The sequence below is a fragment of the Methylobacterium sp. CB376 genome, from assembly GCF_029714205.1.
In the GTDB taxonomy this organism is placed as follows: domain Bacteria; phylum Pseudomonadota; class Alphaproteobacteria; order Rhizobiales; family Beijerinckiaceae; genus Methylobacterium.
The window spans coordinates 1,991,095-2,046,365 of the sequence record NZ_CP121648.1; the positions used below are offsets into that span (position 1 = coordinate 1,991,095).

The window sequence follows — 55,271 nt, forward strand, 5'->3', positions numbered from 1 at the left end:
GTCCAGCGCAGGGCCGCCAGGATGAACAGGATGTCGCCTTGGCTCAGGCTCCGCATCGGCGCCTCCTACCGCGCGCTCGGCTTGCGCAGGAAGGCCCGCTCGATCCCGGCGAACAGGCCCCACAGCACCACCGAGAGCGCGAAATAGATCCCCGTCACCACGAGGTAGACCTCGAAGCTGCGGAAGTTGCGGGACTGGATGTCGCCCGCCGCCGCGGTCAGCTCGCTCGCGGCGATCGCCGAGCAGACGCTCGAATTCAGCATCAGGAGGATGAACTGGCTGGTCAGCGACGGGTAGATCGCCTGGATGGCCGGCTTCAGCACCACGTAGCGGAAGATCTGCAGCGGCCGCAGGCCGAGCGTGCGGCCGGCCTCGATCTGGCCGTGGTCGATGCTCTCGATCCCGGCCCGGATGATCTCGATGCCGTAGGCCCCGACATTGACCACGAGGGCGAGGAGCGCGGCGCTGTCCGGGTCGAGCCGCAGGCCGAGCGAGGGCAGGCCGAAGAAGATCACGAAGATCTGGATCAGGAACGGCGTGTTGCGGATGACCTCGATGTAGGCGCCGATCAGCCCGCTCAGCCAGGCCGGCCCGGAGGTGCGGCCGAGTGCCCCGAGCACCGCCACCGCCATGCCGATCACCATCGCGAGCCCCGACAGGACGAGGGTGTGGAGGGCGCCCCAGGCGAGCTCCGGCCAGGAGGCGAAGACCTCGCCGAACTCGAATTCGTAGCTCATGCGGGCCGGGCGGCCGGGCGTCGCGAGACCCGGGCGCGGCGCGCCGCCGCGCCGGGGCGCCCTCCATCCGGGGACCTGTCCGTCCGCATGCCCGCCTCCTCCGTGCCGGTGCCCGGGCGGTGCTGGGCCCGGGCCTCCTTCCGGCCTAAGCGACTTGGCGCAAACCGGTGCGATCGGCAATCGCGCATCCGCCGGGAATCGCGCCCGTCCCCCGCCAACCGTTGACGCCGCGGGATATCTGACTAAAGTCAGATATCATGACGACCGACGCCATCGCCCGCTTGCGCCGCTTCAGCCGGGCGGTGACCGCCGAGGTGGGGGCGCTCGACGATTCGTTCCTCGGGCGGGGCCGGCCCCTCGGCGCCGCCCGGGTGCTCAACGCGATCGGGCACGGGCAGACCGATCTCGGCGGCCTGCGGGAGGATCTGCGGCTCGATTCCGGCCTGATGAGCCGGCTGCTGCGCGGCCTGGAGGAGGAGGGGCTGGTCTCCACCTCGCCCCACCCGGCCGATGCGCGCCGCCGGGTCGTCGCCCTGACGCGGGCGGGCCGCCGCGAGTTCGAGGCCTACGAGGCGCTCTCCGACGCGCAGGCCGCCGCCATCCTCGGGCGCGCGCCCGATCCGGAGCCGCTGCTCGCCGCCATGGACCTCATCGCCTCGGTCCTCGGCCGCGACCGGATCCGCATCGAGGAGGCCGACCCGCGCGGCGCGGCGGCGCGCCGCTGCCTGGAGGCCTACTACGCCGAACTCGCCCGCCGCTTCGCGCGGGGCTTCGACGTGGCGCTCTCGCGCGATCCGGACGCGCAGGACATGACCCGCCCGCGCGGCGCCTTCCTGGTCGCGCTGTCGGACGGGCTGCCCCTCGGCTGCGTCGGCCTGAAGGGGAGCGGGGGCGCGCTGGCGGAGATCAAGCGGCTCTGGGTGTCGCCGGCCGCCCGCGGCCTCGGCCTCGGCCGGCGCCTCATGGCGGCAGCCGAGGAGGCCGCCCGCGACCTCTCGATCCGCACCCTGCGCCTCGACACCCACAGCGCGCTGCCGGAGGCGCTGGCGCTCTACCGCGGGACCGGCTGGGTCGAGATCGGGCGGTTCAACGACGACCCCTATCCCGATCACTTCTTCGAGAAGAGCTTGTGATCCGACATCCGACGGAGTGCTTCGCCATGCGGATGGCGGCGTCGCTCACGCGCCGCGCGGGCTTGGCATTTTGGCTTCGCTCAAGCGCCGCGCGGGCTAATCAGACGCTGTCCGGACGTGATCGGCCGGACAGCGGATGAACCGAGGGCGGCGGGCAGCTGCGGCGGGATTGCTCGGCCGCGCGGGTCAGCGCCGGCCCGCGCGGGGCCGGGGCGCGGCGCCGCCGCGCCGCAATTCCAGGGTGGCCCAGCCCTCGATCATCCGCCGGCGGCGCAGCCGGAAGCCCTGGGCCGCGTAGGCCGCGAGCACGCCCGGAACGTCGCGCGCGATCAGGCCCGAGAGGACCAGGGTGCCCCCGGGCGCCACCACCCGGGTCAGGGAGGGGGCGAGGCGGGTGAGCGGCCGCGCCAGGATGTTGGCGAAGACAAGGTCGAAGCGGCGCGGCCGGTTCGCCCTCGCGTCGCGCACGCCCGGCCCCTCGTAGAGGGTGAGGAAGGGCGTGAGCCCGTTCAGGGCCGCGTTGCTGCGGGCCGTCGCGACCGCCTCCGGGTCGAGGTCGCCCGCCACCACGCGGGCGCGCAGCAGGCGCGCCGCCGCGAGGGCGAGGATGCCCGTCCCGGTGCCCACATCGAGGATGCGGCGCGGCCGGCCGTGCCGGAGCCGGTCGACCAGGGCGAGCAGGCAGCCCAACGTCGTGCCGTGATGGCCGGTGCCGAAGGCGAGCGCCGCCTCGATCTCGATCGCCGCGTCGTTCGGGTGCACCCGCGCGCGGTCGTGCGCGCCGTGCACCAGCACCCGGCCGGCCCGCACGGGCTTGAGCCCCTCCAGGGAGGCCCGCACCCAATCCTGCTGGTCGATCGCCGCGAAGACCGCCCGGTCGGCCGCGTCCCCGACCAGCGGCCGGATCAGCTCGCGCACCGCCTCCTCGTCCGGCTCCTCCGAGAAATAGGCTTCGAGGCGCCACGTGACGCCGTCCTCCGCCTCGAAGGCCGCGACCGCGGTCTCGGTCGGGTCGAAGACCTCCCCGAGGAGGTCGGTCATGGCGCGCGCGCCGCGCTCGCTGGTGTCGAGGCGCAGCACGTGGGTCGGGCGGTGGGGCGGGAGGCCTTCGAGCATGCGCGGGATCTACCACCCGGGGCGCCGCCCCGCCACCGGCCGCCGGTCGCGTGCGCGGCGTCACCGCGCCGTCACGCCGCGCCGGCACAAATGGCGGGAACCGCGGCAGGAACGCCGCGTTCTTGCCGCGCCGGCCGCAGAAGCCGGGCCCGGAAGGACATCGCGATGCGCGTGCGAGTTCGTGATCCCCTTCGTCGCTTCGAGGACCCCGTGTCATCCCCTCCCCCCCGGACGATCCGCCGGGCCGAGCGCCGCGAGCGCCCGCGCCCGCCGCTCACCGGCGAGGAGACCGCGCTGCCAGGGCACCTGCTCGTGCTGCTCAGCCGCCTGCACCGGGCCGAGCTCGCCTCCGCAAGCAGGACGGACCCGGCCGCCGGCTCCTCCTGAGGCGGCCGGCAGGGTCGTCCGCGTCCGCGCTTGGCCGAAGCCGCAGCCGAAGTGGCGCATGGCCGAAGTGGCGCTTGGCCGAAGTGGCGCTTGGCCGAAGTGGCGCTTGGCCGAAGTGGCGCTTGGCCGAAGTGGCGCTTGGCCGAAGTGGCGCTTGGCCGAAGTGGCGCTTGGCCGAAGTGGCGCTTGGCCGAAGTGGCGCTTGGCCGAAGTGGCGCTTGGCCGAAGCCCGCAGGTGACCTATGGTGAGGCCGCATCAGCGACGGACGGGATCCATGCGGCTCACTCGGCGGGGCGTCATCCTGGGGCTGGCGGGGCTCGGCCTCGCGCGGGGCGCGCGGGCCGAGGGTCCGCCCGTGCTGGTCTTCGCGGCGGCGAGCCTGAAGAACGCCCTCGACGAGGCGCTGCAATCCTGGTCGCGCCGCACCGGCAAGGCCGTCCGCGCCTCCTACGCCGCCTCGAACACGCTCGCCAAGCAGATCGAGGCGGGGGCGCCCGCCGACCTGTTCTTCACGGCGGATCTCGACTGGATGGGTTACGTGGCCGCCCGGAACCTGATCCGGCCGGGGACGCGGGTCGAACTCCTCGGCAACAGCCTCGTCCTCGTCGCCCCCCGGGACTCGACCGTCTCCGTCGCGCTGGCGCCCGGCCTCGACCTGCGGGCCGCGCTCGGCTCAGGGCGGCTGGCGATGGGCCATGTCGAGGCGGTGCCGGCCGGCAAGTACGGCAAGGCGGCGCTCACCCATCTGGGCGCCTGGGAGGGCGTGAAGGACCGGGTGGCCCAGGCCGAGAGCGTGCGCGCCGCGCTCCTCCTCGTCTCGCGGGGCGAGGCGCCGCTCGGGATCGTCTACGCCACCGACGCGGTGGCGGATGCGGGGGTGCGGGTGGTGGCGACCTTCCCGGCCGACAGCCACCCGCCCATCGTCTACCCGCTCGCGCAGGTCGCGGCCTCCACCCACCCGGACGCGCCCGCGCTGCTCGCGGACCTGCGCGGGCCCGAGGCGCGGGCCGCCTTCGAGCGGCAGGGCTTCACGCTGCTGGCCTCGCCGGCCGGCCGCTCCTGACCCCCATACCAGCGGTCACGTCTCGTGACCGTTGGTTCGGTTCTCGAATGTGCGCCGAGCCATTCTTCTCACCAAGCCCTTGGCGTGGTGCCGAGCATTCGGGACGGTCGACGGCCCGACGCGTCCCGGGCCGTTGCGATCAGGCCTCCGGTGAAAGTGCGATCTGGGCCTTGCGGTAGCGGCGGCCATAGCCGGCATATTGCTCGACGATGCGGCGCATCATCTCGCGCTTGCCCGCATCGAGCGGCGCGAGGCGGCGCGCCGGGCGCCCGCCCCAGAGCCAGCCGGATTCCAGCACTTGGCCCGCCGCGGTGACGGTTCCGGCCGCGACCAGCACGTCCTCGTCCACGACGGTGCCGGGGGCGAGGACGGCCCCGATGCCGACGAGGCTGCGCGGGCCGATCCGCCCGTCCGCCGCCACCACGTTGTGGCCGAGGGTGGTGTCCCGCTCGATCACCAGCCCGGCCCCGAGGGGGCGCAGGACGCTGTTGTCCTGCACGTTCGCGTTCGGGCCGACCGCGATCGGCCCGGCCGCCGCGTCGAGGTCGCAGCCGAAGAAGATGCTGGCCCCCGGGGCGAGGTCGACCGGCCCGGCGAGGCGCGCGCTCAGGGCGACGAACACGGCGGGCGCGGGATGGCCCGGGGCCGCCGCCGGCACGGCCGCCGCGGGGCCGGCGCGCAGGCGCGCGGCCCGGGCGGCGGCCTCGCCCGCGGCGAGCCGGCGCAGGGGCGCGGCGGGCGAGCCCGCGTAGAGCAGGCCCGCCGCGAGGGTCGAGCGGGGATAGACGGTGCTGCCGGCCTCGATCACCACCCCGTCCTCGACCACGGAGCCGTCGAGCACGACGCAATCGTCCTCGACCACGCAATCGTCCCCGACCGTGCAGGCATGCACGACGGCGTTGCGCCCGACCGTGACCCGGTCGCCCAGGATGCAGGGGTACTTGTCCTGGGCGATGTGGAGCGTCGCCCGCGGCCCGAGCCAGAGGCCGTCGCCCGCGATGACGTCGTGGCCGTCGCCGCGGATCACCGCGGCGTCGCCGAGCCACGCCCCGGCGCCGAGGCTGGTGCGGCCGATCACCGTGCTGCGCCGCCCGCAGCGGGCCGGCGGGGAGGCGAAGGCCGGCTCGGTGCCGTCGTAGGGAAGCAGCAGGTCGGGGCGCACGGGGTCTCTCGCGTCGGGGCCGGCCCCGCACGGGGCCCCGCGCTTCATGCACCGCGGCCCGGTGCGGGGCCAGCCCCGATCGCGCCGCCGGGCGGGCCGTGCTAAGCATCATGCGCCGAAGGGGTCGCCGGTTCGCCGGCGAACCGAAGCACCGCGTCAGCGAAAATGATGCAAGAACAAGAGCGAAGCAGAGTTGCCCGGCGCAGCTCGGCTTGGGGAGCCCGCATGATCCCGCGCCTGAGCATCCAGTCCGACCCCTTCGACGTCGCGGCCGAGATCGCCGCCCTGTCCGCCGCGACGGACGGCCGGGCGGGGGCGGTCGTCAGCTTCACGGGCCTGTGCCGGGACGAGGGCGGGCGCCTCGCCGCCCTCGAACTGGAGCATTATCCGGGCATGGCGGAGGAGGAGGTCGGGCGGGTGCTCGACGAGGCCGCCCGGCGCTGGCCGCTCGACGGGGTGACGGTGATCCACCGCCACGGGCGGATCCGGCCGGGGGAGGGCATCGTCCTGGTGCTGACGGCCTCGGCACACCGCGAGGCGGCCTTCGCGGCGGCGAGTTTCCTGATGGACTACCTCAAGACCCGGGCGCCGTTCTGGAAGCGCGAGCACCTGCGCGACGGGACAATGGGGGGCTGGGTCGAGGCCACGGCGCAGGACGAGGCGGCGGCCGGGCGCTGGTAGCGGGGTCCGGCGGGCGGTCCTCCCCGGCGGGACATCGCGGCCGGCCGGCCTATCTTGCCGCGCAGTGAGCGCCCCCTGCGCGGTGCCCGGAGAGGATCGGTTCATGACGGAGGCGGGGGTGCGGCCGCGGCTGCTCGCGGGGATCGGGGTCGTGCTGTTCGCGGCCGGGCTCGGGCTGACGTGGCAGGCGGCGGACACGCTGCTGCTGATCTTCGCCGGCATCCTGTTCGGCGTCTTCCTGGACGGGCTGGCGCGCCTCCTCGGCCAGGTCCTGCCGCTCGGCCACGGCGCGCGCCTCGCGCTCGTGAGCGTGCTCCTCGCCGGCCTCGTCCTCGGCCTCGCCGGGTTCGGGGGCGCGACGGTGGCGGCCCAGGCGGACACGCTCGGCCAGACCCTGAAGCAGCAGACCGAGACGGTCCGCGGCTGGCTCAGGACGCGCGGCATCGATACGCGCGACCTCGACCTCGCGGGCGGGGAGGGGGCCGCGAAGGAGGGTGCCGCCCGCGGCGCCCTGCCGAATCCGAGCGCCCTCCTGTCGGAGGCGGGCCGGATGCTGGGGCAGGCCTCGATGATCGCCGTGCGGGTCTTCGGAGCGATCGGCAACCTGTTCGTGGTGGTGGCCCTCGGGCTGTTCCTGGCGGCCCAGCCGGCCGCCTACCGGGAAGGGCTGCTGCGCTTCGTCCCCCGCCGCCACCGCTCCCGCGCCGCCGAGATTTTGGACGCGACCGGGGAGACGCTGCGGCACTGGCTCTTCGGCCAGCTCGCGATCATGGCGGCGATCTTCGTCTGCGTCTGGCTCGGCCTGTCCCTGCTCGGCCTCGACGGGGCGCTGATCCTCGGCCTCCAGGCGGGGCTGCTCTGCTTCATCCCGACGGTCGGCGCGCTCGTGGCCGGGCTGGTGATCGTGCTGGCCGGGCTCGCCCAGGGCCTGAAGGGGGCGCTCGGCGGCCTCGCCATCTACCTGCTGGTCCAGGCGCTGGAGAGCTACGTGCTCACGCCCTTCATCCAGAAGCGCGCCCTCGACATCCCGCCCGCGACGATCTTCGCCGGGCAGATCCTGCTCGGCGTGCTGCTCGGGCTGTGGGGCATCGCCCTCGCCCTGCCGCTGATGGCGGTGGCCAAGGTGCTGCTCGACCGGCTCTACCGGCCCGAGATCGAGGCGTGATCCGGGATCCGCCTGATCGAAGCTGGATCCCGGACCACGAGCCTGCGCGGCGCCTGAGCGCGGCGCCTGAGCGACGCCGACAGCCGCATGGCCGAAATGCGAGATGGCGAAGCCATCAACCGGACGGCGTATGCCAAGCCCGCGCGGCGCCTGAGCGAAGCCGACATCCGCTTTGCGAAGCAATCAACCGGATGCCTATGTGTCAGGGGCCGCCGACGAGGCGCAGCACCGGCCGCCCCGAGGGTCTGACGAAGACGACGTCGCAGCCCTGCGCCGATTCCTCGATCACCCGGGCGCGGTAGCCGAACTGCGCGGCCACGTCCCGCACCTGGACCAGGGTCTCGGGGGACACCCGCTGCGTGAAGGCGGTCGCGCCCGCGGCGAGGCGGGCGACGACGAGGCCGATGGTCACGCCCTCGCCGAACTCGGCGCAGCGCCCCGGGAAGCTCAAGCGCACCCCGTCCTCGACCTCGATCTGGCTCATCCTGCGACCATCCTCTCGCCATCAGTCTTAATCGGACGAGCCTAAAGACTTGGTGATGAGCGTGCGCCGCGCCACGGCTCAGCGCAGGACAGCGGCCGGTCGATCGACTTGCGTGTCCATTCCCGGCGCGGGCCCCTCAGGCGCGCGCCGGAAAAGCCTCCTCGAACCGGGCCGCCTCGCCGGAGGCGGGCGTCACCAGGCTGCCCTCCCACATCACGGTCGCGCCGCGCACCAGCGTGCCGACCGGCCAGCCCGTGACCGTCGTGCCGTCGTAGGGCGTCCAGCCGCAGCGGCTGGCGATCCAGGCGTTGCGGATCGTCTCGCGGCGCTTCAGGTCCACCACCGTGACGTCCGCGTCGTAGCCGACCGCGAGGCGGCCCTTGCGGGCGAGCCCGAAGGCGCGCTGCGGCCCCGCGCTCGTCAGGTCGACGAAGCGCGCGAGGCTCAGGCGCCCCGCCGCCACGTGGTCGAGCATGATCGGCACCAGCGTCTGCACCCCGGTCATGCCGGAGGGGGAATCCGGGTAGGGCTTGGCCTTCTCCTCCAGGGTGTGGGGGGCGTGGTCGGAGCCGAGCACGTCCGCGACGCCCTGGGAGAGACCCCACCAGATCCCGTCGCGATGGGCGGCGTCGCGCACCGGCGGGTTCATCTGCACCAGCGTGCCGAGGCGCGGATAGGCCTCCGCGCCGTCCAGGGTGAGGTGGTGGGGCGTCACCTCCACGGTCGCCACGTCCTTGTGCGCGGCGAGGAAGCGCATCTCCTCGGCGGTGGAGATGTGCAGGATGTGGATCCGCGCGCCGGTCTCCCGGGCGATCCGCACCAGGCGCTGCGTCGCCGTGAGCGCCGCCTCGGGCGAGCGCCAGACCGGGTGCGAGGACGGGTCGCCCGGCACGCGCAGGCCCTTGCGGGCGCGCAGCATCGCCTCGTCCTCGGCGTGGAAGGCGGCGCGGCGGCGGATGCGCTTCAGGATCTCGGTGATCCCCGCATCGTCCTCGACCAGGAGCGAGCCCGTCGAGGAGCCGATGAAGACCTTGATCCCCGCCGCTCCCGGCAGCCGCTCCAGCTCCGCCACCTCGGCGGCGTTCTCGTGCGTGCCCCCGACCCAGAAGGCGAAGTCGCAGTGCATGCGGTGATGGGCGCGGCGGAGCTTGTCGGCGAGCGCCTCCGGGCCGGTCGTCTGGGGATTGGTGTTGGGCATCTCGAACACCGTCGTGACGCCTCCCATCACGGCGGCGCGCGAGCCGGTCTCCAGATCCTCCTTGTGGTCGAGCCCGGGCTCGCGGAAATGCACCTGGCTGTCGATCACCCCCGGCAGGAGATGCAGGCCGGTGCAGTCCCGGACCTCGCCGGCCGCCGCGGTGGCGAGGTCGCCGATGGCCGCGACCCGCCCGGCCCGGATGCCGAGATCGCCCGGCCCGACGCCGTCGTGGTTGACGAGCGTGCCGCCGCGCAGGATCAGGTCGAAGCTCTGGGTCATCGCGGCCGTCTCCGGGCTCAAGGCCGATTGAGGGCGGCCCCGAGGCGGCTTATGTCAGCCTCGCCGGAGGTTCAAGCGGGGCCCCGGACCAGAAGGACCGCCTGCCGATGCCGATCGCCCTCCTGCCGGACCGCGCCGTGCTGAGCGTGGCCGGCGACGATGCGCCGGGATTCCTCCAGGGGCTCGTGACCTGCAACGTCGAGACCCTGCCGCCGGGCGAGGCGCGGCTGGGGGCGCTGCTCACCCCCCAGGGCAAGGTCCTGATCGACTTCCTGATCAGCCGCGCGGCGGAGGGTTTCGCCCTCGACGTCGCGCGGGCGCTGCTGCCGGACCTCACCCGGCGCCTGACCCTGTATCGGCTGCGGGCCAAGGTCGCCTTCGCGGAGGCGCCGCTGCGGGTCCTGGCGGTCTGGGGCGGGCCGCCGGCGGGCGCGTGGCTGCGCGACGGGCGCCTGCCCGCCCTCGGCTGGCGGCGCCATGCCGGGGAGGGCGAGGGCCCGGCCCCGGACGCGACCGCGGAGGATTACGCCGCCCACCGGATCGGGCTCGGCGTGCCGGAGGGGGGCGCCGACTTCGCCCTCGGCGACGCTTTCCCGCACGAGGCGCTGATGGACCAGCTCGGCGGCGTCGATTTCCGCAAGGGCTGCTACGTCGGCCAGGAGGTGGTGTCGCGCATGCAGCATCGCGGCACGGCCCGGACCCGGGTCGTCCCGGTGGCCTATGCGGGCGCCCGGGCGGCGGCGCCCGGCACGGCCGTCACGGCGGGGGCGCGGGCCCTCGGCCAGACCGGCGGCGCCGCGGGCGCGCGGGGCCTCGCGCTCCTGCGCCTCGACCGGCTCGCCGACGCCGTCGCGGCCGGCGAGGCGATCGAGGCGGGCGGGCTGGCACTGCGGGTCGAGCGGCCGGCCTTCGCCAGTTTCGAGGTTCCGGGGGCGGGGTAGGGCGCCGGCCGGTGCGGGGCGCCGCCGCGCGCCTCACCCCTCCACGGGCTGGCACACATCCACCCAGGCGGCGCCGACGAGGTCGGCCATCCGCTCCGGCGGCAGCCGCACGGAGCTGTGGGTGGAGCCGCCGGCCGGGATCACCTCCGCGAAGGCGCGCAGCGACACGTCGCAATAGACCGGCAGCGGCGCCGGCAGGCCGAAGGGGCAGACGCCGCCGACCGGGTGGCTCGTCACCCGCTCGGTCTCCTCGGCGTCGAGCATGCGCGCCCGCCCGCCGAAGGCGTCCTTCATCTTGCGGTTGTCGAGCCGGGCATCGCCCCGGGTCACGACCAGCAGGACGCGCTCGCCCACCCGCAGCGACAGGGTCTTGGCGATCTGCCCGGGCGCGACGCCGTGCGCGTCGGCCGCGAGCGCCACCGTGGCGGAGCTCGCGCGCGTCTCGATGACCGCGAGGTCGGGCGCGCGCGCGGCGAGGAACGCCCGCACGGAGTCGAGGCTCATCGCTGCCGCCTCAATGGTGGCGAGGGGGATTGACCGTGTAGGCGCCGTTGCGGATGCGCTCGGGGAAGCCCTCGGCGAAGCGGGCGGTCGCCTCCTCGCCGTAGGTCTGCACCAGCTCCTGGAAGGCGGCGAAGAGCGCGGCCTGGGCCATGCAATCCCCGTCGATTCCATCGAGGCAGCCCTCGGCGAACGCCTGCGACACGTAGGTCAGGGCGGTGCGCTTGTCCTCCTGGTCGGAGGGCTCCGGGGGAAGGAAGGTCTCGAAATTCGGCATCGGCGGGCGATTCAGCGATTCGGTGCGGCCTCGGGGTCCTCGAGTCATAGGAGCGGGCCGGGGCCCGGGCCAGCGAGGAATTGCGAATGGGTTAACGCGCGCGGCGCAAAGCCGCGCATCGGCGCGGGCGCGACACAGCTGTGGCGTCCGGGCGACAGGGCGGGCCGGGAGGGGCGAGGCCCGCGCAACCCTGGCACGCCGCGCGGCGGCTGGAATTCCGGGCTGCGGCGCGCCATGTAGAAGGTCACCGCCCCGCGCGCCGGCCCGTCGCCCCGCGCCGCCCGGCGCGTCGAGGCCGCGGCAGGCCTGACCGTTCCACATCGCCCAGACCGGACGCGGTGCGTCCGGGACCGCTCGCGGTCCCGCCTCGGTGCGGCCCGCGCGGCACAGCACGAGAGACCCGTCCATGTTGCGTTCCAAGCAGAAGCCGAAACCGCAGGATACCGGTTACGTCCTGTTCGACGTCTATTACGAGGACGGCTCGCGACGCTCCAACCGCCGCGTGCCCCGCTCCGTCCTGAACGGCCTCGACGGCGACGCGCCGGCCAAGCAGGTCATCGAGGAGCAGGACCGCGAGATCGCGGAGAAGTCCGGCCGGCCGCCGCTCGCCATCACCCGGCTGGTGCGCTCGGGCCGCTGAGGCGCCACGCCGGTGCCGGGCCGGAGCGCGGCCCGGTGCGGCGCCCGTCAGGTCTTCGCGCAGGTCTTCGCGTCGGCGGCGAAGACCCAGTCCGACAGCGTGGTCGGCAGGGGGAGGTGGCGCAGGTCGAGCCCGCAGGACGGCGTGTAGGTCTCGCCGTGGATCAGCCGGTCGAGGGCGAGTTCCGCGCTGTCGTAGCAGCCGAGCGGCTCGCGCTCGTAGAACAGCACGACGCGGTCGCGCCCGGCCCAGCGGGTCAGGGCAATTCGGAACTCGCCCTGCGGCGTCTCGCAGAACCAATACCCGCTCATGACGCGCGTTCCTCCACTGGTTTGCTCTTGTTGAGGGACAACGCCGGCGGACACGCCCGGTGCCCGCTCTTGCCGTCATCAATCCTTTATTAACACCTGCGTAGCCTGCGCGGGCGATCGGGGCAATCCGCCTTCCGACGCAGGGGCGCCGGGCGGCCGCCGTCCCCGGCCGGACCGAGGCCGGGCCGGTCGCCGCCCCCGGCCGGACTGAGGCCGGGCCGTCGCACGGACTTCCGTCGCCCGCGGGCGTCGGCTAAGGATGCCGAGCGAAGGCTTCGGCCTCGCGCTTCACGGCCCCGCGGGCCGTCCCGCGGCAGCAGGCGTTGGTGAACCATGGCGGATTCGAACCGGGCTGAGGTCCAGGATGACGAGCAGGCCGCGAGCCCGAAGGCCGGGCTGCTCGCCGGCAAGCGGGGCCTCGTGCTCGGGGTGGCGAACAACCGCTCGATCGCCTGGGGCATCGCGCGCAGCGCCCGGCTGCACGGGGCGGACCTCGCCTTCACGTACCAGGGCGAGGCGCTCAAGAAGCGGGTCGAGCCGCTCGCCAAGGAACTCGACGCGGCGGTGGTCGGCCATTGCGACGTCACCGATCCGGGCTCGATCGACGCGGTCTTCGACGCTGCCGGCCGCCACTTCGGCGGCAGCCTCGACTTCGTCGTGCACTGCATCGCCTTCTCGGACAAGGACGAGCTGACCGGCCGCTACGTCGACACCAGCGAGGCGAACTTCTCCAAGTCGCTCCTGATCTCCTGCTACTCGTTCACGGCGATCGCGCAGCGGGCCGAGAAGCTGATGCCGCAGGGCGGCTCGCTCCTGACCCTGACCTATTACGGCGCCGAGAAGTGGATGCCCCACTACAACGTGATGGGCGTCGCCAAGGCGGCGCTCGAAGCCTCGGTGCGCTACCTCGCGGCCGATCTCGGCCCCTCGAAGATCCGCGTGAACGCGATCTCGGCCGGGCCGATCAAGACGCTGGCCGCCTCCGGGATCGGCGACTTCCGCTACATCCTGAAGTGGAACGAGTACAACGCGCCCCTGCGCCGGACCGTGACGATCGACGAGGTCGGCGAGACCGCCGCCTACCTCGTCTCCGACATGTCCCGCGGCATGACCGGCGAGATCCTGCACGTCGATGCGGGCTACCACGTCGTCGGGATGAAGAATCCCGAGGCCCCGGACATGAGCAAGGAGTGACGCGGGCGGTGCTTTCGGGGCTTGGCGCGCGCCGCCCCTGAGGCCAGTATCGCGGCCCTGGGCATCACGCGCCGACGCGGCCAGCGGTCGGCGGGAATGATGCGCAACGAGGTCGCCGAGCAGGATGGCCCCGCGCGATCCTGCTCCGGCGGCACCCGACGCGGAGCCGCGCCATGACCGTTCCCAAGGTCGCCATGCTCACCGCGGGGGGACTCGCGCCCTGCCTCTCGGCGGCGGTCGGCGGGCTGATCGCCCGCTACACCGACCTCGCCCCCGAGATCGAGATCATCGGCTACCGCAGCGGCTATTACGGCCTCCTCAAGGGTGAGGTGCTGGAGGTCACGCCCGCCGTGCGGGACCGGGCCCGCACGCTGCTGCGCCACGGCGGCTCGCCCCTCGGCAACAGCCGCGTCAAGCTCACCAACGTCAAGGATTGCGTGAAGCGCGGCCTCGTGCGCGAGGGCGAGGACCCGCTCAAGGCGGCGGCCGAGCGGCTCGCCCGCGACGGCGTCACCATCCTGCACACGATCGGCGGCGACGACACCAACACCACCGCGGCCGACCTCGCCGCCTACCTGCAGCGGAACGGCTACCGGCTCACGGTGGTCGGGCTGCCCAAGACCATCGACAACGACGTGGTGCCGATCCGCCAGTCCCTCGGCGCCTGGACGGCCGCCGAGCAGGGCGCGGTCTTCTTCGAGAACGTCGTCAACGAGCAGAGCGCCAACCCGCGCATGCTCCTCGTCCACGAGGTGATGGGCCGCAATTGCGGCTGGCTCGCCGCCGCCACCGCCCGGGCCTATCGGGCGCGCCTCGCGCGCCAGACCTTCCTGCCGGACTTCAACCTCGACCCCGCCCACAAGGACATCGACGCGGTCTACCTGCCCGAGACGCCGATCGACCTCGACGCCGAGGCGGAGCGCCTGCGCGCGCGCCTCGCCCGGAAGGATTGCGCGACGCTCTTCGTCAGCGAGGGCGCCTGCCTCGACGCGATCGTGGCCGAGATCGAGGGGCGCGGCGAGGTCCTCGGCCGCGACGCCTTCGGGCACGTCAAGATCGACACGGTGAATGTCGGCCAGTGGTTCGCCGATCGCTTCGGCCCCCGCCTCGGGGTCGAGAAGACGCTGGTCCAGAAATCCGGCCACTTCGCCCGCTCGGCCGCGCCCAACGCCGACGACCTCAACCTGATCCAGGGCATGGTCGACCTCGCGGTCGAGAGCGCGCTCGCGGGCGTGTCCGGGGTGATCGGCCACGACGAGGAGCACGAGGGGCGCCTGCGGGCGATCGAGTTCCCGCGCATCCGGGGGGGCAAGGCCTTCGACCCGGCCACCCCCTGGTTCACCGACCTCCTCGCCGCGATCGGCCAGCCGCGCGGCTGAGCCCTACTCCGCCGCCGCGGGGAGGGGCGCCCGGTCGGGCAGCCCGTCGAGGGCGGCCGGGCGCGGGCCGCCGGTCGCCCAGTCGAGCAGTTCCACCGTGTGGACGATCGGGATGGCGGTGCCCTTCCCGATCTGGGTGGCGCAGCCGATATTGCCGGTCGCGATCAGGTCCGGCGCCACCCGCTCGATGTTGGCGACCTTGCGGGCGCGCAGGGCGCCGGCGAGTTCGGGCTGCAGGAGGTTGTAGGTGCCGGCCGAACCGCAGCAGATGTGGCCCTCCGGCACGTCCTTCACGGTGAAGCCCGCCCGCTTGAGCAGGGCCTTCGGCTCGGTGCGGATGCCCTGGCCGTGCTGCATCGAGCAGGCCGAGTGGTAGGCCACGACGAGGTCGGTCTCGACCGACGGCTCCCGCAGCCCGATCGCGGCGACGTACTCGGTGACGTCCTTGGCCAGGGCGGAGACGCGCCGCGCCTTCTCGGCATAGGCCGGGTCGTCCCGGAACATGAAGCCGTAATCCTTGATCGTCGTGCCGCAGCCCGAGGTGGTGATGACGATCGCGTCGAGGCCCGGCCCGTCCATCTCGGCGATCCAGGCGTCGATCGTGCGCCGGGCGAGCGCGTGGGAGGAATCCTCCCGGCCCATGTGGTGGGTGAGCGCCCCGCAGCAGCCCTCGCCCTTCGCCTGCACCACCTCGATCCCGTGGCGGTTGAGGAGGCGGATCGCCGCCTCGTTGAAGTCCGGCCGCAGCACCGACTGGGCGCAGCCGCGCAGGAGCGCGACCCGGCCCCGGCGCGGCCCCGCCGGCGGGAACAGGCCCGGCCGGTCGCCCGCGCCCCGGCCCGGCAGCGCGGCGGGCGCGAGGTCGAGCATGGCGGAGAGCCGGCTGCCCGCCCGCGGCAGCCCGGCGACCAGGCGCCGGAAGGGCTTGCCCAGGGTGGCGGCGAGAAGGGCGAGGCGGAAGCGGTGCGGATAGGGCAGCAAAGCGGCCAGCAGGGCGCGCAGCCAGCGGTCGGCCGCCGGGCGGGCGTAGGTCCGCTCGATGTAGGACCGGGCGTGGTCGACGAGGTGCATGTAATGCACGCCGGACGGGCAGGTGGTCATGCAGGACAGGCAGGAGAGGCAGCGGTCGACGTGCTTGACCACTTCGGGCGGCGCCGGCTTGCCGCCCTCCAGCATGTCCTTGATCAGGTAGATCCGCCCGCGCGGCGAGTCGAGCTCGTCGCCGAGGAGCAGGTAGGTCGGGCAGGTGGCGGTGCAGAATCCGCAATGCACGCAGGTGCGCAGGATTTTCTCCGAGGCCGCCATGGCCGGATCGGCGAGCTGCGCGGGGGTGAAGTTCGTCTGCACGACGGTTCCTCGATCACGTTTTGTCGGGGCGGCTTCTCAGGGGCCTGCCGTGTTCTAGACCAATTCCACGGCGCGTGGGGCGCCGTCGTCGCCGCATCCGGAGCCGGAGCGATGCAGACATTCTTCTATTACCTCGCCACGCTCGTCGAATCCGCCCTCTCGCTGGTGGGGATCCGGGCGGCCTACGAGGCACCGGCCTACGCCCTGGTGCGCCGCCTCGACGGGGAGGTCGAGATCCGGGATTACGCGCCGCGGACGGTGATCGAGACCGGAACGCGCGGGCCAGGCGATGCCGAGGCCTTCCGGCGCCTGTTCCGCACGATCACCGGGGGCAATCGGGGCGCGCGGCTGATCGCCATGACGGTGCCGGTGGAGCAGGCCGAGCGGCCCGCCGCGCCGGCTTCCCCCGGGACGGCGGGGGAGGGGTCGATGCGCTTCGTCCTGCCGCGCAAGGTGGTCGCGGCGGGCGCGCCGGAGCCGACCGACCCGCAGGTGCGGCTCGTGCACCTGCCCCCGCAGCGGCTGGCGGTGCTGCGCTTCTCGGGGGCCGCGGACGCGCGCACGCGCCGCGTCCGGGAGGAGGAGCTGCTGCGCAGCCTCGCGGCGGCCGGGCTCGCGCCGCGCGGCGCGCCCGTGCTCCTGTCCTACGATCCACCGATGACGCCCCCGTTCCTGCGCCGGAACGAGGTGGCGGTGGAGGTGGCCTCAGCCCCCTGATTCGGCGGCCGGACGCGGCGCCATCCCGGTGAGCGCGTCCCGCATGGACTTGGCCCGAGCGTCCAGCCTCCGGACAAAGTCGTCGTCCACCTCGACGTCGCCGCCCCGCAGGCGCTTGATGTCGAGGTAGGGAATGAAGATGTCGGGCTTGCCGGACAGCCAGATCGCCGAGACGTGCAAGGCCGGCACGTCGAGGATCCGGATCTCGTAGGGGGTGGGCTTTCCGTCCGCGATCGTTGCGGCGAGGGCCGCGGCGTCCATGAGGCGCCGCGCCGAGTCGCCCCGCGAGAGACTGGCGAACCGTGCCTCGTCCCCAGCCCTTTGGCCGAGATCGGCCACCGCCGCGGAGCCGCTGCCCGCTTCGAGGAGGTAGCGCCAGCCCACGGGCTCGGCGCCCGACACGCCCTCGGCGCTGACCTGGTCGAGCCCCAGGCGGTAGAGCGGGATCGGCTCCGACAGGTTGAGGGCGGCCCCGCCGGCCGCGCCGGCGCCGGCGTCCGCGCTCCAGAGGTCGCGCACCGCGCGGGCGACGATCGCTCGGCCGTGCTCCGGGGCCGGCTTCAGGATCAGGCTCATGGTCATGCTCCCAGGAGATCCGGATCGTCCGCGCCCGCCTGCGCCACCGCGGCGCCCCCGCTGGCGGTCGGGGCCGTGAGATAGGAATGCGTCCAGTCGCCTCCCGATCGGTACAGGGACGGAAACTCATCGTAGGCCACCTGAGTCTCCATCTGGGTCTCCATCCAAATCGGGTCCGCGATGTCGAGATAGGTCCGGCCGTCCTGCGTGAGATATCCGATCACGGCGACGAAGTGGCCGCCCCCACCATACCACCCGATCCGACAGCCGACGACCGAGCCCGCGTCGATCCGCGCCTGCACCTGGGCGAAGGTCAGAGGCTGGGCGGTGGTGTCCTCCAGGTGACCGACGATCTTCAGGACACGATCCAGGTACCAGGGCTTGTCGCACTTGGTCGTGTCGCTCCCTCCGTCGGCGCAGCAATCCTGACGACCGAGGGCGGTGCAGGCGAGTGCGCATTGCGTCCGCCTGCGAGCGCCGGCGTAGAAGTGCTCGATGCTGACGCCGACTGCGGCCCAGCACCAATTGTCCTGCTCCTGCTGCTCGATTCCGAAGCTCAGCCTGCGTCGAAGGGGCGGAGCGGACCCTCCCAGGGCCGACACGGCTGCGGGGGCGTGGCCCTGGATCGGCCGCGGTGACAGGAATTGCGGAATAGGCATTCAGCCCTCACTGAATGTCGGCCGGACCTTATGACGGCCGCGTCGGATCGTCCGGCATCGATTCCGCATGAATCTGCATCGGAGTCGGACCCTCGTCCAGGGGCAACATTTTGGAAATCGGCGCTCCGGCACCCGCGAGAACGCTGCTGAAGCGAGCGAGTACGGGAGCATGTGCAGCCGGATCAATCGCGCTCGCGTTTCTCATCTGCTGGCGTAAGAAATCATCGCTCAAAGTTTCTCTGGATCCAGGTCGAGTCAGGCAATCGAACCGTTAAATTGTTGACCCTGGCGACGGCAGGTCGCGGCATGTGCGCGCGAGGTCAGGGAAAGGCGCGGCGCTCGCCGGGGTCGAGATCTGTTCCGCGCGTGCCGCACAGGCTTCCTATACGACATCCGACGGGTTGCGTCGCCATGCGGATGCCGGCTTCGCTCACGCGCCGCGCGGGCTTGGCATACCCAATCCGCTTGATCCCTTCGGGATGGCGGATCGGGGCTTCGCTCACGCGCCGCGCGGGCTCATGATCCGCTTGATCCCTTCGGGATGACGGATTTGGGCTTCGCTCCAGTGCCGCGCGGGCTTGTCATGCGCTGTCCGGACGTGATCGTCCGGACAGCGGATCACACCCCCGGATACATGCGGCCCGGGTTGAACAATCCGGCCGGATCGTGGGCCGCCTTGATCCCGGCCGTGAGGCGCATCAGCGGCTCCGCCAGCGGCTCGAAGACCGGCACGGCGGCGCGCACCGCCTCGGGGGCCCGCACCAGGGTGGCGTGGCCGCCGACCTGCGCCACCGCCGCCCGCAGCGCCGCCGCGCCCGCATCGCCCTCGGGGCTCGTGCGCAGCCAGATCAGGCCGCCCCCCCAGTCGTAGAACCACGCCGCCGCGCGCTCCCGGGCAATGGCGGCGGTCACGAGCGGGCCCCGCGTCGGCGCCGTCGAGATGCGCCAGACCACCCCCTCGCCGGCCGAGGCCGCGAAGGGCGTCGCGTCGCGCACCGAGGCCCAGAGCGAGGCCGCCTCCCCGCCCTCGATCACGGCCGGGGTGCCGAAGCGGCGCAGCAGCCGGCGCAGCTCGCCGAGCCGGTAATCGATCGAGGCGGAGAACCCCTCGATGCGCAGGAAGCTGCGCGCCTCGCCGCCGTCGATCCCGGCGGGCCAGTGCGCCGCCCCGGTGATCTCGAAGGGCGAGCCGAGGGCGAGGCTCAGCGCCTCGACCGCCCGGGCATCGTCGAGGCCGGGGAACACCAGGGTCGCGGCGCTCTCGGGCACCGGCAGGACCTTGAAGGTCACCTCGGTCAGGAAGCCGAGGGTGCCCCAGGAGCCGGCCATCAGCTTGACGAGGTCGAGGCCGGTGACGTTCTTCATCACGCGCCCCCCCGACTTCACCACCTCGCCGCGCCCGTTGACGAAGCGCACGCCGATCAGGCTGTCGCGGGCCGCCCCGGCCATGATCCGCCGCGGCCCCGAGATGTTGCCGGCCGCCACCGCCCCGATGGTCGGCTCGCCCGAGGAGCCGAGGAGCGGGCGGTGGTCCATCGGCTCGAAGGGCAGCATCTGGCGCCCGGCGGCGAGCCGCGCCTCCACCTCGGCCAGGGGGGTGCCGGCCAGCGCCCGGATCACGAGCTCGGCCGGCTCGTAGAGCGTGATGCCGGTGAGGGAGCGGGCCGACAGGGTCGCCTCGTCCTGGGCCGGGCGCCCGATCCCCGCGCGGGTGCCGCCGCCGACGAGCCGCAGCCGCTCCCGCCGCTGGGCCGCGGCCGCCACCATCTCCGCCGCCTCCGCCTCGGTCCGGGGCTGGTACACGCTCATGGCCGTTTCTTCCCTCCCGGCCGGATCGGCCGGATCGGCGAGGAATGCGGCGAAGCACCGGCCGGCGCAAGCCGTCGCCGGCGCGGCGCAGCGCGCCGTCCCGAAGCGTCATTCGCCGAAGCGATCACCGGTTTGGCGGCAAAAATGATGCGAAAACAAGAGTCTAAGCAGAATTGCGCCATGCAATCCTGCTTAGGCGGCCGGAACCGCCCGGCGCAGGCGCGGCGCCACCGCCGCGCGCAGGCCCGCGATGTCGAAGATCCAGACCGCGGCGCCGTAGACCGCCGCGCCCGCCGCCACGCTCGCCCCGAGCGCCGGCCAGGGGCCGAGGCCCCGCAGGGGCAGCACCGCCGCCACCATCAGGCCGGTCGCCGCCAGGGAAGCGGCGAGGTCGCGCAGCGGCAGGCGCAGGCGCCGCGGCCCGGTAAGGCCGCGCAGGGCCAGGAACAGGCAGGCCGCCATCAAGCCGAGGGACTGCGCCGCCGCGATGCCCGAGGCGCCGAAGGCGCGCGCGAGCGCGAGCCCGCCGAGCCCGTTCACCCCGGCCCCGATCAGGGCCGCGACGATCACCGGCCGCGTGCGGCGGCGGATCTGGAAGATCGGATTCAGGGCGAAGTTCATCAGCGCCCCGGCGAACAGGCCGGGCAGCAGGAGCAGCGTGTAATGGGCGAAATGCCCGCGGAACGCCTCCGGCACCACGATCGCCTCGACCGCCGGGGCGACGAGCCAGAACCCCGCCGCGCAGGGCAGCAGCAGCGCCACCACCACGGCGCCGTTGCGCGCCACCTGCGCCTCGCCGGCCGCCGCGCCGTGATGCTCCTCGGCCTGCACGGCGAGCTGGAACAGCAGCAGATCGAGCGCGGCGCCGAGCGTGCTGAAGATCCGCCCGCCGATATCGGCCGCCAGGGAGAAGTAGCCCGACTCGGAGAAGCCCGCCAGGGCCGCCACCGCCGCCCGGTTGGCGAAGGGCATCAGGTGGTAGACCGCGTTCGCGGCGATCAGCGGCAGCCCGTAGGCCGCGAACACCCGCAACGTCGCGTGCCGGCGCGCCCGGTCCGGCGCGTGCGGCGGGTCGGCGAGGGCGCGCCGCACGGCCAGCACCGCGAGGAACTGGCTGAGGCCGCCCGCCACCATCACGAGGGGCGGGAACGGCAGGAGCCAAGCGGTCGCGGTCATCAGCGCCAGGGCGAGGGCGTTCTTGGCCAGGACCAGCCGGAAATAGAGCCCGCCCTCGAACCGCGCCCGGGTGAGCGCCGCGGCCGCGTCGAAGAGGCCGATCCCGACCGCGGCGGCGGCCGCGGCCGCGGCGAGCCGCGTCTCGTCGTGCCAGCGCGCGGCGAGTTCGCCCCCCGCCAGGACGAGGAGCGCCGCGCCCGCGAGCCCGACCGCCACCGCCGCGTAGGCGCGGTTCAGCATGGCGCGGATCCAGGGCTCGTCCCGGCGGACCCGGTCGGAGTAGAAGCGCGTCGCCGAGAGGCGCAGCCACTCGAACAGGAGCGTGTTGAGCAGCACGGCCCCGGCCGTCCCGAGGGCGAAGCGGCCGAAATCCGCCGGCCCGAGGAACTGCGCGATCAGCAGCCCCAGCGCGAAGTTGAGGGCGGCGTTGATCACGAAGGCTGCGATGACCGCCATGTCGGGCTGCTTGCGTGGGGACCGGGACGAGAGGTGTACGTGGTCGCGGCGAAGATGTCCTTAAGCGCGGCGGCCGGGCCCGGGCGCGCGATGCTGCTCGCCGTGGCCGGCATCGGCCTCCTGTCGCTGATGGACGCGATGATCAAGGGGCTGGCGGCGCGCTACGCCGTGCCGGAGATCGCGTTCCTGCGCTACCTTTCCGGGTCGGTCCTGATCCTGGCGCTGCTGGCGTGGCGGCGGCCGGGCTGGCCCTCCGCGGCGACGTGGCGCGCGAACGGCCTGCGCGCGGTGCTGGCGGCCGCGACCGCGCTCACCTTCTTCACCGGGCTCGCCCGCCTGCCCCTCGCCGAGGCGCTGGCCCTCTCCTTCCTCAGCCCGATCTTCATCGCGCTCTTCGCCGGCCTGCTGCTGCGGGAGATGGTGCGGCCGCGCGTCTGGGCGGCCCTGCTGCTCGGCCTCGCCGGGGTGCTGGTCGTGGCGGGCGGGCAGCTCGGCGGCGCCGCGGCGGGGGAGGGGCACCTCCTCGGCATCGCCGCCGTGCTCGCCTCGGCGCTGACCTACGCGCTCTCGATGGTGCTGCTGCGCGCCCGCGCCGCGCGGGATTCCGTCGCGGTGATCGTGGCGATCCAGCATGTCGGGCCGGCCGCGCTGCTGGCGGCGCCCGCCGCCTCCACCTGGGTGCCGGTGGCCGCGTCGGACTGGCCGGCCTTCGCGCTGGTCGGCGCGCTCGGGGTGGCGGGCCACCTCGTGCTCAGCCGCGCCTATGCGGGGGCGGAGGCCGCCCGGCTCGCGGTCGCCGAGTACTCGGCGCTGATCTGGGCCGTCGGCCTCGGCTATCTCGCCTTCGGCGAGGTGCCGGGGCTCGCCACCGCGGCGGGATCCGGTCTGATCCTGGCGGGCTCGGCCCTGGCGGCGCGGCGCTGACCCGACCGGTCAGGCGAGCGCCTCGGCCCCGGCCTCGGCCGGGATGTCGCGCAGCGAGATCATGCCGACCACCGCCTCGTCCCGCATCACCGGCAGGTGGCGGATGCCCCTCTCGGCCATGAGCCGGTGCGCCTCGGCGAGGGGCGCCTGCGCGGCGATGGTCAGGGGCTCGCGGGTCATCACCTCGCGCACCAGGGTCAGCATCGGGTCGCGGTGGCCCGCGATCACCCGCCGGGCGATGTCGCGCTCGCTGATGATGCCGATGAGCCGGCCCTCGTCCAGCACCGCGAGCGCGCCGACGTTGAGCGCCCGCATCCGGTGGCAGACGCTCGCGATCGTGAAGCTCCCGGTCACCGCGTGGAGGGGGTGGCCGGCGATCACGTCGCCGACGGTGGGGACGGTCATGCTGCGCTCCGCTGGCGGGCCGCCGCATGTCTGGAGGGCGGCCCGAACCGTGGCGGCATCCTCCCCCGCGCGGCCGGCCCCGGCCTTGACCTGAGTCAAGCGCGGCCGGCGCTCCCGCTCCTCCGCGCCGGCATCCGGCTCGCGGCGGGCGGCCGGCGGCGAGGCCGCGCCCGCGTCCGGCCGACGGCGCAGGACGCCGACGCATCGGGCCGCCGACCCTCACGACTCGGCGCCGCGGGCCAACGGCGCGGCGACCGTGCGAGACCGCAACCAGCGCTCACGAGACATCCCCGCTCGGATCAGAACCAGCCCCTCAGCTTGAACCACAGGGCGGGCGCGAGCGCGCTCAGCGCGATCACGGCGAGCCCGTAGGGATAGCCCCAGGCCCAGTCCAGCTCCGGCATGTGCTTGAAGTTCATGCCGTACATCGACGCGACGAGCGTCGGCGGGATGCCGATGATCGACACCACCGTGAGCACGCGAAACGTGTTGTTCTGCTCGATGTTGATGAGGCCGAGGGCCGCGTCGAGCAGGAACTGCACCGTCTCGGAGAGCCGGGTCTCGAACTCCTCCAGCGAGGCGATGTCGAGGTGCAGCGTGTCGAGATGGGCATGGTCCTCCGGGCCGAGCCAGGCCTCCGCCTCGCTCGCCACGTAGGGCACCATCCGGTCGAGGCCGACGAGGGCGGAGCGCAGCTTGGCGAGGGCCTTCCCCCGGCGCCCGATCTCGCCGAGGATCCGGCGCAGGGCGAGGTCGCGCCGCTTGGGCGCCGAGGCCTCGCCGTGCCCCGCGTCGAAGTGGAAGACCCGGGTCGAGAGCGCGTCGAGCGCGTCGCTCATCGCCTCCAGGCTGTCCGCCATGGCGTCGACGAGTTCGGCCATCAGGGCGGTGAGCACCCCGACGCTGGTCTCCAGGCCGTCGCGCTCGGCCTGGCGCTGCTTGACCGCGTCGAAGGCCGCGAGCGGCTGGAAGCGGATCGAGACCAGCCGCTCGCGGGTCAGCACGAAGCCGAGCGGGCGAAGCCCGAGATCGCCCGGAACGAAGGACACCATCGGGGTGCTGAGGTAGAGCGCGTCGCGCCGCCGCCGCAGGCGGCTCGACCGCTCGACCTCGCTCAGGGCCGCGCGGCTGGGCACCTGGAGCCCCGTCGCCTCCTCGGCGAGCGCGATCTCGGTCTCGCTCGGATCGACGAGGTCGAGCCAGACCCCGTGAGGCGGCGGCGCCGCGCAGGCCTCGCCTTCGGCCACGACGCCGCCGGGGCCGTGCAGGGTGATCATCGGGGAAGGATCCTGGTGGGCCGGCTTGTTGGCGCAGAACGTCTTGACTTGCCCGAAGGGTCCGCATAGGTCAGCCGCGGCTCTGGCACTCACCGAAAGTGAGTGCTAACAGGCCGCGCCGACACCGTGCGGCCGCACCGACGCCGAGGCACCATCGCCAAGTGCTTGTGGGAAGCAAGAGGGCAGCACATGCAATTCCGTCCGCTGCACGACCGCGTGGTCGTCCGTCGCATCGAGAGCGAGGAGAAGACCAAGGGCGGCATCATCATCCCGGACACCGCCAAGGAGAAGCCCCAGGAGGGCGAGATCGTCGCCGTCGGCCCGGGCGCCCGCGACGAGACCGGCAAGGTGACCCCCCTCGACGTGAAGGCCGGTGACCGCGTGCTGTTCGGCAAGTGGTCGGGCACCGAGGTCAAGATCGACGGCCAGGACCTCCTGATCATGAAGGAGTCCGACATCATGGGCGTGCTCGCGTAAGGCGGCCCGGAATTCCGCCGCGACCCCCGCGCCGCCCCCGCGAGGCGGGCGCCGCGCCGGGGATCGCGCAAGACGACGATCGAACAGAGAGGTTTGGACATGGCAGCGAAAGACGTTCGTTTCGCCTCCGACGCCCGCGAGAAGATGCTGCGCGGCGTCGACATCCTGGCGGATGCGGTCAAGGTGACGCTCGGCCCGAAGGGCCGCAACGTGGTGATCGAGAAGAGCTTCGGGGCTCCGCGGATCACCAAGGACGGCGTGACGGTCGCCAAGGAGATCGAGCTCGCCGACAAGTTCGAGAACATGGGCGCCCAGATGGTGCGCGAAGTGGCCTCGAAGACCAACGACCTCGCGGGTGACGGCACCACCACGGCGACCGTGCTGGCCCAGGCCATCGTCAAGGAAGGCGCCAAGTACGTCGCCGCCGGCATGAACCCGATGGACCTCAAGCGCGGCATCGACCTCGCCGTCACCGCGGTCGTGAAGGACATCCAGGGCCGCTCCAAGAAGGTCTCGGCCTCCGAGGAGATCGCCCAGGTCGGCACCATCTCGGCCAACGGCGACAAGGACATCGGCCAGATGATCGCTCAGGCGATGCAGAAGGTCGGCAACGAGGGCGTGATCACGGTCGAGGAGGCCAAGACGGCCGAGACCGAGCTCGACGTGGTCGAGGGCATGCAGTTCGACCGCGGCTACCTCTCCCCGTACTTCATCACGAACGCGGAGAAGATGATCGCCGAGCTCGAGGATCCCTACATCCTGATCCACGAGAAGAAGCTGTCGTCGCTGCAGGCGATGCTGCCGGTGCTCGAGGCGGTGGTGCAGACCGGCAAGCCGCTGCTGATCGTGGCCGAGGACATCGAGGGCGAGGCGCTGGCCACGCTGGTGGTCAACAAGCTGCGCGGCGGTCTGAAGGTGGCGGCCGTGAAGGCGCCGGGCTTCGGCGACCGGCGCAAGGCGATGCTGGAGGACATCGCGATCCTGACCGCCGGTCAGATGATCGCGGAGGATCTCGGCATCAAGCTGGAGAACGTGACGCTTCCGATGCTCGGGCGGGCCAAGCGGGTGCGGATCGAGAAGGAGAACACCACGATCATCGATGGGGCCGGGGATAAGGCGGACATCGAGGCGCGGGTGGCGCAGATCAAGGCGCAGATCGAGGAGACGACCTCGGACTACGACCGGGAGAAGCTGCAGGAGCGCCTGGCGAAGCTGGCCGGGGGCGTGGCGGTGATCCGGGTCGGCGGCGCGACCGAGGTCGAGGTCAAGGAGAAGAAGGACCGCGTCGACGACGCGCTCCACGCGACCCGCGCGGCCGTGGAGGAGGGCATCGTCCCGGGCGGCGGCGCCGCCCTGCTGCGGGCTCGCGAGGCCATCAAGGACCTCAAGAGCGACAACGCCGACGTCCAGGCCGGCATCAAGATCGTCCTCAAGGCGCTTGAGGCTCCGATCCGCCAGATCGCCGCGAATGCCGGCGTCGAGGGCTCGATCGTGGTCGGCAAGGTCGCCGAGAACGGCTCGGCCACCTTCGGCTTCGACGCGCAGAACGAGACCTACGTCGACCTGATCCAGGCCGGCATCGTCGACCCGGCCAAGGTCGTGCGCACCGCCCTGCAGGACGCCGCCTCGGTGGCCGGCCTGCTGGTGACGACCGAGGCGATGGTCGCCGACGCGCCCAAGAAGGAGGCCCCGCCGGCCATGCCGGGCGGCGGCGGCATGGGCGGCATGGACTTCTGAGGTCCACTCGCCACCACGAGACGGAGAGGCCGCCGCGAGGCGGCCTCTCTGCGTTCGGGCCCCCGGTCGGCCCCGGCGACGGGTCGCCGCCGCCGCGCCTCGCCACGTTGTCGGCGCGCGGGCGCGCCCGGCCAAGTCGTCGCGAGGGCGCGGTCAGTCCGGCGGCCTGCGGAGACTGCAAAGCGTTCCGATGACGGGCCGGTAACTTCCGTCCGCTAACCTCGGGGCATGCGGATCACGATCATCTCCCTTGCCCTGCTCCTCTCCGCGGCCTCCGCCGAGGCGCAGACGCTGGAATTGGATCAGCGCCTGCGCAGCTGCCTGTTGGAACAGGCGCAGCAGACAACGAGCGAATCCAGGAAGGATGGCGAGAAGCCCGACCTCAAGCAGCAGGCGGGTCAGCTTCTCGGCCGCTGCGGCACCGATGTCGGGGCGTGGCTCTATGCCTGCCGGGCGGAGCGCAGCGAGCCCGATTGCAGCCGTGGGGCGGACGTCCGCGCCGTGGCGGCGCTGCAGGGCGGCAAGGGCGCCGGCGGGGACGCGAGCAAGGGCGGCGGCCACTGACCGCCGCGCTGGGGCGCCTTCAGCGCCCCTTCCACTGCGGCGGGCGCTTGCCCAGGAAGGCCTCGATCCCCTCGCGGAAATCCTCGCTCGTGTAACACATCAGGATCAGGTCGTCGCCCGCCTCGGAGGGGACCGCCTGGATGCGGCGCAGCCCCTCCTTGGTGGCGCGCAGGGTCAGCGGGGCCTGGGCCGCGACGGTGAGGGCGAGCGCCTCGGTGCGGGCCGCGAGCGCGTCCGCGTCCGGCACGACCTCGTGCAGGAAGCCCGCCGCCTTCGCCTCCTCGGCCTCGTAGAGCCGGCCCGTAAAGATCATCTCCTTGACCCGGGCCGCGCCGACCAGGCCCGAGAGCCGCGCGAGGCTCGACAGCGAGAGGCAATTGCCGAGGGTCCGGGCGATCGGGAAGCCGAACCGGGCCTCCGCGGAGGCGACGCGCAGGTCGCAGCAGGCCGCGATCGCCGCCCCGCCGCCCGTGCAGGCCCCCGCGACCGACGCGATGGTCGGGACCCGGCAGGTCTCCAGGGTCGACAGGATGCGGTCGATGCGCCGCTCGTAATCGAGCGGGTCCTGCGGCGTCGTGAAGGCGCGGAACTGGGCGATGTCCGTCCCCGCCGCGAAGGCCTTGCCGCCGGCCCCGGAGATGACGAGCACCCGCACCGAGGGATCCTCGTTGACGCGCGCGCAGAAGGCGGCGAGGTCCTCGTACATCGCGAAGGTGAGCGCGTTGCGCGCCTGCGGCCGGTTGAAGGTCGCGCGGGCGATGCCCCCGTCGATCGAGACCAGCAACTCGTCCGTCCGTCCCTCGCTGCCCATCTGGCGCACTCCCTGATCTGTCTCGTCCCGGGTTAGCGGCCCGGCGCCCCGCCCACAAGCGCCGGTCCGGGCCGCGCCGTCCCGCGGACCGCCGCGCGGGTGGACAAGGTCCGGCGCGACCTCCGCGGCCACGCTTGCCGTGCTGTGCGCGGGCCGGATCAGGGGCGAGGGAGACGGGACGATGCGCGCGGCCGTGGTGATCGCCGGATGGGCCCTCGGCTTGGCCGCCGGGGCGGCGCAGGCCCAGGTGAACAACGACGACCTCGTGCCCTGCGTGCCGGAGGGCGAGGTCCGCGTGATGCCCTGCCCGACCACCGTCTTCTCCGGCGTTCCGGGCAGGACGGCCGGCCCTTCCCGCAGGGCGACCAAGTCGCGTGCAACAACCAGAATTTCGGCGACCCGGCCCCCGGCCAGACGAAGACCTGCTTCGACGCGCGCCGCGGCGAGCGCCGATCGGAGCGGGCCCGGCGGCGTTCGGCGGTGACGCCGGCGGCGGGCCCGCAACGGAGTGGCCCTCGCCGGATGCGGACGGGTCCGCTCAGGCGCGCAGCCAGACCTCGTAGCAGGCGGTGGCATCGGCAAGGTTGGACCGCTCCCGGAGTGCCGCCAGGAACGACGTGTCGGTCATCTCCCGAAGCGTGGGATTGAGTGGGCATGTCTGGACGAAGACGGCATCGGCCTTCGCCAGGTAGGCGCGTGCCTCGTCGACCGTCAGCTTGCCGACCGTCCGCAAGGGATCGAGCCAGAGTTTGGTGCCGGGCGTGGGAGAGGCGCCGAGAAGGCGGCCGAAAGGTTCGACGTAGCCGATCGTGGTCACCCGCATCGGCGGGTGGACGAGGTTGCGCCGTCGCACCAACTCGCCCATGGCCGCGACCTCGCGCGCCCATGCGAGGCTCATCGCGGGTTCGGTCGCGTTCAGGCCGCCCGCGAAGGCGGAATCGGCCCCTTGGACGATCACCTTGGTTGCCTCGGGGCCGTGCCAGAGGGCCGTGTAGCGATCGGCGACCGTGCTGGTCCGCTGCGGGACGAGCGCGCGCCCGATCACCGCGTCGAGTGCGGGCTCGCGCCTCATGGAGGCGAGGTGATGGACCGCCATCGTGCTCCCGCGGCGCAGGATGGACTCCGCCAGAGGGTAGGCCGCGGTCACCAGGAGAGCGACGACGAGTGCGCTCGCCCCATGATCGCCCCGGGATGGGCGGGGCGGTCGGGCCGAGCGTGCGGCGAATCCGCCGAGCGGACCGAAGGCCAGGACGATGACCGGGAACAGGGCGAGGTTGCCGGTGCCCTGGCTCTCGGTCGCCAGAACGGCCAGCACCGCCGCGGCGATCGGACGGTCTTGATCTCTCGACGAATAAACGAGCGTAGAAAATTGCAGTAAGCAACTGATATAAATGGTGCTTTTACACCTGAAGTAATCGTATAACTCATATCGAAATCCATAATAAACTTCTGTGAAATTGCTCTGTTTGGTCGAATTAATAATATGAGGTAATCTGCAATATGTCATATCTAGCTTGCATAATCGCATGCTGTCATAGCACTGTTGCCAATTATCTATGATGCATCGCCATCATGCTAATCCGTAATCGGCTTCGCCTGATTCTTCTCGAACTCTTGATAGGATGGCATCATCGCTGTGGCGGATCAATCCCTTTTGTACCCTAACGTAATAAAGCGCTATTAGGCAATCAGCTTGGTATGAAACTCCGCCTGTGCCGCCTGAATTCAACGTGCGAAGAAAATAAAACGAGAGATGTAGTCAAATTTCATCATGATCGACACTCACATCGAAGCTCCCTTTATGGCAGCGAAGAGGTGTGACAAGGCCCAAGGGCGCATTTCGGCGAATCCCAGGATGCCGCGCATCGACGACCTGAGGTGCAGTCTGCGAGACGTCCCACGACAAGACCAAAAAGGCGCTCCGCAGAGTGGTCGTTCAGGCAACGCCAGCGCGAGGACCACGCCGTATCTCCGGCCGCGCGGGCGGCCGGCCAACGCCGACGTGTCGCGCCAGGATCGCTTGCCTCCGGGCCGGGCGAGCACCCTCTCGCGAGGCGTGCATGATCTGCGCGTTTCGCGCGGCCGCCCGCGCGGTCATCCGGCCCGCCGCGTGGCGGGGCGGGGAGCGCGTCGCCTCGACACGCCCCTTCGCGCCCGGTCGGGCCGCCCGACCGCGCGGATTCGCGTGCCTCATCGAGAAGGGGCGATCCCACCCGGGAGCGGAACCCCGCGCCGGGCCGCGCTCACACGCGGTCCGGTTGATGGCTTCGCCATCTCCCATTTCGGCCATGCGGATGTCGGCGTCGCTCAGGCGCCGCGCCCAGGCGCCGCGCAGGCTTGGGATCAGGGATCCGCTTCGATCAAGCGGATCCCGGATCAGGCCCCGGCGCACGCGCGGGCGGAGTGCGGGGCGAGGCGCACGACGCCGCGCCCCGCCGCCTTGGCGGCGTAGAGCGCCTGGTCCGCCAGCCGGTAGAGGCCCTCCCCGTCGAGACTGTCGCGCGGGGCGAAGGCGACCCCGATGCTCACCCCCACGGTGAGCGGGGGAAAGCCCGCGAGGGCGAAGGGGGCGTGGAGCGCCTCGATCAGGCGGCGGGCCATGGCCTCGGCATTGACCGGCTGGTTCGTGCGGGTCTGGAGAATCACGAACTCGTCCCCGCCGATCCGCGCCGCCGTGTCCTCGGTCCGGATGATGCGCCGGATCCGCTCGGCCGCGGCGCACAGGAGCGCGTCGCCGGCCGCGTGGCCGAAGCGGTCGTTCACCTCCTTGAAATGGTCGAGGTCGAGGCAGAGCAGCGCGAAGGCGCCGCCGTAGCGCTGCACCAGGGCCAGTTCCTGCTGCAACCGGTCGCGCAGCAGCAGGCGGTTCGGCAGGCCCGTGAGCGCGTCGTGGAGCGCCAGATGCGCGATCCGGCTCTCCGCCTCCTTGCGCTCCGAGATGTCGCGCACCGCCGCCACGTAGCCGGTGGGCAGGCCCGTCCCGCCCTCGCGCATCACGCTGAACGTCGCCTCGACCCAGACGAAGCGGCCGTCCTTGCGCCGGTAGCGCTGCCGGCCCACGACCCGGTCGGCCTCGCCGCGGCTCACGCGGTCGAGCAGGGCGCGGTAGCCCGCCGCGTCGTCCGGGTGGACGCCGTCGATCGGGCGGGTGCCGACGAGTTCCTCGGGCGCGTAGCCGAGGAGGGGGAGCGAGGCCGGCGAGACGTAGCGCCGGGTCGTATCCGCGTCGGCGAGCACGATCATGTCGGAGGCGCTCTCGGCCAGGAGCCGGAAATGCGCCTCGCTGGTGCGCAGGACCGCCTCGGTGTGGCGCAGGCGCAGATGCGCGCCGACGATCGCCGCGAGATCCGCGAGGCGCGCGCGCTCCTCGGGCGAGACGCGGCGCGGGGTCGGGCCGAGCACGGCCAGCACCCCGAGGCGCAGGCCCGGAGCCAGGATCAGCGGAACTCCGGCGAAGAACCTCAGGGAGGTCCCGCGCGCCCGGCCCGCCTCGGAGACGCGCGGATCCTCCGCCGCATCCTCGACCACCAGCACCTCGTCGCCCAGGAGGACCTGCGCGCAGAGCGCGGCCGCCCGGGGCGCCTCCGCGACCGGGAGCCCGCACGCCGCCTCGATCCGGTGGCCCTCCGCCCCCGCGCGCGACACCAGGGCGGCCGGCAGGCCGAGCAGGGCCGCGGCCGTGCGGCACATCGCGTCGAGGTGGGACTCCGCCCCACTTCCGAACGGCCGCGGACCCCACGCCGGATCCGGGCGTCTCGTCACAGCAGCAGTCGAAACGGACATGCGGCCTGCCTGCAAGTCTGCCGATCGATCAGGATGAACCGACCCCGCTGTTGTAGAGCGGCTTCCGAAAAAATCCCTTAATCGGCTCCTGGACGGCCCGGATTCTTCCGGAAGTTCCAGATCTTAGGCCCAATTGGGGAGCCCCGTGGGTGTCCTGCGGCCGGCGAAGACCGAGACGGCGGAGATCACATCTCCGACATGGCTATGCCGGATTAGCTATGTCTGTCAAAGATTGTAAAAGTCTCGATGGTGTTTTCGGTGTGACTGCGCGGTCAGATTGTGATGACGTAAGGATAGAAGCATTGCCTGATATTTTGCGTCAAGGCGCTGTCCATGAAGGCGAAACTTGCCGGGATTGACGCCGCGTGACGGCCCCGAGCGGCCGGACAGGGGCAAGGGGTGGGATGCGCTCAGGGCCCGGGGCGCAGGATCAGCCGGTTCCGCGAGGCGCCGAGCACCGCCCGGTCCGCCTCGGCCGGCCGCCTCCTCCATGCCGATCCCCTCCTGCCTCGCGACCAGCGCCTCCGCCTCGACCACGAGGTGGCTCGCAGGGGTGCCGTCCCGCCGGATGCCGAGGTCGCCTGAGGAGCCGAACACCGCCTTGCCGACGAGCGCTGCCGGGCCTTCGCGGACGCGGCCCGCGAAGTCGCGCCCGGGGGTGCGGGGCGGAGGCGCGGGGCGGAGGCGCGGGGCGGAGGTGCGGGGCGGGGGTCCGGGGCGGGGGTCCGGGGCGGGGGTCCGGGGAAAGACCGCGGAGGGCATCGGGCCGAGCGCCGCCTTGGCGTCGGAGGGGTTCACGGCCGCGGCCTCGCCGGCGACCAGGGCCTCGTCCGCGCGGGCGCGGCCGATCTCCCGCCCATCCGGGATCCTCTCGGCGCTGCCGGGCCGGGCCGATCCGGGGCCGGCGCCGGGACCGCGGACCTGATCGAGGGCATGGCCGACGAGGCGGCCGGCCACGCCAAGCAGGGGATCGACGGCCTCACGGGCGACCGGAAGCTTCAGGCCGAGGGGAGGGCGCAGGAGCTGAAGGGCCGAGCGCTGAAGGGGCTCGGCGAAGCCAAGGACGCCGTCGAGGCGATCCGCGAGACGTTCTGACCGGGCAGGCCCCGGCCCGGCCGGGGCGGCCCCCGGCGCGGGGCGCTCGGCGACGACGAGGCGGCCCGCCGGCTCGGCTGCGAGCCCGGCACGGTCGAGAGCCGGCTCGGCCGGGGCCGGGCGCGCCTCGCCGCCCTGGTCGGCGGGGACGCGGCCTGAGCCGGGCCTCAGCTCGCGCGCAGCAGCGGCACGGCGCCGGGCTCGGCGAGGGGGGCGGTGCGGATCGGCACCGGGCCGCCGCTGCGCGGCCCGCCGCGGCAGTCGAGCGGCAGCACCACCACCACGCGGGTGCCGCGGGCGACCGAGCTCTCGAGCAGCAGTTCGCCGTCGTGCAGGCCGACGAGGCCCCGCACCACGGAGAGCCCGAGCCCCGTGCCCTCGTGCATCCGCGCATAGGCCGCCGAGTCGCCCGCCTGGAAGAACGGATCGCCCAGCCGCGGCAGGTCGGCCTCCGCGATGCCGACGCCGGTATCGGTGACGGACATCTCGATGCGGTCGTAGATCGCCCTCACCGCGACCGTGATCCGCCCGCCCCGCGGCGTGAACTTCACGGCGTTCGACAGCAGGTTGATCAGCATCTGGCGGCAGGCGCGCGGATCCGCCGTGAGTTCCGGCAGGTCGCGGGGGACGTCGCGCATCAGCTCGATGCCGCCCTGGTCGGCGCGCAGCTGCATCAGGTCGCAGCAGCCGTTGACCAGGGCGCGCAGGTCGAACGGTTCCGGCGCGAAGTCGAAGCTGCCGCTCTGGATCTTGGTGAGGTCGAGGAGCGCGTTCACGACCTCCAGGAGGTGCCGGCCGGAGCCGTGGATGATCGCCGCGTATTCGCGCTGCCGCTCCGGCGGCAGGGCGAGGTTGGCCTCGGCCGAGAGCATCTCGGAGAAGCCGATGATCGCGTTGAGCGGGGTGCGCAACTCGTGGCTGACCACCGCGAGGAAGCGGCTCTTGACCGCGTCGGCGCGCTCCGCCTCGGCGCGGGCCTGCTCCATCTCCTCCGCGTGGCGGCGCTGCTCGGACACGTCGCGGGTCACCGCCACCACGGCGCTGTGGTGGGGGGCGCCGGCCCGCGCGCCGGGCGGCACCCGGTGGGCGCGCATCTCGACCCAGATCACCCGGCCCGCCTCGCCCGAGGCTGCGAGGTCGGTGTGCAGGCGCACCTGCACGGTCACCGGCCCGTCGAGGCTGCCCGCGTCGCTGATCGCCTTCAGGAAGGCCGGCCGGTCCTGGACGTGGATCCGGCCGAGGAGGCCGCGGCCGAGGAGCGTCTGCGGCGCCGCCCCGGCCAGGCGCAGCGCCCCGCGGCTCGCCTGGACCACGCCGCCGCCGCGGTCGTGCCAGGTCACGAGGTCGTCGATGACGTCGAGGAGCAGGGCGTTGCGCGCCGAGGCCTGCTGGAGGCGGTCGTTCCAGCTGCCCTCGCGACGCCGGAATTCGAGCGCCAGGGAGAGCACGTGGCAGATCGCCGTGACGGCGAAGACCGGCATCGCCAGGGCCGCCGACCAGGCGAGCGGGGGTTCCGCGGGCGGGTCCAGGCAGGCGATCGCGACCGCCGCCGCCGCCGCGATCCCGGCCGCCGCGATGGCGGCCCGGTGGGTGCCGGCCATCAGCGCCTCGATCGGGATCAGCGCGAGCCAGAGCGTCGCGGCCGAGACCGGACCCCCGGTGAGCTGCGCGAGGCAGACGATGAAGCCCGCATGGGCCGCGGCCGAGAGGGCGTGCGCCGGGGTCAGCCGCCCCGTCCGGGCGAGCAGGAAGGCCGCCACCACCGGCAGCATGAGGCAGACGGCGACGCCCGCCTCCAGCAGCGACGGCACCCCCCGCCAGAGCAGGTAGGGGGGCAGCAGCGCCATGCTCACCGCGCCGGTCGCCAGGCGCGAGATCAGGAAACGCTCGTGGCGGCCCCGCTCGCCGGATTCCTCCGAGACGGAGTCGTGCACGAGGCCCGCGAGGCGGGCGTCGATCAGGGTCGCCAAGGCCTTGTTGATACGCACACCGCCACGCCAGCACCGGGGACCCACGAGGCCTCCAGCACCCCTCGACTCCAACGCCCCGACCCTCGCAGAGCCGGCTTAAACGATCGTTAGACGAGGCGGCGCGGCCGGCTCAGCCCGTCATGGCGCGGGCCTCGTAGCCGGCCCGGGCCAGCGCCTGCGCCACGTCGAGGGCCTGCGCGTCCGTGGTGACGCTCACCCGGCCCTGGCCGAGATCGACCGCGACCGCCGCCTCGGGGTCGAGCCGCCGCAGCGCCCGGGTGACGGCCTCGACGCAGCCGCCGCAGGTCATTCCCTCCACCTGCATCAGCAGTTCCACGCGCTCGCCCCCGCCGGGCTGCTGTCCCTGATGCGCCATGATCCGCACTCCTGAAATCCGCGCCCCCGCCGGGCGGGGCGGCCGCCGGGGCCGCCGGGCGGATGTCGGGCCGGCCGCGCCCCGGGGCAAGGGGCGCAGGGCAAGGGGCGCAGGGCAAGGGGCGCAGGGCAACGGGCGCAGGGCAAGGGGCGCGGCGCCAGGGGCGCGGGGCGTGCGGCGCCGCAAGAAGCCCGGGGACGTGACCGGGCGCCCGCTTGCGGGGGCCGCGAGGCTCGGCGACAAGTTCGGGATGTCCGGGCCCATGGGCCCGCCGGTCCGCGAGTTTCGGGAGGTGCTCCGCCATGGCCCTGACGACCGGCCGCCGTGCCGAAGGGCCGTCCGCGGGTCTCGTCTCCCTCTGCCTCGCGGCGCTGCTCGGCGGCGGCCTCTGCCTCACGGTGGCGTTCCTCTCCGCGCCCGCCCTCGGCGTGGTGGCGGGGCTCGCCCTGGTCTGGAGCATCGCCGCCAGCGTGGCGGCGGGTCTCGGCTGGCGGGCCGCCCGGCGCGCCGCCGCGCAGGCCGAGAAGCTCTCGGGCGAGGTCGATCTCCTGTCGCGGCGCCTGCTCGCCCTGGAGCAGCGCCCGGCCCCGGCGGCGGGGCCGGAGCCGCCGCGTCAGCAAAGCGGCGAGGCCGATCTCTCGGAACTGACCGCCGAGATCGGGCTCCTCGGCAGCATCGTGCGCGAGATCGCCGTGACGGTGGCGGCGCAGGACCAGGAGATCGCGCGGCTGAAGCAGCCGCCCCCGCCGCCGCCTCCCGCCTCCAAGAATCCCATTCCCGAGCGTCCCGCTCCCGAGGCTCCTCGCCCGCCCGCTTCCGAGCCGGGGATCCGCCCGCGGAGCGAGGCTCCGCCGCGGGGTCGGTCCCTGCCGGGGGAGCAGGCCGCGCCGCGCCCCTTCGTGCCGGAGCCCGCCCTGCCGCGCCCGGTCGCCTCCGGCGCCGAGGCGCGGCGGCGCGAGCAGGCGATCCTGGAGGCCCTGACCCAGGGCGGGCTCGAAGTGCATCTCCAGCCCATCGTCAGCCTCCCCCAGCGCAAGGTGGCCTTCTACGAGGCGCTCACCCGCCTCAGCCTCGGGGAGGCGCGGCTCACCCCGGCGGAGTTCATCCCGACGCTCGAACGCCACGGCCGCACCACGGAACTCGACCGGCTGATGCTCGCGCGCGTGACGGCGATCGGCCGCCAGCTGGCGGCGCGGGGCAGCACCGCCGCGGTGGCCTACGCGCTCTCGCCGAGTTCGCTGTTCGAGCCCGGCTTCCTGCGCGGGCTCGGCCGGCTGATCGAGGCGCATCCCGAACTCGCCGGGCGGATGATCCTGGCGCTGCCCCAGCGCAGCCTGCGCAGCCTCGACGGCGAGCAGAGCGCGGCGCTCGCCGCCCTGCGCGGGCGGATCCCCCTCGCCCTCGACCGGGCGGGGGATCTGCGCTTCGACGGTTCCGCCCTCGCGGCGCTCGGCATCGCCTACGCCAAGGTGCCGGCGGACCTGCTGCTCGGCCGGCGCGGCGGCACCCCGGAGGTCGCGCCGGAGGACCTCGCCGCGGCCCTGGCGCGCGCGGGCATCCGGCTGATCGCCGAGGCCGTGGAGCGCGACGCCGACGTGCCCGACCTGATCGACCTCGACCTGCCGCTGGCCCAGGGGGACGTCTTCGCCGCGCCCCGGATCGTGCGCCCCGAGGTGCTCCAGCCGCCGGAGGCGCCCCCCGAGCCGGAGCCGCCCGACCCCGCGCCGCCGGCCGAGGACCCGCCGGTGCGGCGCTCCTTCCGGGATTTCCTGCGCCGGGCGGTGTAGGGGCGCCTCAGCGTCCGGGCCAGTCCCGGTAGGCGAGGCGCCGGGCGGCGCGGCGCACCCGGTCGGCCGGGGTGAGGCCGAGCACCCGCGCCCGGTAGGCCGGGTCGCCGACGATCCGGGCCAGATTGTCCGAGAGGGTGCGGGCGAAGCCGGTCATGCTGAAATTCGCCTCCCAGAGCGCCCGGCAGCGCCGCTGGCGCGCCGGCACGTCGTCGTCGCGCCAGACCGCCCGGATGGCCTCGACCAGCTGTCGGCGGCTTGCGGCCACGACGAGCGTGTCCTCGAACCGGCCGGCGCGGACCTGCGGCAGCAGGCCGCCGGTGTCGAGCATCACCGGGATCCGGCCTCGCGACAGGACCTCGTACATGCGCACGGTCCAGTTGCCGATGCCGCGGTCGCAGACCACGAAGTCCGACTGCTCGATGTTGGCGGCGAATTCCGCGGCGGCCTGCTCGACCGGCAGGCCCTGGGCCCAGAACTTGTCCCGGATGATGTAGTTCGAGGTGAAGCCCGGGGTGCGGGCGAGATACGCGAGCGTGCGCCGCCGCGTGCCGCGGTTGCGCAGGGTGCCGCAGAAGCCGATCACCGGCGTCGCGCCCGGCGGCTTGGCGACGATCCCCTCCGGATGCGTGATCCAGACGTAGGGCAGGATGAATTCGTGCGGCAGCCGCCACGCCCGCGTCAGGCCGGTGCGGTAGACGATCGCGTCCCGGCCCGGCGCGTCGATGATGACGTCGTAGTCGGTCTGGGCGAAGACGACGAGGGGCTTGCCGCCCCCCTCGACGACGCCCTCGACCCGGCAATGGACATGCGTGCGGGCGTCGCGGACGAGGCTCGGGACCACCACGAGGTCGCTCTCCGCCTCGCTGCCCACCCGCTCCAGGGCGGCGTGCGACAGGAAGATGCGCAGGAACGGGTCGGGCTCGGCCGGGAGGAAGATCTTCGGGAGTCTGTCGCCTTCGTCCACGGTCGTCCGCCCGCCCGCCGCACCGGGGCTCGTCTAGAGCAGGATCCGATCGCGTTGCAATCGGGGGCTGCTCTAGGTTCTTGATGTTGCCGCATTTTCTGCGACGGACCGGTGGCCCCTCCTGCGGGCGGTGCGCGAGCGCATGGCCCTGCCTGGCGGCCGCCGGGCTCGTCGTCGGGGCGGCGAACCTCTTCCTGCCCTTCATGATCCTGCCGATCTATGCGGTGATCCGGCTGATCGACCCGCGCCTCTCGGAGGCGCCGGCGACGCTCGGGGCCGCGCCCCTGCGCCGCTTCCGCGCCGGGACGCTGCCCCTGACCCTGCCGGGGCTCGTCTCGGGCGCCGCCTTCATGGTCTCGCTCGCGGTGTCGATGTACGTGGTGCCGAGCCTCGCCATCGGCGACCGCTACCAGACGCTCGCGACGCTCACGGGCCGCGCCTTCCCGTTCATGCGCAACGAGGAACTGGCCTCGACCGCCGCCACGATCCTGCTCGTCCTCGCGGTTGCGATCGTGGTCGGTTCGACGCCGCCGGCGCGCCGCCTGGGGGGCAGCGCATGACGCTCACCGAACGGGCGGCCTGCGCCGCCATCTGCATCGCGGCGATCCTGGCCGCCCCGTTCCTGATCGCCCCGCTCGCCGTCACGGTCGCGGTCTCGTTCGGGTCGAGCCCGGTCTTCACCCGGCCGCCGCCCGCCTGGTCGACGCGCCGGTACGAGCGGATCCTCACCTCCCGCGACCTCTGGCCGGCGGCCCTCACCTCGCTCAGGGTCGCCCTCCTCTCGACCGGCCTCGCCCTCGTGGTCGGGACGCTCCGCGCCATCGCGGTGGTGCGCGGCCGCTTCCTGGGCCGCGAGGCGCTCGTCACCCAGCAACGACATGCGCTTCCAGCGCGGGGGCGGCTACGGCGCGACGCGATCGCGGCCCCTTGGCTGCGCGCCGCGACGGGCCGCCGCCCCCGCGCCTCAGCGCAGCACGCTCGCCCCCGCCGCCCGCAATCCCGCATAGACGAGGCCGGAAGCGGCGGCGAGGCAGAGGAGCGCCCGGGCATTCGGCGCCATCCGGCCCTCCGCGCCGTCGTGGAAATCCGCCTCCGGCTTGCGGCCGGTGACCATCGCCCGGACGACGCGGTCTTTCAGGACGAGTTCGTAGGTCAGGTTCGCCAGCACGTGCAGGGCGGCGAGGCCCAGGATGATCCAGAAGCCCCGCGCATGGTAGAAGGCCGCGCGGCCGTTGAGCCAGTCGGACCCGACCTTGACGAGCGGGCCCTCCGCGACGGCGTCGTCGCTGGTGAACAGGCCCGTCCCCGCCTGGGCGGCGGCCGCGAGCAGCAGCAGGACGATCATCACGCTGCCGAGCGGGTTGTGGCCCCGGTAATGCGGCCTCGCCCCGGCGAGGGCGGCCCGCAGATAGGCGCCGACGCGGCCCGGCGTGGGAAGGAAGTGGGCGAACCGCGCCGTCTCCGACCCGACCAGGCCCCAGATCAGCCGGAAGATCAGCAGGCACAGGATGGCGTAGCCGTTCAGCCGATGCAGGTAGAGCGTGGGATCGTGGCTGAAGCGCTGCGTCGCGTAGGCGCTGAGGATCAGCGCCACGAGACCCCAGTGGAACAGGCGCGTGGGCAGGTCCCAGACCTTGATCCCGGCGCGCCGGGACGCCTCCCGCGGACCGGACGACCTGATCTCCGTCATTTCTTGAGGCGGTATTCCTTGTGGCAGGCGCCGCACTGCGCGACGACCTTCGGCATCGTCGCCGCGAAGGAGGCCTGGTCGGTGATGCTGCCGAGGGCCGAAGTCGAATCCGCCGCCAGCTTCGTGAAGCGCGCCGCGACGTCGTCCTTGTGCGACCAGATCGCCGGCAGGGCCTCGGTGTCGCGGCCGCTCTTCGAATCCTCCGGGAACAGGTCGGGCAGCTTCCTCGCCCCCTCGGCGTAGGTCGCCAGGGCCGTCTTGACGGGGGCGATGTCGAACGGCGCCTCGCCCTTCAGGATCCCGGCCACCGGCTTCGTGACGTCGCCGAAGGATTTCAGGATCTTCTTGCGCGCGTCGATCGCATAGAGATTTTGGGCTTGGGCGAGACAAGAACCGAAAACGCTGAGCAGCAGGGCGACGAGGACGCGTTTCAAGACGGTCTCCTGGGTCATCGAAAAGCGCTTTACCCAAAGAAACGCGAACCGGATTTCCGTCGCGCCTCATTGTCGGCATCAGGCCCAACCGTCCCCACTCTGTCAAGCGGGTGCGCGAAGCCGACGGAGGATGGTGGAGATACGACGCAGAGAGATGTCCGGCCGCCCGCGCGCCCGATCCACCCGTGCCGCGCCGAGAACCCGAGCCGGAACGATCGGACGGAGCGCGCGCCGATCTGGCCGTGACGGCCGCGACATTCCGATTTGTCGGGCGCTTGCCCGCGATCGACGCTGCGGATCCGCGCGGTGCAAAGCGTCCATCGGGAATGTCGCGCCTCTCCTGGCGGCGGGCGGCAGGGCGCCGCAAGCGTGACCGCAGCAAGCGCGGGGCCCGCCCCCTCAGGCCGCATCCTGCGCGGGCCAGGGATCCGCGGCGGCCTGCGTCGCGCGGAAGGCGACGAGCGTCATGTCGTCCCGCCGCGCCTCGTCGCCGCGATAGGCGGCGAGATCGGCCTCGAGCCCGGTGAGCTGCTCGGGCAACGACCGCCTGGCGCGGGCCGCGAGCCGCGCCGCGACGCCGGCATGTCCGATGAGGCGCGGCCGGGCACCGGGAGAGGGCGCTCCCATCTGGTCGGTGATGCCGTCCGTCATCAGGTAGAAGCTCGTCCCCGGCGCGACGGCGATCACCTGATCCTCCGCGGGCGCGGTCCCGCGGCCCGCCGGCGGCTCCCGCCCGCCATCCGGATAGCCGAGGCCCCGGCGCGCGCCGCGCTCGCGGGTGACGACCCCGTCGCGGATGACCGTGAGCGACAGGCCGGCCCCGGCGAAGCGCAGGCGGCGCGCGGCGGGGTCGTAGACGCAGATCCCGCAATCGAGTCCGTCGTCGGATTCCGCCCCGCGCCCGTCCTGGCGCAGCTGCGCGCGCACGAGGGCGTCGAGCCCGGCGAGCAGGGCGGCGGGCGAGCGCAGGCCGCGCTCGTGCAGGAGCCGGTCCAGGGCCGTCGCCACGATCAGGGTCAGGAAGGCGCCCGGTACCCCGTGCCCGGTGCAATCCGCCACCACGATGACCGCGAGCCCGTCGATCTGCTCCAGCCAGAAATAGTCGCCGCCGACGAGGTGCAGCGGCTCCCACAGCACCGCCACGTCGAGCCCCGACCCGGCGAGCGCGGCGCGGTCCGGCAGGACCGAGGCCTGGATGCGGCGCGCGTAGGCGATGCTCTCGATCACCTGCCGGTTCGCCTGGGCGAGCTCCGCGTGGGCGCTCTCGAGCGCCTGCAGGAGCCGCTTGGCCTCGTCGCCGCTGCGCAGGCCCTCGACCATGCGGTTGAAGGCCGAGGTGATCGCGTCGATCTCGTTGCTCGGCCGGGCGGCGTCCCCGAGATCGACCGCGGTCCAGCGCTTGTGCTCGACCGCGCGCATCGCCCCGAGCAGGCGGGCGAGGGGCGCGAGCACGTGGCGGCGCACGGTGGCGTGGAGCGTCAGCACGAAGGCCAGCATCAGCACGAGGCTCGTGCCGAGGGCGAGCAGCGCCTGGCGCCAGGCATTGTCCCGCAGGGATTCCGCCGAGAGGGCGACCGTGAGGGTGCCGCCGGCCCGGCCGTCGCCGGGCGAAGCGACGTCCGCGCTCGCCTGGATCAGGTCGAAGGCGCGCCGCGGCGTCTCGCCCGCGCTCGCGATCAGGCGGCCCTCGGGGTCGCGCAGGGCGGCGGAGCGGAAGGCCGGATCGAGGGCGAGGGCCCGCAACGGGCCGGCGAGCGCCTCGGGGGCCCCGGCGAGGCCGGGCCGGGCGAGCGCCGCGGCGGTGATCCCGGCGAGCAGGGACGCCCGCTCGCCGTAGAGCCGCAGCTGGTCCAGGTACGAGACGAGGGCGATGCCGATCTGCGTCAGCAGCACCACCACGGCGATGACCGGGTAGATGCGCAGGAACAGGGTATGGGCGAGGCTGTCGAGGTTGCGGCCCCGCGCGGCGCCCCGCAGGGCGCCGGGCCGCATGATGTCCGCGACCCGGTCCCGGTCGGCCGCGGCCGCGGCGAGGCTCCCCGGCAGCGGCACCTCGCCCCGACGCAGCGGCATGGCTCCCCGCAGCGCACCGCGGCGGGGGAGCGGAACGGCCCCGCTCACGAGGCCGGCTCGCAGGCGACGCGGTTGCGCCCTGCCGCCTTGGCGGCGTAGAGCGCCGCGTCGGCGCGGTTGAGCCACTCCGCCAGCGCGTCGCCGGGGCGCAGGACCGCGAGGCCGAGGCTCGCCGTGATGGCGAGCGGCCCCTTCTCCGAGGCGACGCGCGTTCCGGCCACGGCCGCGCGCAGCCGCTCCGCGAAGGCGAGGCCGGCCTCCCGGTCCGTCTCCGCGAGCAGGATGGCGAATTCCTCGCCCCCCATGCGCCCGATCCCGTCGCGCTCCCGCAGCAGCCCCCGGCAGGTCTCCACGAAGGCCACGAGGGCCGCGTCCCCGGCCGCGTGGCCGAAGGCGTCGTTGATCGTCTTGAAGCGGTCGAGGTCGAGCATCAGCAGGCAGGCCGGCAGGCCGCCGCTTCGGCCGCGCTCGGCCTCGCGGGCCCCGACCGCCAGGAAGCGGCGGCGGGTCAGCGCCCCGGTCAGGTGGTCGGTGTCGGCGGCCCGCCGCAACTCGCCCTCGAGGCGGATGCGCTGCTCGATCTCCCCCGAGAGCGCCGCGTTGAGGGCCTGCATCTCGCGCTGCTGCTCCGCCAGCCGGGCATTGGCGCGCTGCAGGTCGCCCTGCATGCGGTCGCTCAGGCGCACGAGCCGGCGCTGCTCGCGGTAGCTGCGCCGGTAGGCCTGCGCGAGGTCGCGCACGCCGCCCGCCACTTCGGACAGGCGGTCGAGCATCAGGTCGGTGCGGGCGAGCACCGCCTCCTCGGTGCCGAACAGGCTGAAGGCGTCGGCGACCGGCGCCGGGGAGACCTTCCGCACGCTCACGCCCGCACCTCCCGCACCATCTCGAAGCGCGCGTGGGTGAAGTCCGCGGCGAAGTCCTCGCCCGCCTCCTCGATCGCGTCGTCGCCCTCGGCGAAGACCCAGCGCACGCAGACCGGCCGCCCCCCGGCCGCCGCGTCCTCGAGCGGCAGGAACAGGTTCATCAGGGCCTTGGCGCTCGACGAGTTGAAGTAGGCGAGCGCGATCTCCAGCGTCAGGGGCTCCGTCCCGCCCGCCGCCAGGTGCCCGCGCAGCGCCTGGAGCAGCGGCCCGAAGAAGGCCGCCGCGTCCTCCGGATAGGACTCGCCGCGGATCGCGAGCCGCCCCGCCGCGAAGTCGAACTCGACCTCGGGCGAACGGCTGGTCGGCGGGATCTGGATGCGGTCCATCGCGAATCCTCGGCTCTCAGATGCGGGCCTTGAGGCAGAACAGGCTGAGCTCGTCGCCGATGTCCTGGAAGCCGTACTCGACCGGCGCGCTGGCCCGGCGGGCGATCTCGATCAGGCCGATGCTGCCCCCGAGGCTGCCCTCGTCCGGCGGCTGGCGCAGCTTCTCGCGGTAGTGGCGCTTCAGGTCCTCCGCCGAGAGAGCGGCGATGTGGTCGAGCCGCCCGCGCAGGGCCGCGACGTCCGCCCGCCGGACCTCGTTGGCGCAGACCACGACGAAGCGGCCGTCCTCGGCGCCGACCGCGATCATCCCGGCGCTCGCCCGCGGGCCCGCCGGGACCTCGCCCGCGGCCACCTTCCGGGCGGAGTAGCGGATGATGTTCTGCGCCTGCTCGACGAAGATCGAGAACACCCGCTTGGCGATCGAGGCGTCGGTCTCCTGCTGCTGCATGCGCAGCCTCAGCACCTCGCCCAGCGACATCATCACGTTCTCCGAGAGGTCGCCGCCGAAGGACAGCAGGACGCCGTTGCGCTTCGAGGCCTCGTAGAAGGAGATGAAGTCGTGTCCGAGCACCCGCGCCTCCCCGCCGGCCAGCACGGGGCGATGGTCGATGTCGCGCGTGCCGCACCCTCAGCGATAGCCGCGTGGCCTCACCAAAGTCTTAAGTGCGGACCCGAAGGTACCGTAAACCCGGCGCAAATCTGAGTTTCATCCGCGGAAGGGTGCGATGAATTTCGAGGCAATTTGACCAGTATATGTCCATCGGCCGAGACGTTTGCTGAGCGCGACCTTCCCGGCGACGGCGCCTCCGCGGGAGGCGGCGAGCCGCCTCCCGCGATGACGGGCGCTCCGCGCCTCACTGCGTCAGCGGGCAGCCGCTGTCCTTGGGCGACAGGAACGCCTTCTCGCCGGGGATCGTGGCCAGGAGCTTGTAATAGTCCCAGGGCGCCTTCGACTCGGCCGGCGTCTTCACCTGGAACAGGTACATGTCGTGGACCATGCGGCCGTTCGCCTGCACCTTGCCGCCGCGGCCGAAGAAGTCGTCGACCGGCAATTCGCGCATCTTGCGGGCGACCGCCTCGGTCTCGTCCGTGCCGGCCGCCTTCACGGCCTTCAGGTAGTGGGTGACCGACGAGTAGGTGCCGGCCTGGATCATGCTCGGCATCCGCCCGAACCGGGCCATGTAGCGCTTGGCGAAGCCCCGGGCCTGATCGTCGAGGTCCCAGTAGTAGCCCTCGGTGAGCACGATGCCCTGGGCGGCCTTGAGCCCGATGCCGTGCACCTCCGCCAGGGTGAAGAGCAGGGCCGCGAGGCGCTGGCCGCCCTGGACGATGCCGAACTCCGCCGCCTGCTTGATCGAGTTCGAGGTGTCGAGCCCTGCATTGGCGAGGCCGATGACCTTGGCGCCCGAGCCCTGGGCCTGGAGCAGGAAGGAGGAGAAGTCCTGCGCGCTCAGGGGATGGCGCACGCTGCCGAGCACCTTGCCGCCCTTGGCCTCGACGAACTTCGTCGTGTCGGCCTGCAGCGCCGTGCCGAAGGCGTAGTCGGCGGTGATGAAGAACCAGGTGTCGCCGCCATTCTCGACCAGGGAGCCGCCGGTGCCGACCGCCAGGGCGTGCGTGTCGTAGGCCCAATGGAACCCGTAGGGCGTGCATTGCTTGCCGGTGAGGTCCGTCGTCGCGGCCCCGTCCACGATGGTGATCCGCTTCTTCTCGCGCGAGAGCCCCTGCACGGCGAGGGCCACCGAGGAGGTGGTCAGCTCCATGATCGCGTCGACCTTGTCGGTGTCGTACCACTGGCGGGCGACGTTGGAGGCGATGTCGGGCTTGTTCTGGTGGTCCGCGTCGACGATCTGGACCGGCGCGCCGAGCACGCTGCCGCCGAAATCCTCGACCGCCATCCTGGCCGCCTCGACCGAGCCGCGCCCGCCGAAATCGGCGTAGACGCCCGACTGGTCGTTGAGGATGCCGATCTTGACGACGCCGTCCGAGATCCGGCCCGGGTCGGCCTGCTGGGCGAGGGCGCCCGGGCCGGCGACGAGCCCTTGGGCGGCGAGGAGCGCGAGGCCGAGCGCGGTGGTGCGGGCGAGCGCCCGGGTCAGGGTCCGCATGAGGTTTCTCTCCCGATCGGCGGACCCGGCCGGCCCGCCCTGTCGTTGGCGGCGCCGATAACAGGGCCGCGGGCGCGCCGAATCAAGCGTCCGCGCGCCCTCCGGCCGTAAGCCTTTCGGCGCAGGGCCGACCCGCCCGAGAGGCCCGGTCCCTTTCTGATGCGCGGACGCCTATATGGCTCTATAACGCGCGGCATCACGCTCGCGTCAGACGTTTCGATCGATCGCAGGTCCACGATGCTCGGTGCCATCGCCAAGAAGATTTTCGGGTCGTCCAACGACCGTCGGGTGAAGGGCTATCGGCCCCGGGTCGCGGCCATCAACGCCCTCGAGCCCGAGATGGAGGCCCTGAGCGACGAGGCCCTGCGCGCCCGCACCGACGCGCTCAAGGCCGAGGTCGCGGCCGGCAAGAGCCTCGACGACATCCTGGTGCCGGCCTTCGCCACCGTGCGCGAGGCGGCCAAGCGGGTGCTCGGCCAGCGGCATTTCGACGTCCAGCTGATCGGCGGCATGGTGCTGCACGAGGGCGGCATCGCCGAGATGAAGACCGGCGAGGGCAAGACCCTGGTGGCGACCCTGGCCACCTACCTCAACGCGCTCGCCGGCCAGGGCGTCCACGTCGTCACGGTCAACGACTACCTGGCGCGGCGCGACGCCGAGTGGATGGGCCGGGTCTACGGCTTCCTCGGCCTCAGCACCGGCATCATCGTGCACGGGCTCGACGACGCCGAGCGCAAGGCGGCCTATGCCTGCGACATCACCTACGGCACCAACAACGAGTACGGCTTCGACTACCTGCGCGACAACATGAAGTACGAGCTGGGCCAGATGGTCCAGCGCGGCCACGCCTTCGCGATCGTGGACGAGGTCGACTCGATCCTGATCGACGAGGCGCGCACGCCGCTGATCATCTCGGGGCCGATCGACGACCGCTCCGACCTCTACGTCGCCATCGACGCGCTGATGCCGCGGCTCGCGCGCGAGGATTACGACCTCGACGAGAAGCAGCGCACGGTCTCGCTCACCGAGAGCGGCAACGAGCACATCGAGGAGCTGCTGCGCGAGGCGGGGGTGCTGCGGGAGGGCGACCTCTACGACGCGCACAACATCACGATCGTCCACCACGTGAACCAGGCCCTGCGCGCCCACACCCTGTTCACGCGGGACAAGGACTACATCGTCCGCAACGACGAGGTCGTCATCATCGACGAGTTCACCGGCCGCATGATGCCGGGCCGGCGCTACTCGGAGGGCCTGCACCAGGCGCTGGAGGCCAAGGAGCGGGTCACGATCCAGCCCGAGAATCAGACGCTGGCCTCGATCACCTTCCAGAACTACTTCCGCCTCTACAAGAAGCTCGCCGGCATGACCGGCACCGCCTCGACCGAGGCGGACGAGTTCCAGGAGATCTACAACCTCGGCGTGGTCGAGATCCCGACCAACCGCCCGGTCGAGCGCGTGGACGAGGACGACGAGGTCTATCGCACGGCCGAGGAGAAGTACGCCGCGATCATCGCGGAGATCGACAAGGCGCATGCCCGCCACCAGCCGGTCCTGGTCGGGACGGGCTCGATCGAGCGCTCGGAGCACATCGCGGCCCTCCTGGAGAGGCACGGCTACCGGCCGCTCGACTACAGCAACCTCTCGGCCATGGAGGAGGTCTACGCGGCGGCCCGCGAGGGGCGGGTGACCAAGCGCTTCGCGGTGCTGAACGCGCGCTTCCACGAGCAGGAGGCCTACATCGTGGCGCAGGCCGGCGTGCCCGGCGCCATCACCATCGCCACCAACATGGCCGGCCGCGGCACCGACATCAAGCTCGGCGGCAACGTCGAGATGCGGGTGGCGCAGGAACTCGCCGAGGTTCCGGAGGGGCCGGAGCGGCAGGCGCGCGTCGATGCGATCCGCCGGGAGATCGACGAGAACCGGGCCCAGGTGCTGGCCTCGGGCGAGCCGGCGGATCCGGAGGCGGGCCGCAAATCCGCCCTGCCGGGCGGGCTCTACATCGTCGGCACCGAGCGCAACGAGAGCCGGCGCATCGACAACCAGCTGCGCGGCCGCTCCGGCCGCCAGGGCGATCCCGGGCGCTCCAAGTTCTACCTGTCGCTCCAGGACGACCTGATGCGCATCTTCGGCTCCGACCGCATGGACGGCATGCTGCAGAAGCTCGGCCTGGAGCAGGGCGAGGCGATCATCCATCCGTGGATCAACAAGGCCATCGCCAAGGCGCAGCAGAAGGTCGAAGCCCGCAACTTCGACATGCGCAAGAACGTGCTCAAGTACGACAACGTGATGAACGACCAGCGCAAGGTGGTGTTCGAGCAGCGCCGGGAGTTCATGGCGCAGGAGAGCGTGCGCGAGACGGTGGACGAGATGCGCCACGGGGTCGTGGACGACGTGGTGGCGCAGCACATCCCGGAGGACGCCTATCCGGAGCAGTGGGACGTGGCGGGCCTGCGCGAGGCGATCGGCGCGCAGCTCAACCTCGATGTCCCGGTCGAGGACTGGGCCAAGGAGGAGGGGATCGCCGACGAGGAGATCCGCGACCGCCTGCGCAAGGCCGCCGACGAGGGCTACGCGGCCCGGGTCGAGCGCAACGGCCCCGACCTGATGGCCTACGTGGAGAAGCAGGTCCTGCTGCAGAGCCTCGACCACCTCTGGCGCGAGCACCTCGTGACCCTCGACCACCTGCGGCAGGTGATCGGCTGGCGCGGCATCGCGCAGCGCGACCCGCTCAACGAGTACAAGTCGGAGGCCTTCGAGCTCTTCAACGGCCTGATCGGCTCCCTGCGCGAGCAGGTGACCGGCCAGCTCATGCGCATCGAGATCATGATGCAGGAGCCGGAGGCCCCGAGCCTGCCGCCGATGTTCGCCCAGCACCTCGACCCGGTCACGGGCGAGAACGAGTTCGCGCTGCCGCAGGGCTCCGGCAGCTTCGGCGGCGGGGGCGGTGCCTTCGGCTACGCGGCGCAGGACCTCTCGGCGGACGCGGCGGTGCTGGAGCGCGACCCGACCGACGCCTCGACCTGGGGCCGCGTCGGCCGCAACGAGCCCTGCCCCTGCGGCTCGGGCAAGAAGTACAAGCACTGCCACGGCCGCTTCAGCGGCGAGGCGTGAGCGGCGCGGTCCCGGCCCCGCGCGGGCGCCGGGATCGCCTCGGCGGCCCCGCCTCGCCCGGCTGGGCCGTGCCCTGATGCAGGCAGATCACAGGCGGCCGTGCAGGACGGGAATGCCGCCATGCACCCGGAAATTGCCGCAAAGCGCCACCACGCTGCCGGCATGGTCGCGATGGGCTGGAAGGCGCGTCGCGCCGCGCCGCACCTCCCGTGCGGTTCCCTCTGCTCTCGGCGTTATGTCCTTGGCTTCGTGTCCTTGGCGTTTCGTTAAGCAATCGCCGCCATCCTGCTTGCACCTTTCCTGGAGATCCAGCGTGCGCGCTCTGTCTTCTTTCGGCCTCTCGCGCGTGAGCGCGTGTGCGGCGCTCGTCGCCGTCGTCGCCGTCGCGGCGCCGCAGGCCGCCTCGGCCCGTGACAATGTCGGCGCCGCGATCCTCGGTGGGGCGGCGGCCGGCGTCCTCGGCGGCGTCGCGGCCGGGGCGATCATCAACGGCGCCCAGGCCGCCCCGCCCCCGCCGGTCTACGTCGCGCCCCCGCCGCGCCGGGTCTACGTCGAGGAGCCGGAGCCCGTCGTGGTCCGCCGCCGCGCCCCGGTCTGCCACTTCGAGCGCCGCAAGGTCTGGCTCGACGACGAATCCTTCACCTACCGCCGCGTCGAGGTCTGCGAGTAGGGACCACGGTCACGGCGACGGCGCGAGGGCACCGGCGACGGTGCCCTTTTTCGTGGGCGGAGACGGCCCCGCGGGCCGAGGGGCAGGGGAGGGCGCCGTGTCACGGGCCTGACACCGGCCTCGCGCAGAAGGGCCGCGCCGCGGCCGCCCGGTCGCGACGCCCCGTGAGGTGTCCATGCCCGTCCCCCGTCTCCTCGTCCTCGCGCTGCTGGCCACCTCGGTCCCCGCCCTCGCCGAGCCGCAGGCCTTCCCGGCCGTGCTCGCCGGGCACGCGATCCTGCCGGCCCTGAGCGTCATCCCGGCGCCTGCCGACGCGCCGAAGGATCTCACGGTCTCGGGCAAGTTCACCACCGGCCGCCGCGTGGACGAGGTCGGCTCGGTCGAGGGCCTTTCGATGGGCCACCCGACCGGGGTCAAGCTGCCCTTCCGGGGCCAGCCGCTGCAGGGCCATTCCGGCATCAAGCGCATGGCCGACGGCACCTTCTGGGTGCTGACCGACAACGGCTACGGCACCAAGGCGTATTCGCCGGACGCCATGCTGTACCTGAACCGCTACCGGATCGACTTCGACAAGGGAACCGTCGAGCGGCTGGAGACGATCTTCCTGCGCGATCCCGACCGGCGCGTCCCCTTCCGGATCGCCAACGAGGGCACGGAGAGCCGCTACCTGACCGGCAGCGACTTCGACCCCGAGAGCTTCCAGTTCGTCGGCGACGACCTCTGGATCGGCGAGGAATTCGGCCCCTACCTGATCCGGGCCGACCGCAGCGGCCGGGTCAAGGCGGTGATCGAGACCAGCGTGGCCGGCAAGCCCGCCCGCTCGCCCGACCACTTCGCGGTCACGACCCCGCCGGTCCCGACCGCTCCGGTCGTGTTCACCGTGAAGCGCTCCAAGGGCTTCGAGGGCATGGCGGCCTCGCCCGACGGGCGCTTCCTCTACCCGCTCCTGGAGGGCCCGCTCTGGGACGCGGACGCCAAGGATTGGGAGAAGACGGACGGCCGCGAAGATCTGCGCATCCTCGAATTCGACGTCGCGGCCGCCTCCTGGACGGGCCGGTTCTGGACCTATCCGCTGGAGCGCAACGGCCACGCGATCGGCGACTTCAACATGATCGACGCCGCGACCGCGCTGATCATCGAGCGCGACGACGGGGAGGGGACTGCCGACAAGGCCTGCCCGGCGGGGGAGAAGCGGCCCGACTGCTTCTCGGTGCCGGCGCAGTTCAAGCGCGTCGTCAAGATCGAGATGACCGAGGCGAACCGGGGCGGCCCGGTGCGCAAGATCGGCTTCATCGACCTGATGCGGATCGCCGATCCGCACAAGCGCGCCCGCAAGCCGCTGACCGACGGGGTGCTGGCCTTCCCGTTCTTCACGATCGAGAACGTGGACGTGGTCGACGACCGGCACATCGTCGTGGGCAACGACAACAACCTGCCCTTCTCGGCCAGCCGCGACCCCAACCGCGCCGACGACAACGAGTTCGTGCTGCTGGAGGTGGCCGAGTTCCTGAAGGCGAAGTAGCGGTCGTAGGCGCGACGGGCGGCGGGCCCGTCGCGCCTGGCCCGGCTTTCTCGACATGCAGCAGTGCGAGAGCGTGGGGGTGGGGAGCCGTCCGAGGTCTCCGGAATCGTCGCGACCGGAGACCTCGTCCGCCCTCATCACAAAATGACGGACGCCGCGCCGGCCGGGTCTGACCTGGTGCGGATCGAGAGTATAAAGCTTCGAGATTTCGGGACTTTCCGCTGCGCGGAGACCGGCTATATCGCAAGTTATGCCGTCTTCGCGGGGTCGAATGATGTCGGAAAGTCGAAACCGCTCGATGTCGTGAGATTTGTCCGCGATTGTCTCATGCGACATCGGCGGTCGAACGCCGCGTCGTGACTTGCGTCCTCGATATCGGCGAGCCGGATCGCGGTTCGATCGTGGCCCGCGAGAGCTTGCATTACGCCCGCCACGTCGGTGGCCCTTCCCAGGAGTTCCTGAGATTCGGCTTCCGCAAAGGAGATTTCGTGACCAACGAGAACGAGGTGACCGGGGACGCGACCTCGGTCCATCGTGATCGCCAGAAACTCGATGAGCCGGACTTCCAGGCCTTCCTGGAAGCCCTGGATTGGGCCGTTGCCGGGGCGAGGGGCCTGCTCGGCACGGCCGAGCGGGCCTGACCCGCGCCGCCTCAATGCCCCCCGCCCAGATACGCCGCCCGCACGGCGGGGTCGGAGCGCAGCTGCTCGGCCGGGCCCTGGAAGCGGATGCGGCCGTTCTCCAGCACGTAGGCGTGGTCCGCGACGGCGAGCGCCGCCATGGCGAATTGCTCGACGAGGAGCATCGTCACCTGCTCCTCCTTGAGTCGCCGGATGGTGCGGAACACCTCCTCGACCAGCTTCGGCGCCAGACCCATCGAGGGCTCGTCGAGGAGAAGGATCTCCGGGCGCAGCATCAGGGCGCGACCCATGGCCAGCATCTGCTGCTCGCCGCCCGAGAGCGTGCCGGCGAGCTGCGCCCGCCGCTCCTTGAGGCGCGGGAAGAGGGCGTAGATCCGGTCCCGGTCGGCGGCCACGTCCCCCTTCGGCCGCGACCCGGTCAGCCGCGGGAAGGCGCCGAGCGTCAGGTTGTCCTCGACGGTGAGCGTCGGGAAGACCCGGCGCCCTTCGGGCGAGTGGGCGAGCCCGGCCCGGGCGACCTCGTGGCTGTCGAGCCCGCCGATCTCGCGGCCGTTGAGGCGGATCGAGCCCGCCCGCGGCTTGATCATCCCGGAGAGCGCCCGCATCGTCGTGGTCTTGCCGGCCCCGTTCGAGCCGATCAGGGTCACGACCTGCCCCTTCGGCACCGCGAAGGTCAGGCCGTGCAGCACCTCCACCTGGCCGTAGCCGGCGGCCAGCCCCGTGACGTCGAGCATGCGCGCTACTCCGCGGCGTCGGCAACCGGGCTGCCGAGATAGGCTTCGATGACCTTCGGGTCGGACTGGACCTCGCGGGCGTTGCCCTCGGCGATCTTGTGGCCGAAATCGAGCACGCTGACGCGGTCGCACAGCCCCATCACCACGTCCATGTGGTGCTCGATCAGGATGACGGTGATGCCGGCGTCCCGGATCTTGCGGATGATCGTGGTCAGTTCGGCGATGTCCGGGGCGGTCAGGCCCGCCGCCGGCTCGTCGAGGAGGAGGAGCACCGGGTCGAGGGCCAGCGCCCGGCCGATCTCCAAGAGGCGCTGCTTGCCGTAGGGCAGGTTGCGCGCCTCGACCTGCGCCAGGGCGCCGAGGCCCACGAAGTCGAGCATCGCCATGGCGCGGGCGCGCGCCTCGCGCTCCTCGCGCCGCCGCCGGGGCGTCGACAGGATCGCGTCGAACAGCGTGCCCTGGAAGCTGTGGTGGAGCCCGACCAGCACGTTCTCCAGGGCGGTCATCTCGCGGAAGAGCTGCACGTTCTGGAAGGTCCGCGCCACGCCCGCGAGCGCGATCTCGGAGGGGGTGCGACCGTCGAGGCGGTTGGCGCCGGCCAGCACCACGGCCCCGTCGGTCGGCTGGTAGATGCCGGTGAGCACGTTCATCATCGTGCTCTTGCCCGAGCCGTTCGGTCCGATCAGGCCGTGGATCGTGCCCGGCCGCACGGCGAGGTCGACGCCCGCCAGCGCCTTGAGGCCGCCGAACTGCATCACGGCGCCCTCGACCCGGAGCAGCGGATCGGTGCCCTCGCGGCCGCCCTGGCGGATCAGCGCCTCGCCCGCGGCCGTGAGCAGCCGGCCCTCGCCCGTGTGGGCCGGGCGCAGGAAGGGCAGCTTCTCGCGCAGGTAGCCGACGATCCCCTCGGGCAGGTAGTAGACCACGAACAGGATCATCAGCCCGAAGACCGTGAGCCGGTAATCGGTCACCGACTGGAGCGCCAGGGTCGCCGGGAAGAAGGCGATGCAGAGCAGGGCCGGCACCAGGAGGGCGAAGCGGTTCTCCCGGCGGCGCAGGAAGGCGACGGCGAGGATCGCCACGGCGAGCGCCGCGATGCCGCCCGCCATCATTCGCACGAGTTCGATGTCGGCGAGGATGTTCGGCATCATCACCACGATGGCGGCCCCGATCAGCGGCCCCGAGCGCGACTTGCGCCCGCCCATGGTCACCGCGAGCAGGAACAGCACCGTCAGTTCGAAACCGTAGGTGTTGGGGGCGACGTAGCGCTCGGACCACGCGAAGAGCGCGCCGGCGAGGCCCGCGAGCCCGGCCGAGATCACGAAGGCGTAGACCTTGTAGCGGTAGACGCTGACGCCCATGCAGTCGCAGGCGATGGGCGAGTCGCGCAGGGCCTCGAAGGCCCGCCCGAAGGGCGAGCGCACCACCCGGTTCACCACCAGGATGGTGAGGAGCAGGCAGGCGCAGACGAGGTAGTAGAATTCGAGCCGGCGGCCCGCCGCCCCCCAGGGCGAGGACAGGCCCAGGAGCGAGAAGTCGAGCACGCGGGCCGGCGGCAGGGTGATGCCGAGGGGCCCGTTGGTGAGATCGGTCATCTCGTTGATGAAGATCTGCACGATCGTCCCGAAGGCGAGGGTCACCATGGCGAGGTAGGGGCCGCTCACCCGCAGCGCCGGGATCGCCAGCAGCAGCCCGAACGCCGCCGTGACGCCGATGCCGGCAAGGAGCCCGAGCCAGATGCCGAGCTTGAACTTGAGGAACAGCACGGCGGCCGCGTAGGCGCCGACCCCGAACAGGCCCGCATGGCCGAGGGAGACCTGGCCCGTGTAGCCGACCACGATGTCGAGGCCGAGGATCAGGATCGCGTAGATCGCGATCACGGTGACGAGGTGGATGTAGTACTGGCTGCCGACGAGGTGCGGGAAGGCCGCGAGTCCCAGGATCAGCAGGGCCGCGCCCAGGATCCCGGCGAAGCGGCCGAGGCCCGGGGCGGCGGGCGGCGCGGTCTCGCGGGCGAGGACCGGCGCGGAGGCGGACGGCGCCATGACGTCAGACCTTCTTGATCACCGCCTTGCCGAACAGGCCGACCGGCCGCACGGCGAGGACGAGGAGGAGCAGGATGAGGCCGGGCACGTCCTTGTAGCCCGTCGAGATGTAGAAGCCCGTGAGGGTCTCGGCGACGCCGAGGATGAGCCCGCCCACGATGACGCCGAGGCCCGATTCGAGGCCGCCGATGATCGCCACCGCGAAGGCCTTGAGCGCCAGCACCGAGCCCATCGTGGCGCCGGTCAGCGTCACGGGCGCGACCAGCACGCCCGCGAAGGCCGCCGTCATGGCGCTGATCGCGTAGGAGAGGGTGATGACCTTGCGGGTGTTGATGCCCATCAGCCCCGCCGCGTCGATGTCGTTCGAGGTGGCGACCACCGCCTTCCCCCAGATCGAGCGGCGGTTGAACAGCTCGACCGCCAGCATCATCAGCAGCGCGCCGGCCACGACCAACAGCTCCATCGGCAGCACCCGCACGCCGCCGAAGGTCAGGGCGGCCTCGGGCAGGGGCGAGGGGAATTTCAGGTCGTCGCGGCCCCAGATGTTCTCGGCCACGTTCTTGAAGATGATGCCGAGCGCGATGGTCGCCATGATCCATCCGTACTCGGACTTGATCTTCACGGCCGGGCGCACGCCGAGCCGCTCGACCAGCGCCCCGAGGGCGAAGCCGAAGACCAGCACGAGGGGCAGCATCAGCCAGTAGCCCGTGAAGGGCACCAGCGTCAGGCCGAACAGGGCGCCGAGCATCAGCGCCTCGCCCTGACCGAAATTCAGCGTCTTCGACGTCGCGAAGGTGAGCTGGTAGCCGAAGGCGATGGCCGCGTAGATCATGCCGACCGCGACGCCGCTCGCCACGAGCTGCAGGAAGATGTGCATGGGGGACCCCGGGGGAGGCCGTGAGGCATGTGGCCAGCGCGGAGATCCGCGCGGGGCCGTGCGATCGGTCGGCTGGGAAAGGGCGCCCCGGCGGTACGGCGCGGGGCCGCTCCGCCGAGGCTTGCGTCTTCGCATCGTCGTCGTCGCCGAACCGGTGACCGCCTCGGCGGACGACGCCTGGAGCATTGTCCGACGAAGCGGATGCCGGTCCGTCGAAGACGAGGCGGCAGGATCGAAGATCGAGACCTGCGCCCGGTTGCAACGTGATCGGGCGTTGCTCTAGTTCGACGCCTTCTCCTTCATGCGCACGACGCCCGCGTTCTTGGCGTCCTCGTCCTTGGCGTAGACGATGCGGCCGTCCTGCACCTTGCCGAACACGACCATGTTGCGGGTGATGGCGTTGTGGTCGGTCTTGGTGAAGGGGTGGTCGTAGGTCGTCACCACGCCCTCGACCTTCTCCTTCAGGTCCTCCAGCGCCGCGCGGATCTTCGGCCCGTCGGTGCCGCCGGCCTGCTTGATCGCCGCGGCCAGCAGGTAGACCGAATCGTAGCC

Annotated in this window: 55 protein-coding genes and 1 pseudogene (2 of these 56 only partly in view); 21 read left to right on the plus strand and 35 right to left on the minus strand. The window is 72.6% G+C overall.

Features of this window, described 5'->3' with window-relative positions; genetic code table 11:
- Together QA634_RS08810 and QA634_RS08815 are read right to left on the minus strand one after the other, a co-directional pair.
- Nucleotides 1-56: the 5' end (the start) of an amino acid ABC transporter permease gene (locus QA634_RS08810; protein ID WP_012331644.1), read on the minus strand. It extends 595 nt beyond the left edge of the window; only the first 56 of its 651 coding nucleotides appear in the window; it begins with the start codon at nt 54-56; its stop codon lies beyond the left edge, outside the window.
- 9 nt (nt 57-65) lie between these two features.
- The gene (locus QA634_RS08815) at nt 66-737 is read right to left on the minus strand and encodes an amino acid ABC transporter permease (protein ID WP_012331645.1); all 672 of its coding nucleotides are present in this window, start codon (nt 735-737) and stop codon (nt 66-68) included.
- 257 nt (nt 738-994) lie between these two features.
- Between QA634_RS08815 and QA634_RS08820 the strand changes: the two genes are divergently transcribed.
- Nucleotides 995-1,870, plus strand: a complete 876-nt coding sequence (locus QA634_RS08820; RefSeq protein ID WP_012331646.1) for a bifunctional helix-turn-helix transcriptional regulator/GNAT family N-acetyltransferase — start codon at nt 995-997, stop codon at nt 1,868-1,870.
- Between the two features lie 186 nt (nt 1,871-2,056).
- On the opposite strand, the gene QA634_RS08825 is transcribed toward QA634_RS08820, so the two are convergent.
- Nucleotides 2,057-2,986, minus strand: coding sequence for a 50S ribosomal protein L11 methyltransferase (locus QA634_RS08825; RefSeq protein ID WP_012331647.1), 930 nt, complete (start codon nt 2,984-2,986; stop codon nt 2,057-2,059).
- Between the two features lie 210 nt (nt 2,987-3,196).
- On the opposite strand from QA634_RS08825, the gene QA634_RS08830 reads away from it, so the two are divergent.
- Together QA634_RS08830 and modA are read left to right on the plus strand one after the other, a co-directional pair.
- Nucleotides 3,197-3,373, plus strand: coding sequence for a hypothetical protein (locus QA634_RS08830; RefSeq protein WP_018261993.1), 177 nt, complete (start codon nt 3,197-3,199; stop codon nt 3,371-3,373).
- 275 nt (nt 3,374-3,648) lie between these two features.
- Nucleotides 3,649-4,437: a molybdate ABC transporter substrate-binding protein gene (gene modA, locus QA634_RS08835; protein ID WP_283027412.1), complete on the plus strand. Its 789-nt coding sequence runs from the start codon at nt 3,649-3,651 to the stop codon at nt 4,435-4,437.
- Nucleotides 4,438-4,576: 139 nt separating this feature from the next.
- Here modA and QA634_RS08840 read toward each other — a convergent pair whose 3' ends face one another.
- Nucleotides 4,577-5,599: a gamma carbonic anhydrase family protein gene (locus tag QA634_RS08840; RefSeq protein ID WP_043700990.1), complete on the minus strand. Its 1,023-nt coding sequence runs from the start codon at nt 5,597-5,599 to the stop codon at nt 4,577-4,579.
- 225 nt (nt 5,600-5,824) lie between these two features.
- Between QA634_RS08840 and QA634_RS08845 the strand changes: the two genes are divergently transcribed.
- Entirely contained in the window at nt 5,825-6,280 is a 456-nt protein-coding gene (locus QA634_RS08845; RefSeq protein ID WP_012331650.1) for a molybdenum cofactor biosynthesis protein MoaE, read from the plus strand.
- 103 nt (nt 6,281-6,383) lie between these two features.
- Nucleotides 6,384-7,445, plus strand: coding sequence for an AI-2E family transporter (locus tag QA634_RS08850; protein ID WP_012331651.1), 1,062 nt, complete (start codon nt 6,384-6,386; stop codon nt 7,443-7,445).
- Between the two features lie 202 nt (nt 7,446-7,647).
- Here QA634_RS08850 and QA634_RS08855 read toward each other — a convergent pair whose 3' ends face one another.
- Entirely contained in the window at nt 7,648-7,929 is a 282-nt protein-coding gene (locus QA634_RS08855; RefSeq protein WP_012331652.1) for a hypothetical protein, read from the minus strand.
- Between the two features lie 136 nt (nt 7,930-8,065).
- A complete protein-coding gene (locus tag QA634_RS08860) occupies nt 8,066-9,406 on the minus strand; it encodes a dihydroorotase (RefSeq protein WP_012331653.1) in 1,341 nt (446 codons plus the stop codon).
- A 107-nt stretch (nt 9,407-9,513) separates the two neighbouring features.
- On the opposite strand from QA634_RS08860, the gene ygfZ reads away from it, so the two are divergent.
- The gene (ygfZ, locus tag QA634_RS08865; protein ID WP_012331654.1) at nt 9,514-10,347 is read left to right on the plus strand and encodes a CAF17-like 4Fe-4S cluster assembly/insertion protein YgfZ; all 834 of its coding nucleotides are present in this window, start codon (nt 9,514-9,516) and stop codon (nt 10,345-10,347) included.
- Between the two features lie 33 nt (nt 10,348-10,380).
- Here ygfZ and QA634_RS08870 read toward each other — a convergent pair whose 3' ends face one another.
- Both QA634_RS08870 and QA634_RS08875 read right to left on the minus strand, forming a co-directional pair.
- Entirely contained in the window at nt 10,381-10,851 is a 471-nt protein-coding gene (locus QA634_RS08870; RefSeq protein WP_012331655.1) for a YbaK/EbsC family protein, read from the minus strand.
- 10 nt (nt 10,852-10,861) lie between these two features.
- Entirely contained in the window at nt 10,862-11,125 is a 264-nt protein-coding gene (locus tag QA634_RS08875; RefSeq protein ID WP_012331656.1) for a hypothetical protein, read from the minus strand.
- A gap of 406 nt (nt 11,126-11,531) precedes the next feature.
- On the opposite strand from QA634_RS08875, the gene QA634_RS08880 reads away from it, so the two are divergent.
- A complete protein-coding gene (locus QA634_RS08880; RefSeq protein WP_012331657.1) occupies nt 11,532-11,765 on the plus strand; it encodes a hypothetical protein in 234 nt (77 codons plus the stop codon).
- A 47-nt stretch (nt 11,766-11,812) separates the two neighbouring features.
- Here QA634_RS08880 and QA634_RS08885 read toward each other — a convergent pair whose 3' ends face one another.
- The gene (locus QA634_RS08885) at nt 11,813-12,076 is read right to left on the minus strand and encodes a hypothetical protein (protein WP_012331658.1); all 264 of its coding nucleotides are present in this window, start codon (nt 12,074-12,076) and stop codon (nt 11,813-11,815) included.
- Between the two features lie 333 nt (nt 12,077-12,409).
- Here QA634_RS08885 and fabI point away from each other — a divergent pair, with 333 nt between their 5' ends.
- On the plus strand, nt 12,410-13,270 hold the full coding sequence (gene fabI, locus QA634_RS08890; RefSeq protein ID WP_012331659.1) for an enoyl-ACP reductase FabI: 861 nt from the start codon (nt 12,410-12,412) through the stop codon (nt 13,268-13,270).
- A gap of 173 nt (nt 13,271-13,443) precedes the next feature.
- The gene (locus QA634_RS08895) at nt 13,444-14,649 is read left to right on the plus strand and encodes a pyrophosphate--fructose-6-phosphate 1-phosphotransferase (protein WP_012331660.1); all 1,206 of its coding nucleotides are present in this window, start codon (nt 13,444-13,446) and stop codon (nt 14,647-14,649) included.
- A 3-nt stretch (nt 14,650-14,652) separates the two neighbouring features.
- Here the strand turns inward: QA634_RS08895 and glcF are convergent, their stop codons facing one another.
- Nucleotides 14,653-15,996 (minus strand): glycolate oxidase subunit GlcF, encoded by a 1,344-nt coding sequence (gene glcF, locus QA634_RS08900; protein ID WP_012331661.1) that lies wholly within the window; start codon nt 15,994-15,996, stop codon nt 14,653-14,655.
- 111 nt (nt 15,997-16,107) lie between these two features.
- Between glcF and QA634_RS08905 the strand changes: the two genes are divergently transcribed.
- Entirely contained in the window at nt 16,108-16,713 is a 606-nt protein-coding gene (locus QA634_RS08905; protein WP_012331662.1) for an SOUL family heme-binding protein, read from the plus strand.
- On the opposite strand, the gene QA634_RS08910 is transcribed toward QA634_RS08905, so the two are convergent.
- From QA634_RS08910 to QA634_RS08930, 5 genes are all read right to left on the minus strand, one after another.
- A complete protein-coding gene (locus tag QA634_RS08910) occupies nt 16,702-17,289 on the minus strand; it encodes a hypothetical protein (protein ID WP_012331663.1) in 588 nt (195 codons plus the stop codon). The two genes, QA634_RS08905 and QA634_RS08910, sit on opposite strands and share 12 nt — an antisense overlap.
- Nucleotides 17,290-17,291: 2 nt before the next feature.
- A complete protein-coding gene (locus QA634_RS08915) occupies nt 17,292-17,948 on the minus strand; it encodes a papain-like cysteine protease family protein (RefSeq protein WP_012331664.1) in 657 nt (218 codons plus the stop codon).
- Nucleotides 17,949-18,268: 320 nt separating this feature from the next.
- Entirely contained in the window at nt 18,269-18,451 is a 183-nt protein-coding gene (locus tag QA634_RS08920) for a hypothetical protein (RefSeq protein WP_168169145.1), read from the minus strand.
- A gap of 115 nt (nt 18,452-18,566) precedes the next feature.
- A complete protein-coding gene (glcE, locus tag QA634_RS08925) occupies nt 18,567-19,757 on the minus strand; it encodes a glycolate oxidase subunit GlcE (RefSeq protein ID WP_012331665.1) in 1,191 nt (396 codons plus the stop codon).
- Between the two features lie 192 nt (nt 19,758-19,949).
- Nucleotides 19,950-21,389, minus strand: a complete 1,440-nt coding sequence (locus QA634_RS08930) for a lipopolysaccharide biosynthesis protein (RefSeq protein WP_012331666.1) — start codon at nt 21,387-21,389, stop codon at nt 19,950-19,952.
- Between the two features lie 39 nt (nt 21,390-21,428).
- On the opposite strand from QA634_RS08930, the gene QA634_RS08935 reads away from it, so the two are divergent.
- Entirely contained in the window at nt 21,429-22,313 is an 885-nt protein-coding gene (locus tag QA634_RS08935) for a DMT family transporter (protein ID WP_012331667.1), read from the plus strand.
- Nucleotides 22,314-22,322: 9 nt separating this feature from the next.
- Here the strand turns inward: QA634_RS08935 and QA634_RS08940 are convergent, their stop codons facing one another.
- On the minus strand, nt 22,323-22,718 hold the full coding sequence (locus QA634_RS08940; protein WP_012331668.1) for a CBS domain-containing protein: 396 nt from the start codon (nt 22,716-22,718) through the stop codon (nt 22,323-22,325).
- A 299-nt stretch (nt 22,719-23,017) separates the two neighbouring features.
- Nucleotides 23,018-23,995 carry a magnesium transporter CorA family protein gene (locus QA634_RS08945; protein WP_012331669.1) on the minus strand — a complete coding sequence of 326 codons (978 nt, stop codon included), beginning with the start codon at nt 23,993-23,995 and terminating at the stop codon, nt 23,018-23,020.
- Nucleotides 23,996-24,184: 189 nt separating this feature from the next.
- On the opposite strand from QA634_RS08945, the gene groES reads away from it, so the two are divergent.
- The 3 genes from groES to QA634_RS08960 all read left to right on the plus strand — a co-directional run bounded on the left by groES (nt 24,185) and on the right by QA634_RS08960 (nt 26,773).
- Complete coding sequence (gene groES / locus QA634_RS08950) at nt 24,185-24,472, plus strand: co-chaperone GroES (protein ID WP_012331670.1); 288 nt, start codon at nt 24,185-24,187, stop codon at nt 24,470-24,472.
- 99 nt (nt 24,473-24,571) lie between these two features.
- Entirely contained in the window at nt 24,572-26,209 is a 1,638-nt protein-coding gene (groL, locus tag QA634_RS08955; RefSeq protein ID WP_012331671.1) for a chaperonin GroEL, read from the plus strand.
- A 228-nt stretch (nt 26,210-26,437) separates the two neighbouring features.
- Complete coding sequence (locus QA634_RS08960) at nt 26,438-26,773, plus strand: hypothetical protein (protein WP_012331672.1); 336 nt, start codon at nt 26,438-26,440, stop codon at nt 26,771-26,773.
- A 19-nt stretch (nt 26,774-26,792) separates the two neighbouring features.
- Here the strand turns inward: QA634_RS08960 and QA634_RS08965 are convergent, their stop codons facing one another.
- The 4 genes and pseudogenes from QA634_RS08965 to QA634_RS08980 form a co-directional block, all read right to left on the minus strand.
- Nucleotides 26,793-27,584: an enoyl-CoA hydratase/isomerase family protein gene (locus tag QA634_RS08965; protein WP_012331673.1), complete on the minus strand. Its 792-nt coding sequence runs from the start codon at nt 27,582-27,584 to the stop codon at nt 26,793-26,795.
- Between the two features lie 538 nt (nt 27,585-28,122).
- Nucleotides 28,123-28,899 carry a hypothetical protein gene (locus QA634_RS08970; protein ID WP_043700994.1) on the minus strand — a complete coding sequence of 259 codons (777 nt, stop codon included), beginning with the start codon at nt 28,897-28,899 and terminating at the stop codon, nt 28,123-28,125.
- A 1,061-nt stretch (nt 28,900-29,960) separates the two neighbouring features.
- Nucleotides 29,961-31,274, minus strand: a complete 1,314-nt coding sequence (locus QA634_RS08975) for a sensor domain-containing diguanylate cyclase (RefSeq protein WP_043701000.1) — start codon at nt 31,272-31,274, stop codon at nt 29,961-29,963.
- Nucleotides 31,275-31,829: 555 nt separating this feature from the next.
- Nucleotides 31,830-32,198, minus strand: a pseudogene (locus QA634_RS08980) (hypothetical protein); the annotation flags it as partial.
- Between the two features lie 102 nt (nt 32,199-32,300).
- On the opposite strand from QA634_RS08980, the gene QA634_RS08985 reads away from it, so the two are divergent.
- Nucleotides 32,301-32,462 carry a CsbD family protein gene (locus tag QA634_RS08985; protein WP_018261971.1) on the plus strand — a complete coding sequence of 54 codons (162 nt, stop codon included), beginning with the start codon at nt 32,301-32,303 and terminating at the stop codon, nt 32,460-32,462.
- A gap of 167 nt (nt 32,463-32,629) precedes the next feature.
- Here the strand turns inward: QA634_RS08985 and QA634_RS08990 are convergent, their stop codons facing one another.
- Nucleotides 32,630-34,450: a sensor histidine kinase gene (locus QA634_RS08990; protein WP_012331676.1), complete on the minus strand. Its 1,821-nt coding sequence runs from the start codon at nt 34,448-34,450 to the stop codon at nt 32,630-32,632.
- A gap of 112 nt (nt 34,451-34,562) precedes the next feature.
- Entirely contained in the window at nt 34,563-34,808 is a 246-nt protein-coding gene (locus QA634_RS08995; protein WP_012331677.1) for a heavy-metal-associated domain-containing protein, read from the minus strand.
- Between the two features lie 302 nt (nt 34,809-35,110).
- Here QA634_RS08995 and QA634_RS09000 point away from each other — a divergent pair, with 302 nt between their 5' ends.
- A complete protein-coding gene (locus QA634_RS09000; RefSeq protein WP_012331678.1) occupies nt 35,111-36,595 on the plus strand; it encodes an EAL domain-containing protein in 1,485 nt (494 codons plus the stop codon).
- Between the two features lie 7 nt (nt 36,596-36,602).
- Here the strand turns inward: QA634_RS09000 and QA634_RS09005 are convergent, their stop codons facing one another.
- On the minus strand, nt 36,603-37,562 hold the full coding sequence (locus tag QA634_RS09005; RefSeq protein WP_012331679.1) for a hypothetical protein: 960 nt from the start codon (nt 37,560-37,562) through the stop codon (nt 36,603-36,605).
- Nucleotides 37,563-37,645: 83 nt separating this feature from the next.
- Here QA634_RS09005 and QA634_RS09010 point away from each other — a divergent pair, with 83 nt between their 5' ends.
- Nucleotides 37,646-38,122, plus strand: a complete 477-nt coding sequence (locus QA634_RS09010; RefSeq protein ID WP_050777473.1) for an ABC transporter permease subunit — start codon at nt 37,646-37,648, stop codon at nt 38,120-38,122.
- Nucleotides 38,123-38,526: 404 nt separating this feature from the next.
- On the opposite strand, the gene QA634_RS09015 is transcribed toward QA634_RS09010, so the two are convergent.
- The 7 genes from QA634_RS09015 to QA634_RS09045 form a co-directional block, all read right to left on the minus strand.
- Nucleotides 38,527-39,252 carry a cytochrome b/b6 domain-containing protein gene (locus tag QA634_RS09015; RefSeq protein WP_012331680.1) on the minus strand — a complete coding sequence of 242 codons (726 nt, stop codon included), beginning with the start codon at nt 39,250-39,252 and terminating at the stop codon, nt 38,527-38,529.
- Nucleotides 39,249-39,686, minus strand: coding sequence for a c-type cytochrome (locus QA634_RS09020; RefSeq protein WP_150108610.1), 438 nt, complete (start codon nt 39,684-39,686; stop codon nt 39,249-39,251). The genes QA634_RS09015 and QA634_RS09020 overlap by 4 nt, the downstream gene beginning before the upstream one ends.
- 399 nt (nt 39,687-40,085) lie before the next feature.
- Nucleotides 40,086-41,759 carry a SpoIIE family protein phosphatase gene (locus QA634_RS09025; RefSeq protein ID WP_012331682.1) on the minus strand — a complete coding sequence of 558 codons (1,674 nt, stop codon included), beginning with the start codon at nt 41,757-41,759 and terminating at the stop codon, nt 40,086-40,088.
- A 44-nt stretch (nt 41,760-41,803) separates the two neighbouring features.
- The gene (locus QA634_RS09030) at nt 41,804-42,622 is read right to left on the minus strand and encodes a GGDEF domain-containing protein (RefSeq protein WP_012331683.1); all 819 of its coding nucleotides are present in this window, start codon (nt 42,620-42,622) and stop codon (nt 41,804-41,806) included.
- Nucleotides 42,619-43,008 (minus strand): DUF1987 domain-containing protein, encoded by a 390-nt coding sequence (locus tag QA634_RS09035; RefSeq protein ID WP_012331684.1) that lies wholly within the window; start codon nt 43,006-43,008, stop codon nt 42,619-42,621. The genes QA634_RS09030 and QA634_RS09035 overlap by 4 nt, the downstream gene beginning before the upstream one ends.
- 16 nt (nt 43,009-43,024) lie before the next feature.
- Nucleotides 43,025-43,579, minus strand: coding sequence for a SiaB family protein kinase (locus tag QA634_RS09040; RefSeq protein ID WP_012331685.1), 555 nt, complete (start codon nt 43,577-43,579; stop codon nt 43,025-43,027).
- 283 nt (nt 43,580-43,862) lie between these two features.
- Nucleotides 43,863-45,116, minus strand: a complete 1,254-nt coding sequence (locus QA634_RS09045) for an ABC transporter substrate-binding protein (protein WP_012331686.1) — start codon at nt 45,114-45,116, stop codon at nt 43,863-43,865.
- A 237-nt stretch (nt 45,117-45,353) separates the two neighbouring features.
- Here QA634_RS09045 and secA point away from each other — a divergent pair, with 237 nt between their 5' ends.
- The 4 genes from secA (at nt 45,354) to QA634_RS09065 (ending at nt 51,063) form a co-directional block, all read left to right on the plus strand.
- Complete coding sequence (gene secA, locus QA634_RS09050; protein WP_012331687.1) at nt 45,354-48,230, plus strand: preprotein translocase subunit SecA; 2,877 nt, start codon at nt 45,354-45,356, stop codon at nt 48,228-48,230.
- 313 nt (nt 48,231-48,543) lie between these two features.
- A complete protein-coding gene (locus tag QA634_RS09055) occupies nt 48,544-48,900 on the plus strand; it encodes a hypothetical protein (RefSeq protein ID WP_012331688.1) in 357 nt (118 codons plus the stop codon).
- A gap of 175 nt (nt 48,901-49,075) precedes the next feature.
- On the plus strand, nt 49,076-50,422 hold the full coding sequence (locus QA634_RS09060; RefSeq protein WP_012331689.1) for an esterase-like activity of phytase family protein: 1,347 nt from the start codon (nt 49,076-49,078) through the stop codon (nt 50,420-50,422).
- A gap of 488 nt (nt 50,423-50,910) precedes the next feature.
- Nucleotides 50,911-51,063, plus strand: a complete 153-nt coding sequence (locus tag QA634_RS09065; protein ID WP_265576565.1) for a hypothetical protein — start codon at nt 50,911-50,913, stop codon at nt 51,061-51,063.
- 11 nt (nt 51,064-51,074) lie between these two features.
- Here the strand turns inward: QA634_RS09065 and QA634_RS09070 are convergent, their stop codons facing one another.
- The 4 genes from QA634_RS09070 to QA634_RS09085 all read right to left on the minus strand — a co-directional run.
- Nucleotides 51,075-51,797, minus strand: a complete 723-nt coding sequence (locus QA634_RS09070; RefSeq protein WP_012331691.1) for an ABC transporter ATP-binding protein — start codon at nt 51,795-51,797, stop codon at nt 51,075-51,077.
- A gap of 5 nt (nt 51,798-51,802) precedes the next feature.
- Complete coding sequence (locus QA634_RS09075; protein ID WP_012331692.1) at nt 51,803-53,842, minus strand: branched-chain amino acid ABC transporter ATP-binding protein/permease; 2,040 nt, start codon at nt 53,840-53,842, stop codon at nt 51,803-51,805.
- 4 nt (nt 53,843-53,846) lie between these two features.
- Nucleotides 53,847-54,719, minus strand: coding sequence for a branched-chain amino acid ABC transporter permease (locus QA634_RS09080; RefSeq protein WP_012331693.1), 873 nt, complete (start codon nt 54,717-54,719; stop codon nt 53,847-53,849).
- Nucleotides 54,720-54,998: 279 nt separating this feature from the next.
- Nucleotides 54,999-55,271, minus strand: the end of a protein-coding gene (locus tag QA634_RS09085; protein WP_043701007.1) for an ABC transporter substrate-binding protein. It continues 942 nt past the right edge of the window; 273 of the gene's 1,215 nt are visible here — the last part of the coding sequence; its start codon lies beyond the right edge, outside the window; the stop codon is at nt 54,999-55,001.

Bases quoted from the DNA above. Each gene is read 5' to 3' on its own strand.
- QA634_RS09035 (WP_012331684.1), bottom strand. From the start codon at position 43,008: ATGGACCGCATCCAGATCCCGCCGACCAGCCGTTCGCCCGAGGTCGAG.
- QA634_RS08895 (WP_012331660.1), top strand. From the start codon at position 13,444: ATGACCGTTCCCAAGGTCGCCATGCTCACCGCGGGGGGACTCGCGCCC.
- QA634_RS08850 (WP_012331651.1), top strand. From the start codon at position 6,384: ATGACGGAGGCGGGGGTGCGGCCGCGGCTGCTCGCGGGGATCGGGGTC.
- QA634_RS08855 (WP_012331652.1), bottom strand. From the start codon at position 7,929: ATGAGCCAGATCGAGGTCGAGGACGGGGTGCGCTTGAGCTTCCCGGGG.
- QA634_RS08875 (WP_012331656.1), bottom strand. From the start codon at position 11,125: ATGCCGAATTTCGAGACCTTCCTTCCCCCGGAGCCCTCCGACCAGGAG.
- QA634_RS08860 (WP_012331653.1), bottom strand. From the start codon at position 9,406: ATGACCCAGAGCTTCGACCTGATCCTGCGCGGCGGCACGCTCGTCAAC.
- QA634_RS08845 (WP_012331650.1), top strand. From the start codon at position 5,825: ATGATCCCGCGCCTGAGCATCCAGTCCGACCCCTTCGACGTCGCGGCC.
- QA634_RS09000 (WP_012331678.1), top strand. From the start codon at position 35,111: ATGGCCCTGACGACCGGCCGCCGTGCCGAAGGGCCGTCCGCGGGTCTC.
- QA634_RS08905 (WP_012331662.1), top strand. From the start codon at position 16,108: ATGCAGACATTCTTCTATTACCTCGCCACGCTCGTCGAATCCGCCCTC.
- QA634_RS09080 (WP_012331693.1), bottom strand. From the start codon at position 54,719: ATGCACATCTTCCTGCAGCTCGTGGCGAGCGGCGTCGCGGTCGGCATG.
- QA634_RS08930 (WP_012331666.1), bottom strand. From the start codon at position 21,389: ATGGCGGTCATCGCAGCCTTCGTGATCAACGCCGCCCTCAACTTCGCG.
- groES (WP_012331670.1), top strand. From the start codon at position 24,185: ATGCAATTCCGTCCGCTGCACGACCGCGTGGTCGTCCGTCGCATCGAG.
- QA634_RS08985 (WP_018261971.1), top strand. From the start codon at position 32,301: ATGGCCGACGAGGCGGCCGGCCACGCCAAGCAGGGGATCGACGGCCTC.
- QA634_RS09045 (WP_012331686.1), bottom strand. From the start codon at position 45,116: ATGCGGACCCTGACCCGGGCGCTCGCCCGCACCACCGCGCTCGGCCTC.
- QA634_RS08870 (WP_012331655.1), bottom strand. From the start codon at position 10,851: ATGAGCCTCGACTCCGTGCGGGCGTTCCTCGCCGCGCGCGCGCCCGAC.
- secA (WP_012331687.1), top strand. From the start codon at position 45,354: ATGCTCGGTGCCATCGCCAAGAAGATTTTCGGGTCGTCCAACGACCGT.
- QA634_RS09015 (WP_012331680.1), bottom strand. From the start codon at position 39,252: ATGACGGAGATCAGGTCGTCCGGTCCGCGGGAGGCGTCCCGGCGCGCC.
- QA634_RS08960 (WP_012331672.1), top strand. From the start codon at position 26,438: ATGCGGATCACGATCATCTCCCTTGCCCTGCTCCTCTCCGCGGCCTCC.
- ygfZ (WP_012331654.1), top strand. From the start codon at position 9,514: ATGCCGATCGCCCTCCTGCCGGACCGCGCCGTGCTGAGCGTGGCCGGC.
- QA634_RS08815 (WP_012331645.1), bottom strand. From the start codon at position 737: ATGAGCTACGAATTCGAGTTCGGCGAGGTCTTCGCCTCCTGGCCGGAG.
- fabI (WP_012331659.1), top strand. From the start codon at position 12,410: ATGGCGGATTCGAACCGGGCTGAGGTCCAGGATGACGAGCAGGCCGCG.
- QA634_RS09060 (WP_012331689.1), top strand. From the start codon at position 49,076: ATGCCCGTCCCCCGTCTCCTCGTCCTCGCGCTGCTGGCCACCTCGGTC.
- QA634_RS08825 (WP_012331647.1), bottom strand. From the start codon at position 2,986: ATGCTCGAAGGCCTCCCGCCCCACCGCCCGACCCACGTGCTGCGCCTC.
- QA634_RS08965 (WP_012331673.1), bottom strand. From the start codon at position 27,584: ATGGGCAGCGAGGGACGGACGGACGAGTTGCTGGTCTCGATCGACGGG.
- modA (WP_283027412.1), top strand. From the start codon at position 3,649: ATGCGGCTCACTCGGCGGGGCGTCATCCTGGGGCTGGCGGGGCTCGGC.
- QA634_RS08975 (WP_043701000.1), bottom strand. From the start codon at position 31,274: ATGTGCCGCACGGCCGCGGCCCTGCTCGGCCTGCCGGCCGCCCTGGTG.
- groL (WP_012331671.1), top strand. From the start codon at position 24,572: ATGGCAGCGAAAGACGTTCGTTTCGCCTCCGACGCCCGCGAGAAGATG.
- QA634_RS08915 (WP_012331664.1), bottom strand. From the start codon at position 17,948: ATGCCTATTCCGCAATTCCTGTCACCGCGGCCGATCCAGGGCCACGCC.
- QA634_RS08885 (WP_012331658.1), bottom strand. From the start codon at position 12,076: ATGAGCGGGTATTGGTTCTGCGAGACGCCGCAGGGCGAGTTCCGAATT.
- QA634_RS09075 (WP_012331692.1), bottom strand. From the start codon at position 53,842: ATGGCGCCGTCCGCCTCCGCGCCGGTCCTCGCCCGCGAGACCGCGCCG.
- QA634_RS09070 (WP_012331691.1), bottom strand. From the start codon at position 51,797: ATGCTCGACGTCACGGGGCTGGCCGCCGGCTACGGCCAGGTGGAGGTG.
- QA634_RS08945 (WP_012331669.1), bottom strand. From the start codon at position 23,995: ATGATCACCCTGCACGGCCCCGGCGGCGTCGTGGCCGAAGGCGAGGCC.
- QA634_RS09025 (WP_012331682.1), bottom strand. From the start codon at position 41,759: ATGCCGCTGCGTCGGGGCGAGGTGCCGCTGCCGGGGAGCCTCGCCGCG.
- QA634_RS08880 (WP_012331657.1), top strand. From the start codon at position 11,532: ATGTTGCGTTCCAAGCAGAAGCCGAAACCGCAGGATACCGGTTACGTC.
- QA634_RS08910 (WP_012331663.1), bottom strand. From the start codon at position 17,289: ATGAGCCTGATCCTGAAGCCGGCCCCGGAGCACGGCCGAGCGATCGTC.
- QA634_RS08995 (WP_012331677.1), bottom strand. From the start codon at position 34,808: ATGGCGCATCAGGGACAGCAGCCCGGCGGGGGCGAGCGCGTGGAACTG.
- QA634_RS09010 (WP_050777473.1), top strand. From the start codon at position 37,646: ATGTTGCCGCATTTTCTGCGACGGACCGGTGGCCCCTCCTGCGGGCGG.
- QA634_RS08940 (WP_012331668.1), bottom strand. From the start codon at position 22,718: ATGACCGTCCCCACCGTCGGCGACGTGATCGCCGGCCACCCCCTCCAC.
- QA634_RS08820 (WP_012331646.1), top strand. From the start codon at position 995: ATGACGACCGACGCCATCGCCCGCTTGCGCCGCTTCAGCCGGGCGGTG.
- glcE (WP_012331665.1), bottom strand. From the start codon at position 19,757: ATGAGCGTGTACCAGCCCCGGACCGAGGCGGAGGCGGCGGAGATGGTG.